Genomic DNA, 44,010 nt, shown 5'->3' with positions numbered 1-44,010 from the left:
GGCCCGGGTGATCGGCCGGGAGCTGGCGGGTCTGGGTGGTATGGCGTCGGTGTCGCTGCCGCGTGCGGAGGTCGAGACCCGTCTGTCGGGCTGGGAGGGCCGGCTTGATGTGGCCGCGGTCAATGGTGTGTCCAGCACGGTCGTCGCGGGTGACGCCGACGCGGTGGTGGAGTTCGTGGAGGCTTGCCGGGGGGAGGAGATCCGGGCTCGTCAGGTTCCGGTGGACTACGCCTCGCACTCGGCGCATGTGGAGCGTATCGAGGCCGAACTCCTGGACGTCCTGGCGCCGATCGCGCCGCGTGCGGCCCGTGTCCCGTTCTATTCGACGGTCGACGCCGCACCCACGGACACGACGACTCTGGACGCGGGTTACTGGTATCGCAATCTGCGGCACACCGTCCGTTTCGAGGAGACGGTGCGGCTGCTGGTCTCGAAGGGTTTCGGGACGTTCGTGGAGTCCAGTGCTCATCCGGTGCTGACGATGGGTGTGCAGGAGACCGCCGATGTCATCGCCGTGGGCTCGCTGCGGAGGGACGAGGGCACCCTGGCCCGTTTCCTGGCCTCGGCCGCCGAACTGTTCGTCCAGGGTGTGTCGGTCGACTGGTCCGCGCTCTTCGAGGGGACCGGCGCCCGGCGCGTCGACCTGCCCACCTACCCCTTCCAGCACCAGCACTACTGGCTCGACCCCGGCACCCGCTCCCACGCCGTCGAACCCTCCGGCACCGACGCCTGGCGTTACCGGGTGACCTGGCAGGGGCTGGGCGGTGACGCGGCCGGCTCGCTCGGTGGGCGTTGGCTGGTGGTGGTGCCGGAGGGCGTCGCGAGCCGTCTGGTCGGTGAGGCCGAGGCGGCACTGAGCGGCGCCGGTGCGGAGGTGACACGGCTGGTGGTCGATCCGGTGGCCGTCGGGCGGGACGAGCTGGCCGCGCGGCTCGCGGCCCACGGAGACCTCACCGGCATCCTGTCCGTCCTCGGCATCGACGAGCGGACGCACCCGCACGACCCCGGTCTGGCGCTCGCCGTGGTCGGGACGACCACGCTCGCGCAGGCCGCCGCCGACTGCGGCACCGGAGCCCGGCTGTGGGCCCTCACCCAGGGCGCCGTCGCCGTCTCACCCACCGAACAGCCGACCTCCGCGGGCGCCCAGGTCTGGGGGCTCGGGCGGGGCGTCGCGCTGGAGCACCCCCGGCTGTGGGGCGGCCTGGTGGACCTGCCCACCGCTCCCGACCCGCGCGCCTGGCAGCGCGTCGTCGCCGCGCTGACCGGCCGTGACGACGAGGACCAGATCGCCGTACGGGCCTCCGGGACGTACGGCCGCCGGCTCGTCCCGGACGGCACCGCGCCCGCCCGCCGCAGGTACACCCCGCGCGGCACGGTACTGGTCACCGGCGGCACCGGGGCCCTCGGCGGCCACGTGGCCCGCTGGCTGGCCGGCGCCGGCGCCGAGCACCTGGTCCTCACCGGCCGGCGCGGCCCGGACGCCCCCGGCGCCGGGGAGCTCGCCGCCGAACTGCGCGCGCTGGGCGCCGAGGTGACCGTCGCCGCCTGTGACGTGGCCGACCGGGACGCGCTCGCCGCACTGCTGGCCGAGCACCCGCCCACCGCCGTCTTCCACACCGCCGGCGTCCCGCACTCGGAGGCGTTCCTCGACACCGGACCCGACTCGCTGGCCGGCGTGTACGCGGGGAAGGTGACGGGCGCGCTGCGGCTGGACGAGCTGACCCGGTCGCTGGACCTGGACGCGTTCGTGCTGTACGCGTCGGGAGCCGGTGTGTGGGGCAGCGGGGGACAGAGCGCCTACGGGGCGGCGAACGCCGCGCTGGACGCGCTCGCCGAGCGGCGTCGCGCCGAAGGCCTGCCCGCCACGTCCGTCGCCTGGGGACTGTGGGGCGGCGGCGGCATGGGCGAGGGCGCCGGCGAGGAGTTCCTCGGCAGCCGCGGCCTGCGCACCATGGACCCCGCGTCCGCCGTCCGGGCACTGGGCGACGCCCTGGACCGCGACGACGTCTGCGTCGCACTCGCCGACCTGGACTGGCCCCTGTTCGCGCGGGCGTACTGCGCCCTGCGGCCGAGCCCGCTCATCGGCGCCCTGCCGGGCGTGCGCGAGGCACTGGGACGGGAGGACGACGCCGGCCGGGAGCAGGCCGTCCTCGACTGGGCCGCGCGGCTGGCCGACGTGGACCCCGCCGAACGGTACGAGATGGTGCTGGCGCAGGTGTGCGGCGGCGTCGCGGCCGTGCTCGGCCACACCGGGCCCGAGGAGGTGGACCCCGACCAGGCGTTCAGCGCCCTCGGGTTCAGCTCGCTGACCGCGAGCGAGTTCGCCGCGCGGCTCGGCCGGGCCGCCGGACGCAAACTGCCCCCGACCCTGGTCTTCGACCACCCGACGGCGTCCGCACTGGCCGAGTACCTCGTCGGACTGCTCGCGCCGGACGAGGAGCAGGCGCACGGGGAGCCGGCGTACGGGACGGACCCGGAGGAGGCCGGTGTCCGGGCCGCGCTCGCCACGGTCCCGCTGCCGGTACTGCGCGAGGCGGGACTGCTCGACACGCTGCTCGCACTGGCGTCGCCCGAGCGTTTCTCAGGCGCCACCCGATTCACTGAGCCGGACGGCGGTGCCGACATCGACGCGCTGGACGACGAGGCACTCATCGAACTGGCGCTGCGCGACGCCGCCTGAGCCGCCGCACGCCCGCCGAGAGAGGTGACCCTCACCGATGGCCATGTCCTCCGAGAAGCTGATGGAGGCGCTGCGGACCTCACTGAAGGAGACGGAGCGGCTCCGCCGGCGCAACCGGGAACTGACCGAGGCAGCGCACGAGCCGGTCGCCGTGGTCGGCATGGCCTGCCGGTACCCGGGGGGTGTGGACTCGCCGGAGGCCCTGTGGCGGCTGGTCGACTCCGGGACGGACGCAGTCGGACCGTTCCCGAAGGACCGCGGCTGGGACCTGGCCGCCCTGTACGACCCCGACCCCGAGTCTCAGGGCACCACGTACTGCGCCGAGGGCGGATTCCTCACCGGCGCGGCCGACTTCGACGCCGCGTTCTTCGGCATCTCGCCGCGCGAGGCGGTCGTCATGGACCCCCAGCAGCGGCAGCTCCTGGAGACGACCTGGGAGGCACTGGAACACACCGGCCTGGACCCGCGCACCCTGCGCGGCTCCGGCACCGGCGTGTACGTCGGCGCCGCGCACGGCGAGTACGCCACCGACCCCGGCCGGGTCCCGGCCGGTTCGGAGGGCTACCTGCTCACCGGCAGCGCGGACGCCGTGCTGTCCGGACGCGTCAGCTACGTCCTCGGGCTGGAGGGCCCGGCGATGACCGTCGAGACCGCCTGCTCGTCCTCCCTGGTCGCCGTGCACCTGGCCGTCGCCGCCCTCCGGCGCGGCGAGTGCGGTCTGGCGCTGGCGGGCGGGGTGGCGGTCATGCCGGACGCGGCGGCCTTCGTGGAGTTCTCCCGGCAGAAGGGCCTGGCAGCCGACGGCCGGTGCAAGGCCTTCTCGGCGGACGCGGACGGCACCGGGTGGGCCGAGGGCGTCGGCGTCCTCGTACTGGAGCGGCTCTCCGACGCGGTACGCGCCGGACGCACCGTCCACGCCGTCATCCGCGGCACCGCCGTCAACCAGGACGGCGCCAGCAACGGGCTGACCGCCCCCAACGGCCCCTCCCAGCAGCGGGTGATCCGCCGGGCGCTGGCCGACGCCGGCCTGGAACCGCACGACGTCGACGCCGTCGAGGCGCACGGTACGGGCACCCGGCTCGGCGACCCCATCGAAGCCCAGGCGCTGCTGGACGTCTACGGGTCCGGCCGGCCGGACGAACACCCGCTGTGGCTCGGCTCGCTCAAGTCCAACCTCGGCCACGCACAGGCGGCGGCCGGCGTCGGAGGCATCATCAAGACGGTCGAGGCACTGCGCCACGGCCTGCTGCCGAAGACCCTGCACGCCGGCACGCCCACCCCGCACGTGGACTGGTCCGCCGGCCGCGTGCGTCTCCTGACCGAGCCCGTGCCCTGGCCGGCCACCGCGGACCGGCCACGCCGCGCCGGTGTCTCCGCCTTCGGCGTCGGCGGCACCAACGCCCACGTCGTCCTGGAGGAACCGCCCGCCGCGCCGCCGGCCCCGCGGGCCCCCACGGGCACCGCCGCCCCCCTGACTCCTTCCGAGCCCGCCCTCGTCCCCTGGTTCGTGTCCGGACGGTCCGCCAAGGCCCTGCGGGCACAGGCGGCCGGACTGCGCGAGCACCTCACCGCCGCACCCGGCACCGACCCGCGCGACCTCGGACACGCCCTCGCCGCCACCCGGTCCGCCTTCGAGCACCGTGCCGTGATCCTCGGCGACACCGCCGACCGGCTGACCGCCGGTCTGCGCGCGCTCGCCGCCGGCGAGGAGCACCCCGCCCTGGTCCGGGGCGTGTTCCGCCGCGACGCGAAGACCGCGTTCCTCTTCACCGGGCAGGGCAGCCAGCGGCTGCGCATGGGGCGCCGACTGCACACCGCGCACCCCGTGTTCGCCGAGGCCTTCGACGCCGTGGCCGCCCTCCTGGACCCTCATCTGGACCGGCCGCTGACCGTCCTCCTCGACGACGAGGACGCCCTGCACCGCACCCAGAACGCCCAGGCCGCGCTCTTCGCCCTGGAGACCGCCCTCTTCCGGCTCCTGGAGGACTGGGGGATGCGGCCCGACGTCGTCCTCGGCCACTCCGTGGGCGGCATCGCCGCCGCCCACGCGGCGGGCGTCCTGGACCTCGACGACGCCTGCGCCCTGGTCGCCGCCCGGGGCCGGTTGATGCAGGCCCTCCCACCGGGCGGCGCCATGCTGTCCGTACGCGCGTCGGAGGACGAGGTCCGCGCCCTGCTCGGCACCGACCCGCTCGTGGACGTGGCCGCCGTCAACGGGCCCCGCTCCGTGGTCTTCTCCGGCGCCGCCGCCTCCGTCGAGCGGATCGGGGCCGCGCTGCGCGCCCTCGGCCACCGGACCAAGCCGCTGACCGTCAGCCACGCCTTCCACTCCCCGCTGATGGACCCGGTACTGGGGGAGTTCCGTGCGCTGGCGGACCGGCTGACCTACCGGGCACCCCGCATCCCCGTCGTCTCCGACGTCACCGGCCGCCGCGCCACCGGCGACGACCTGCGCACCGGCGCCTACTGGGCCCGGCACGTGCGCGGCACGGTCCGCTTCGCCGACGCCGTCCGCACCGCCCGGGACCTCGGCGCCGCCACCTTCGTGGAACTGGGCCCGGACGCCGTGCTCTGCGGCGCCGCCGAGGAGACCCTCGCCGACGGCACGGACCCCGGAAGCACGGTGCCCCTGCTGCGCCGGGACCGCGACGAGACCACCACGCTGCTGCGGGGCGTCGCCACCGCCCACACCCGCGGCGCCCCACTGGACCGGGCCCGCCTCTTCCCGGGCCGCCCCGCCCCCGCCGTTTCGCTGCCGGTGTACGCCTGGCAGCACCGCCGGTACTGGATCGAACCCACGCCACGGACCACGGACCGGGCCACCGGGCCCCGCCGCTACCGGATCACCTGGCGGCCCGTGCCGGCCGGCCGGTCCGGGCCGGAGGGGACCTGGCTGCTGGTCGAGCCCCGGGCCGGGTCCGCCGCCGGGGACGCGGCGTCGCGGGCCCTGAGCGCGCACGGTGCCACCGTTCACCGCCTCGCCACCGACCCCGCCACCGCGGACCGCCACTCGCTCGCCGCCGCCGTGCGCGACGCCCATACCGGCCTGGCGGGCGGCTCCCTGCGCGGAGTGCTGTCCCTGCTGGGCCTGGACGAACCGGCACCGGCACCCGCGACGTCCGGTACGGCCTCGGCGACCGAACCGGTGCCCGCCGTCGTACAGGTCACCCTGTCCCTCGCCCAGGCCCTGGCGGACAGTGCCGTACCCGCCCGCCTGTGGTGCGTCACCCGGGGGGCCGTGGCCGTCGCGCCCGGCGAGCCGCCCGGTGTCGCGGGCGCCGCCCTGTGGGGCCTCGGCCGCACCGCCGCCCTCGAACTGCCCGCCCTGTGGGGCGGCCTGGCCGATCTGCCGCCGGAACCCGGTCCCGCCGACTGGGACCGGCTCGCCACCGTCCTGGCCGGTGACGAGGACCAGGTCGCCGTACGCGCCGACGGCGTCCACGGCCGTCGGCTCACCCCCGCGCCACACCCCGGCGCGGCCCCGTACCGGGCACGTGGCACCGTGCTGATCACCGGCGGCGCCGGAGCGCTCGGCGGCCGGCTGGCCCGCCGCCTCGCCCGCGAGGGGGCCGGTCACCTGGTACTGGTGGGCCGCCGCGGCCGTCGTACCCCCGGCGCCGACGCCCTCGAGGCCGAACTCCTCGCGCTGGGCGCCAAGGTGACCTTCGCCGCCTGCGACGTCGCCGACCGCGACGCGCTGGCCGAGGTGCTCGCCGCCGTCCCCGCCGACGCCCCGCTGAGCGCCGTGTTCCACGCGGCGGGTGTCCCGCAGCTCGCCCCGCTCACCGAGACCGGACCGGACCTCGTCCGCGACGTGTACGCGGGGAAGGTGGCGGGTGCGCTGCATCTGGACGAGCTGACCCGGGCGTCGGAGCTGGACGCGTTCGTGCTGTACGCGTCGGGGGCGGGCGTGTGGGGCAGCGCGGGGCAGAGCGCCTACGGGGCGGCGAACGCCGCGCTGGACGCGCTCGCCGAGCGGCGTCGCGCCGAAGGCCTGCCCGCCACGTCCGTCGCCTGGGGACTGTGGGGCGGCGGCGGCATGGGCGACCTCGGTGACGGCGCGGGCACCGCCCACCTGCGGCGCCGCGGAGTCCGTCCCATGGACCCCGACGACGCGCTCACCGAGCTGTTCCGCGCCGTCGGCGCGGGCGAGGCGGCCGTCACCGTCACGGACACCGACTGGTCCCGGTTCGCCGCCGGATTCACCGGCTTCCGCTCCAGCCCTCTCATCGGGGAGCTGACCGGCGGCCCCGGTCCGGACCCGTCGAACGGCGACGACCCGGACCGCGACGAACCGGACCGGACGGCTCCGCAGAGCGCCCCTCGCGACCTGGGCCGCGAACTGGCCGCACTCGACCCGGACGCCCGAACCGCCGCCGTGCGCACCCTGGTGTGCACCGAGGCCGCCGCCGTGCTGGGCCTCGACGGCGCCGACGACGTCGCCACCGACACACCGTTCACCCACAGCGGCTTCGACTCCCTCGCCGTCACCCGCCTCAGGCGCCGACTGGCCGGCGCCACCGGCACCGACCTTGCGCCGGAGACCTTCCTGGAGCACGACACCCCCGACGCGCTCACCGCCCACCTGCTGGACCTGCTCGGGCGCGAGGAGCCGGACGCCCCGCGACCCACCGGCACCGACGGCACCCTGGTCGCCCTGTACCGCGCGGCCCTCGACGAGGGCCGGGTGGACGGCGCCGTGGACGCCCTGTCGGCCGTGGCAGCGCTGCGCCCGGTGTTCACCACCGCGACCCGGCGGCCGACACACCCCGTCCGGCTCGCGAAAGGCCCCGCGGAAGGTCGTGCGGAAGGTCGTGCGGAAGGTCGTGCGGAAGACCATCGGGAAGGCCATGAGGACGGCCCGTTGCTGATCGCACTGGCCGGCACGGCCGCCGTCTCCGGTCCGGCGGAGTTCGCCGCCCTGGCCGCCGCGCTGGCCGGCCGGCACACCGTACTGGCCCTGCCGCAACCGGGGTTCCGGGCCGGTGAACCGCTGCCGGACTCCTTGGCGGCGCTGTGCGCCGCGCACGCCGACGCTCTCGCCGAGCACACCAGGGGCCGGCCCTACGTCCTGATCGGTCACTCCGCCGGCGCCAACCTGGCCCACGCCCTCACCGGGTACCTCGAGAGCGACGGCCGCACCGGGCCGGCCGGCCTCGTCCTCGCGGACATCTACACGCCCGCCGCACCCGGGGCGATGGGCGTCTGGCGGGACGTCATGCTGCGCTGGGCCACCGACCGCGCGGTCGTGCCGCTCGACGACACCCGGCTCACGGCCATGGGCGCCTATCACCGGCTGCTCCAGGACTGGAGGCCGCGTCCCACCCGCGCCCCCGTGCTGCACCTCCGGGCCGGCCTGCCGATGGCCCCCTGGACCGATCCGGACCGGGACTGGCGCTCGGTGTGGCACGACGCCCACACCACTGCCGACGTCCCCGGCAACCACTTCACGATGATGACCGAGCACGCCCCGGACACCGCCCGCGCGATCGACGCCTGGACCGGAGCGCTGCCCGGCGGTGACAGATGAGGAGCCGCACATGACCGCCGAGCCACTGTCCGCCGAGCCGCTGTCCGCGGAGCGGATCCCCGCCGAGCCGCCGCGCGTCGGGTCGGCGCCCACCGAACCGCCCGCCACCGAACCGCCCGCCACCGAACCGCCCGCCACCGAACCGCCCGCCACCGAACCGCCCGCCACCGAACCGCCCGCCACCGAGCCGGCCCACGCCGGGCCCGCCCCTGCCGACCCCGCACCCCCGCGATCACCGTCCGCCGAGCGGGACGGCGCCGCCCTGGCCGAGGCACACGTCGCGCGCCGCAATCAGCTCACCCGCGCCGCCCAGTGGTTCGCGGGCATCGAGGACGACCCGTACGGACTGCTCCTGCGCGCCGGACCGGACGACCCGGCCCGCCACGAGGAACGTGTCCGCGAGCGGGGCCCGCTGTACCACAGCGCGCCGCTGGACACCTGGGTCACCGCCCACCGCGCCGTCGCCGAACAGGTCCTCACCGACCCGGCCTTCGACGGCACCGGACCCGACGGCACCCCGGTCGGGCAGGAGGAGCTGCCCTGCCGCAGTGACCTGCTCGCCCTCGACCGCGCAACGGCGGCCCGCCTCGCCCCGCTGACCGCGTTCGGCGGTCCGCTGCTGTGGGCGCAGGAGGCGAACTGCGTCGCGCAGCGCACCGCCACCTACGCCCGGCGGCTCCTGGAGAGCTGCGGCGAGCGTTTCGACCTGGCCGAGGACTTCGCCCGCCGGCTGCCCGGCCCCGTCCTCGCCGAGCAGCTCAGTCTGCCCGACGCCGCCCACGAGGAGTTCGCCCGCGTCCTGCCCGACTGCCGGCACGCCCTCGACGGACTGGTCTGCCCCCAGCCGTACGCCACCGCCCGCGCGACGCGCGCCGCCGAGGCCGCCGTCGCCGGACTGCTCGCCCGGCATCTGTCCGACGCCGGCGAGGAGGCGGTCCGGGCCGCCGGCGTCCTGGCCGTGAGTGCCGCCGAGACCACCGCCGTACTCATCGTCGGCGCCGTACGGCGCCTGCGCGCCCGGCCCGGCGCGTGGGAGCGCCTCGCCGCCGACCCGGCGTTCGCCGAGGAGGCCGTCCGGGAGACCCTGCGGACGGCCCCGCCGGTCCGCCTGGAGACCAGGGTCGCCCGCACGGACACCACCCTCGCGGGGACCGTCCTGCCCGCCGGCGGCCGGATCGTCGTCCTCCTCGCCGCCGCCGGCCGCGACCCCGCCGCTCCGGCCGGCGCCGCTCCCCTCGGCCTCGCCCCGGACCTGCACTTCGCCCTGTCCGCGCCCCTGATCACGGCGATGGCCACCGCCGCGCTGCGCACCCTGGCCGAGACACTGCCGAGCCTGCGGGAGGCCGGCGAGCCGGTGACCCGGCCACGTTCGCCCGTCCTGCTCGCCCCCGCCCGTTTCCCGGTCGCCAAGAGGGAGTCGACGCCATGCGCGTCCTGATCACGTGCTTCGCGCACAACACCCACTACCACCCCCTGGTGCCCCTGGCCTGGGCACTGCGCGCGGCCGGCCACGAGGTCCGGGTGGCCAGTCAGCCCGCCCTCACCGAGGTCGTCAACGGCTCCGGTCTGACCGCCCAGCCCGTCGGCGATCTGGACTCCATCACCGAGCTGATGACGCGGATCGCCGGTGACCCCACCCCGTACCAGCGGGGACTGGACTTCGCCGAGACCCGCCACCTGCCGTTCGGCTGGGAGCACGCCCTCGGCCAGCAGACCATGATGACCGCGATGTCGTTCGCGCCGCTCAACGGCGACACCACCATCGACGACCTGGTGGACGTGGCCCGCTCCTGGCGACCCGACCTGATCATCTGGGAGCCCTTCACCTACGCCGGGGCCATCGCCGCGCAGGTGACGGGCACCCCGCACGCCCGGGTGCTGTGGGGCCCGGACGTCATCCTCAACGCCCGTGCGCAGTTCCTGGACCTGATGACACGCCAGCCGGCCGAGCGGCGCGAGGACCCGATGGCGGAGTGGCTGACCTGGACGCTGGAGCGCCACGGCATCACCGCCGACGCCGAGGTTGTCGAGAGGACCGTGACCGCCGACTGGACCATCGACCCGGCCCCCGCGAGCCTGCGCCTGCCGGCCGTCGGCGACGTCCTGCCCATGCGCTACGTCCCCTACAACGGCCCCTCCGTCGTCCCCGACTGGCTGCTCACCCCGCCCTCCCGCCCCCGGGTCTGCCTCACCCTCGGAGTCTCCGCCCGCGAGACCTTCGGCCGCGACGCGGTCCCCTTCGAGGACCTGCTGCACGCACTCGGAGACGTCGACGCCGAGATCGTCGCGACCCTCGACGCCGCCCAGCTCGCCGACCGTGACGCGCTGCCCGGCAACATCCGCGTGGTCGACTTCGTCCCCCTGGACGCCCTGCTGCCCAGCTGCTCGGCGATCGTCCACCACGGCGGCGCCGGCACCCACTCCACCGCCACCCTGCACGGCGTACCGCAGATCATCGTCGGCGCCCTGTGGGACGCCCCGCTCAAGGCCCTGCTGCACGCCGAGGCCGGCGCGGGCATCGACCTGCCGCCGGACAAGCTGGACGCCGCCACGCTGCGCGCCGCGATCGTCCGCGCCATCGACGACCCGGCCCTGGCCGCCGGGGCGCGGCGGCTGCGCGCGCAGGCCCTGGCCGACCCCGCTCCGGCCGCCGTCGTGACCCGGCTGGAACAGCTCACGGCCGCCCGCCGCGACCACCCCCGCTCCGTATCCCGACGCCGAGGAGAGCCCCAGTGACCACCACCGACGCCCGTCCCACCGACGGCTACACGGGCGCCATCGCCCGGGTCTACGACCTGGTGCACCAGGGCAAGGGCAAGGACTATGCCGGGGAGGCCGCCGACCTGGCCGACCTGGTCACCGCCCGGGTCCCCGGCGCCCGCAGCATCCTGGACGTGGCCTGCGGGACCGGCCTGCACCTGGCCCACCTCGCCGGCCGCTTCGAGCGGGTCGAGGGGCTGGAACTGTCCCCCGACATGCTCGCCACCGCCCGGCACCGCAACCCGGGCACCACCGTCCATCACGGCGACATGCGCGACTTCGTCCTGGGGACCACGTACTCGGCCGTCACCTGCATGTTCAGCTCGATCGGCCACATGAGCGACCAGAGCGAACTGGACGCCGCCCTGGCCACCTTCGCCGCCCACACCGCACCCGGCGGCGTCGTCGTGGTCGAACCCTGGTGGTTCCCCGACACGTTCACCCCCGGCTACGTCGGCGCGGCCGTGGTGGAGGCCGAGGGGAAGACGATCTCCCGCGTCTCCCACTCCCGGCTGGAGGACGGTGCCACCCGCATCGACGTGCACTACCTCGTCGCCGAGCCCGGAGAGGACATCGAGCACCTGTCGGAGAGCCACCGCATCACTCTCTTCCCGCGCTCCGCCTATGAGCTGGCCTTCGAACGCGCCGGACTGGGTGCCGAGTTCCTGCCCGGCGGCCCCTCAGGCCGCGGCCTGTTCGTCGGCGTCCGCCTCTGACGGCACGCCAGCGCGGACCCAGCGCGGACCCACCGTGGACCCAGCACGGACCCAGTACGGACCCACCGTGGACCCGCCGGAGACCCGCCGGAGACCCGCCGGAGAACCGCTCGAAGCCCGCTGGAGAGCCGCCGCCGGGCCGGCGTCCCGGAGCGGACGCCGTGCCGTGCCGCCTCGCGGGCCCACGGCCCGGGCGGCGCACGGAATCCGCTGCTCCGGCCGCCCTCCCGCTCCCGGCCCCCGCGCCCTCGCGGTGCACGCACCGGTCCTCCCGGACGACTTGGGCCAATTGCCCGTTCGGAGAAGGGCGGTTACGTTCCCCGCGGGAAGAGCGGGCCGAGCCGGGGGAGGGCGACATGACACCCCATCAGACACAGCCGGCCCACCCGGGCCGACCGACAACCTACGGAGACCTCATGCTCTTCCGCCGCGGGTCAAAGGAGCCCAGACCCGGCCTCCGCCCCCGCCCCCGTACCGGCGCTTACGGCCGGCTCGCCCCGGCCCGGCCGGCCCGGCTGCTGGCCGTCGCGGTCGCGCTCGGGTGCGCCGGCGGCCTGCTCAGCCCGGCGACGGCGGCCCCCGCCCCCTCCGCCGCACAGGAGGGCAGCGCCCGCGTCCAGTCCCTGGTCGACCGGATGACCCTGGACGAGAAGCTGTCGTTCGTGCACTGGACCGCCGGACCCGAGGACGGGCCGCTCGCCCGCGGAGTGGGCTACCTGCCCGGCGTCCCCCGCCTCGGCATACCCTCGCTCCAGGTCTCCGACGGCCCGACGGGCATACGCCTCAACGGCACCCGCGCCACCACGCTGCCCACCCCGACCGCGCTCGCCGCCACGTTCGACGACGGCCTCGCCCGGGAGTACGGCAAGGTACTGGGCCACGAGGGCCGTGCCCTCGGCCAGGACGTGGTGCTCGCTCCCATGGTCAACATCATCCGGGTGCCGCACGGCGGACGGAACTTCGAGACGTTCAGCGAGGACCCGCTGGTCACCTCCCGCACCGCCGCCGCCGAGATCGAGGGCATCCAGAGCCAGGGCCTGATGGCCACGGTCAAGCACTTCGCCGGCAACAACCAGGAGACCGACCGCTTCACCGTCGACGCGGCCATCGACGAGCAGACCCTCCACGAGGTCGAACTCCCCGCCTTCCAGGCCGCCGTCGACGCCGGCGCCGCCGCCGTGATGTGCTCCTACAACAAGGTCAACGGCGCCCACTCCTGCGGCAACGACGGCCTGCTGCGGTCGGTGCTGCGCGACCAGTGGGACTTCAAGGGCTGGGTCATGTCCGACTGGCTGGCCACCCACGCCACCACCGACCTCACCAAGGGACTCGACCAGGAACTCGGCCTGGAGATGGGCAAGCCCACCGACCCCGTGCCCGACTCCAAGTACTTCGGAGCCGCCCTGAAGGCCGCCGTCCAGGACGGCACCGTCCCCGAGGCCGCCCTGGACACCGCGGTCACCCGCATCGTCGGCCGGATGGAACACTTCGGGCTGCTCGCCACCACCGCCCCGGCCCGCCCCGTACGCGACACCGCCGCCGGACGCGCCACCGCACGCGAGATCGCCGAGAACGGCGCGGTCCTGCTGCGCAACACCACCACCGGCGACCGCCCCGCCCTGCCGCTGACCGGCACGGCCGGCTCCGACCTCGCCGTCATCGGCGACAGCGCCAAGCGCCCCAAGGTCTCCGGCCTGGGCAGCGCCCACGTCGTCCCGGACGCCGCTGCCGCACCCGTCGACGTGCTGCGCGAACGCGCGGGCACGGACGCGACCGTCACCTACGAGCCGGGCATCGACCGGCTGGGCGGCCCGCTGTCCGCCGACAGTCTCAGCCCCGCCTTCACCAACGGCAGGCAGCTCGACGCGGGCGGCGACCGACAGTTCTACGAGGGCACCCTGACCGTGCCCGCCGACGGTGACTACCGCATCGGCATGCGGGTCGACGGCGGCATGGCGACCCTCCAGATCGACGGCCAGGCCCCGGTCTACGCCGCCGACTCCTTCAGCGACACCACGAGCGTCCCGATGAAGCTCACCCGCGGCACCCACCAGGTCACCATGAGCGGCTGGGCATGGCCGGACCGCCCGCTGGAGGTGGACCTGACCTGGGTCACACCCCAGCAGGCCGCCGCCGACTTCGACCGCGCCGTGGCCGCGGCGGCCGCCGCCGAGACCGCCGTCGTCTTCGCCCAGGACGAGGGCTCCGAGGGGTACGACCGGCCCTCCCTGTCCCTGCCCGACGGCCAGGACCGGCTGATCGCGGCGGTCGCCGAGGCCAACCCGAACACCGTCGTGGTCCTCAACACCGGCTCCTCGGTGCTCATGCCGTGGCTCGACGACACCGCCGCCGTGCTCCAGATGTGGTACCCCGGCCAGGAAGGCGCCCAGGCCACCGCCGCCCTGCTGTACGGAGACGCCATCCCCGGCGGGAAGCTCACCCAGACCTTCCCCGCCGCCGAGGACGCGCAGCCCATGGCCGGACACCCCGAGCGCTTCCCCGGCGTGGACGGCCGGCAGGAGTACAGCGAAGGCGTGCACGTGGGCCACCGCTGGTACGACCAGCAGGGCGTACGGCCGCTCTTCGCGTTCGGCCACGGCCTGTCGTACACCTCCTTCGGCTACCGGGACCTCGCCGTCGAGCGCACCGCCACCGGTGCCGCCGTGCGGGTCACCGTGCGCAACACCGGTGACCGCACCGGCAAGGAGGTCGTCCAGGTCTACCTCGGCCCGAGCGCGGAGACCGACGCGCCGCAGCCGGTCAGGAAGCTCGCCGGATACACCAAGGTGACCCTCGCGCCGGGACAGGAGAAGCGCGTCACCGTCCCGGTCGGCGCCCGCGCCCTCCAGTACTGGGACACCGCCCGCGACGCCTGGCAGCCGGCCCCCGGCGCCCGCGCGGTCCAGGTCGGCTCCTCCTCGGCCGACATAAGACTCACCGGGCGCCTCGCACCCTGAGCCCGCCACCGGACCCGCGGGCCACCAGCCCCACCCGACCCCCCACCGCTCCCGAACCGCGGGAAACCGAAAGGAACACGTTGACGAACCACACGAACGAAACGCCCCAGGCCCGAACCGTCATCGGCCCCGCCGACGCCATCGACGCCACCGAGGAGACCGGCCTGCGGCACGTGGCCGGCCTGTCCACCGACCTCAGGGACGTCGTCGAGGTCGAGCAGCGAAAGCTCCGCCTGGAACGCGTGGTGCTGGCCGGTGTCTGGACCTCCGGCACGATCGCCGAGGCCGAGAGTTCCCTGGCGGAGCTGGCCGCCCTCGCCGAGACCGCCGGATCCCTCGTACTCGACGGCGTCGTCCAGCGCCGGGACAAGCCGGACCCGGCCACCTACATCGGCTCCGGCAAGGCGGCCGAGCTGCGTGACCTCGTCGAGCAGACCGGCGCCGACACCGTCGTGTGCGACGGTGAGCTGAGCCCGGCCCAGCTGGTACGGCTGGAGGAGGTCGTGAAGGTCAAGGTGGTCGACCGCACCGCCCTGATCCTCGACATCTTCGCCCAGCGCGCCACCTCCCGCGAGGGCAAGGCCCAGGTCGCCCTCGCGCAGATGCAGTACATGCTGCCCAGGCTGCGCGGCTGGGGCGCCTCGCTGTCCCGGCAGATGGGCGGTGGCTCGGGCGGCGGCATGGCCACCCGCGGCCCCGGCGAGACCAAGATCGAGACGGACCGGCGCCGGCTGCGCGACAAGATGGCCAAGATGCGCCGCGACATCGAGGACATGAAGACCTCCCGGGACCTCAAGCGGCAGGAGCGGCGCCGCAACAAGGTTCCCTCCGTGGCCCTCGCCGGTTACACCAACGCCGGCAAGTCCTCCCTGCTCAACCGGCTCACCGGGGCCGACGCGCATGTGCAGAACGCGCTGTTCGCCACCCTCGACCCGACCGTGCGCCGCACCGAGACGCCCGCCGGGCGCGCCTACACCCTGGCCGACACCGTCGGCTTCGTACGGCACCTGCCGCACCAGCTGGTCGACGCCTTCCGCTCCACCCTGGAGGAGGTCGCCGAGGCGGACCTGATCCTGCACGTCGTGGACGGTTCGCACCCCGACCCCGAGGGCCAGATCGAGGCCGTCCGCGCCGTCGTCGGCGAGGTGGGCGGTGACGGCGTGCCGGAGGTCGTCGTGATCAACAAGGCGGACGTCGCCGACCCGCGGACCCTGGAACGCCTGCTGGCCGCCGAGCCCGGCGCGATCGCCGTCTCCGCCCGCTCCGGGGACGGCGTCGACGCGCTGCGCGCCCGGATCGAGGAGGAACTCCCGCACCCGGACACCGAGGTCGAGGTCCTGGTCCCCTACACGGCCGGCCACCTGGTCGCCCGCATCCACTCCACCGGTGAGGTCCTCACCGAGACCCACGAGGAGGACGGAACCCGCATCAAGGCCAACGTGGAGGCCCGGCTCGCCGCCGAACTGGCCGAGTACGCCGTCTGACCGGCGGCCTGGAGACACCGGCGCCCCCTCCCGTCAGAGACCGGGAGGGGGCGCCGGTGTACCGGGAGCGCGCGAACCCGCGGCGTCAGTGGCGGGCGGTGAACTCCCGTACGGAGGCGATCACGTAGTCCAGCATCTCCTGCGTCAGCCCGGGATACACCCCGACCCAGAACGTCTGGTCCGTGATCAGGTCGCTGTTGACCAGCGGCTCGGCGATCCGGTGCGGCCGGTCGGCGTAGGCGGGGTGGCGGGTGAGGTTGCCCGCGAAGAAGCGCCGGGTGTGGATCCTGCGGGACTCCAGGAAGTCGACCAGCGCGGCCCGGCTGTAGGAGGCGTCCGGCGAGACGGTGAGCAGGAAGCCGAACCAGCTCGGGTCGCTGTCCGGCGTGGCCTCCGGCAGCAGCAGGCCCGGGAGCCCTTCCAGGCCCTCCCGCAGGTGCCGCCAGTTGCGGCGGCGGGCGGCGCCGAACTCGTCGATCCGGCTCAACTGGCTCAGCCCCAGAGCCGCCTGGAGGTCGGTCGCCTTCAGGTTGTAGCCCACGTGGGAGAAGATGTACTTGTGGTCGTAGCCGTGCGGCAGCTTCCCCATCTGCTGGTCGAAGCGCTTCATGCACCGGTTGTCCTCGCCCGGCTCGCACCAGCAGTCGCGGCCCCAGTCCCGGAAGGACTCCACGATCCGGGCCAGGGCCAGGTTGCTGGTCAGCACACAGCCGCCTTCGCCCATCGCGATGTGGTGCGCCGGATAGAAGCTCGTCGTCGACAGGTCGCCGAAGGAGCCGGTGCGCCGGCCCCGGTAGGTGGAGTCCACCCCGTCGCAGTTGTCCTCGACGAAGAACAGGCCGCGGTCCTCGGCCAGTTGGGCGATCTCCGCCGCCTGGAAGGGATTGCCGAGCGAGTGCGCGATCATGATCGCCCGCGTTCGGGGGCCGATGGCGGCGGCGATCCGCTCCGGCGTGGTGTTGTACGTGCCCAGCTCGACGTCCACGAAGACCGGGACCAGCCCGTTGTGCAGGATGGGACTGACCGTGGTGGGAAAGCCGGCGGCCACCGTCACGACCTCGTCGCCGGGCCGAAGCCGCTCCTCCTCCAGCTGCGGCGAGGTCAGTGAGCTGAGCGCCAGCAGGTTCGCGGACGACCCGGAGTTCGTCAGATGCGCCTTGCGGGTGCCGATGAACCGGGCGAAGTCGCGCTCGAAGCGACGCGAGGAGGTCCCGGCGGCGATCCGCAGGTCCAGCGCGGCCGACACCAGCGCCAGCCGGTCCTCGGCGCTGAGCACCGCGCCGGAGACCTGTACGGGGCTGACGCCGGGCACGAACGGCCCCGGGGCCTGCTCCCGGTGGTACTCACGGACGAGCTCCTCGATCCGGTCCTTGGTCTCGCCCATGGCCGTTCCTTCCCAGATGGCACCGACTGACGGAATTCCGAGGGTAGAACCGGCGAGGCATCAGATCGCCTGAGTACTGGTCGAATCCCGACCGGTCCCGGACGGGTTTTTGTCGGCCTGGCGGAATAGCGTCGCCGGACGCCGGGCTCCCCTCCCGCCGCACCGCCGGGACTGCCACAGTGAATCAGCTCGACAACTCGCATGGAGGTACGCATGACCGAACAGCCGGAGCAGAACGCCGCCGAGACCGATGCCAGGCGTAAGTTCCGCCAGGCCCTCGAGCGGAAGGCCAACAATGCCCGCTCCCAGCGCGCACACCTGGAAAGCCGCCTGAAGATCAAGGGCAGCGGAGCCGCCAACAACAGCGCCCGGCGATTCCGTCGCAAGTCCGGCTGACCTTTCCGACGCGGCCAAAAGGGCCGCGGCACCTCCTCTCGCCGGAGGTGCCGCGGCCCTTTTTCACGCCCTACGCCGTCACCTTCCTCGCAACTGACTGGAGTCGCGCCGGAGAACGGCTCGAGGATGTGCTCCCCGAGGCATGGGATTCGGCCGAGTCGCCGCACTGCCCGGGGCCTTTTCCGGCGCGTCGGACGCTTTCCGGCGAGCCCGCCGCCCTGTGGCGGACCTCGACCGGTTCTCGAGCCGCCGTCCATAGGGTCTCGTGCGGAAAAGACCACGACCCGACGGAAAGGACGATCGGCGCCCCACCCCGGGGACCCGGACGGAAACGGAGGCCGAGACCATGACCGCCGAACTGGCGGGCACCGCCGCACGCCCGTCCACGAGCGTGGAGTTCGCCGCCCTGTACGCGCAGGCGCAGCGCTTCTACGCGCACCAGATGCGGATCCTGGACGCGCACGACACCGAACTCTGGGCGCGCACCTTCACCGAGGACGCCGTCCTGGAACTGCCGTCCCTGCCCGAACCGGTGCGGGCCCGCGCCGGACTCGCCCACTATGTGCGGGCCGGCGCCGCACGGCAGCGACGGGCCGGCCGCCGTCTCGACCACTGGGTCGGCATGCTCGACGTCCGTCCCCAGGTGGACGGTTCGCTGCGCACCCGCTGCTCCGCCCTGGTGTACGCGACGCCGGACGACGGCGGTCCCAGGGTCCTGTACGTGTGCGTCATGGAGGACGTCCTCGTGCGCGCCCACGGCACCTGGCGCACCGCGCACCGCCGGGTGACCCGCGACGACCTGTCCTGAGCGGCCCCGCGTCCTCGTCGCGCCGGGCGGGACCGAGGGGGACGTCAGGACCGCGTCAGAGCCGTGTGGCGCGCCCGTGCATGCTGGGGAACCACCGGTACGCAGGCAGACCCGTCCGCGCACCGCACCTCACCGCACCGCGCACCGCGGGCACCGCAGGCACCGCGGGCACCGCAGGCACCTCACGCACCTCACGACGCCAAGGAAGCACCTGTACCGAGAGCAGCCAGACGCCGAGGAGGCAGCCATGCCGGATTCCGACCCGGTACCGTGTCCGCGCCGGGACGAGATCGCCTCCCGGGCCTGGGCCGAGGCACTGGCGCTGACCGGCGGGGACGCGGGCCGCTCGCACCGCGTCCCGGGCGAACTCGTGGCCGCCGCGCTCGAAGCACACCGCGGACTGTCGCGGGAGTTCGGACGGAACGTGCCGGTCACCGCCCTCGGACCGGGCGGCGGCGTGCGGGGGCTCACCGCCTTCCTCGCGGTCTACGCCGCCCAGCGGGAGCGGCACGGCGACCGCGCCCCGGACTCAGAGCAGGCCGGTGAAGGAGGCGAGGACGTCGTCGAGTTCACGGGTGTGCACGGTGAGCGACTCGGGCGTGACCGCCGCCGCGTCGAGCACCGCGAGTACGGACCGCAGGGTGTCGACGCCGGCGTCGCCGGCCATCTGGAGGGTGAGCGTCGCGGGGTCGCTCCACGCGTCGCCCAGGCCCGGGCCTGATCCGGCGCCGAACGCGGCGCCGGCCCGGTCGAGCGCGAGCGCGTCGGCGAACCGCAGACGGACGAGACCGTCGGCCGGGCCGTCGTGCGGTGTCGGCCGGACCCCGGCCCGGCCGCCGTGCCCGGCGGCGTGGTCCTCCTGCCGCGCGTCCGCTTCGGCCAGTGCGCGCAGCAGCACGAGGCGGGCCCGCGGCGAGAGGGAGGCGACGAGACGGCGGGCGAGTCCGCGTGCCTCGTCCCCGTCCCTTCGGACCGCGACGGTCAGCTCGCGGCCCAGGACCGCCGGTGACGGAGAACCGGAGTGGCCTCCGTCCGCCGCGGGTCGAACCCAGGGTTCACGTGTCACGGGAACTGCCCTCGCCTTCGCTCGAGTGTCGGTCTCCGAAGTGCCGCCGGGGTGGGCCGGCGGCCCACCGCCCGGCCGGGGCGGGCCCGGTGCGGTGTCCCCGCGCCGTGCCGCCCCCTGGGTGTGCCGCCGTTCAGGCGGCCGGCGGTGCCGCCTCCACGGGACGGTCGCGTTCCAGCTCCCGCTCGGCGCGCCGCAGCATGATCGAGTCGGCGATCTCACCGCTGCGCACCGCGATGTTCGACAGCAGGGACGACGACAGTCCGTGGCTGTGCTCGGTGCCGCCCTGGAGATAGACCCCGCAGGTCAGGTCCGAGGCCGGGACGAGGCGGTAGTCGCGCTCCACCCGGTGCCGGCCCGCCGCGTCGCGCTGGAAGTGCCGGTCGAAGTCACCGAGCAGACGGGCCGGGTCCAGGCCGTCGTAGCCGGTGGCGAAGACCAGCGCGTCGACGGACAGTTCCTCCGTCCGGTCGTCGAGCAGTGAGCGCAGCACGACCTGCGTCGCGCTCCCGGCACGTCGGACCTCGTCGACCCGGGTGAGGTTGCGGAAGTGCAGCCGCTTGCCGCCGCTCACCTCCTCGGCGTACGCACGCTGGTACAGGTCCCGGATGACGTCGGCGTCGACCACCGAGTAGTTGGTGTTGCGGTGGTAGCGCCAGAAGGCGTCCCGTCCCCGGTCGGTGCCGAAGTAGTAGTCGTCGACCGCGGAGGGGTCGAACACCTGGTTGGCGAAGGGCGTGTCGTCGGCGACGGAGTAGCCGTACGACGGGACGATCGCGCGGACCTGGGCGTGCGGCAGCGAGTCGTGGAGGAACCGGGTGATCTCGGCCGCGCTCTGGCCGGCGCCCACCACCGCCACGCTCTTGAGGTCGTCCGGGGACTGCGCGTTGAACCTGCCCAGGAACTGGGAGCTGTGCCACACCCGTTCGTCGGCCGTCACGCCCTCCGGCAGGCGCGGCACCAGGCCCGTGGAGATGGCCACGTTGCGCGCGGTGACCACGCTGGTGGTGCCGTCGGCGCCGCGCACCTCGACCTCCAGGAGGTCGGGCGAGAGATCCCCCGACCCGGCGGCGGGCCGGATCGAGGTGACCTCGGCGCCGTAGGTGACCCGGTCGGCGAGGCCGGCGGCGGCCCACTCCAGGTACTGGTGGAACTCCTTCCGGGTCGGGAAGAAGTCCTGGTTGTTCACGAACTGCACCAGCCGGTTCGAGGCGTGCAGATACGAGATGAAGGTGAACCGGGACATCGGATTCCTGAAGGTCGCCAGGTCCTTCATGAACGAGATCTGCATGGTCGTCGACGGCAGCACCATGTTGCGGTGCCAGCCGAACGAGGGCTGCCGCTCGAAGAAGTGGGCCTTGACCGGATGCTGCGGAGCGCTCGCTCCGTGCTCGTCCAAGGCGATCGCGAGCGACAGGTTGGACGGGCCGAACCCGATACCGACCACGTCGTAGATCTCCTGGTTGCGCCTGCCAGTTATGCCCATCGAAATTCTCCCGTTCGCGTCTGGAAAACTCGGCCGGTAGCCCGAGAGACCGTCTGCAGTCTTGCCTCGGGGAACGCTCGAAGGCAACTCGAATGGCACATGAGGGCCGCTGGAGAGCGACTTGAGTATCTCTGGACCCCGAAATCGTTGTCCTGTCGACGGGACGGAGTTACGTTCGGCACCAATTCCCGCATCTCCGCATGGCGCTGCCGATGACGTGGATGTCCGGAGCAATGCGATCCGGCATGCCCGAAACCGGAGTCATGCGTCGAGTCAACTGCCGAAGAGGTGAAACCGCATGTTCGTGCCCAGCTTTTACCGCGAACCGAACGATTCGTGGATGGTGGACCTGATCCGTGGTAATCCGCTGGCCCTCGCGGTGGCCAACGGACATCCCGACGAGGGGCCGTTCGCCACGCATCTGCCGGTCATCTTCGACCCCGAGATCCCACTCGACCCCGGTGGGGAGCTGCCGGGTGCCACGCTGCTCGGGCACATGAACCGGGCCAATCCGCACTGGACCTCGCTGGAGACGGGCGGCGTCCTGCTCCTGACGTTCACCGGTCCGCACTCCTACGTGTCGCCCACGGTGTACGAGGTGACGCCGGCCGCGCCGACGTGGAACTTCACCGCGGTGCACGTCCGGGGCGTGGTGGAGAAGATCGACTCGATGGAGGAGACGCTCGGCGTGGTGCGGTCCACCGTGCGCGCCTTCGAGGGGGAGTTCGGCGACGGCTGGGACATGACCGGGTCGCTCGACTACTTCCGCAAGATCGCGCCCGGCGTGGGGGCCTTCCGGCTCACGGTGACCGGGGCCGAGGGCATGTTCAAGCTCAGCCAGGAGCAGCCGGGTGAGGTGCGCGAGAGGGTGAGGGACTCGTTCGGGCAGAGCGGGTGCCTGCACAAGCGCGGGACCGCCACCCTGATGAGCCGGCTGCCGTGACGAGCCCGAGGCGCCGGCGCCGGGCGGTCAGGCGCGGACGGCCACCGGCCGGACGCGCCCGGCGCGGTCCTCGGGGGCCTGTCGTCAAACGATCGTTTGCCGACAGGAGAGGCGAGGTGGCACAGGGAAACACCCGTGGTTGCTAGAAGTGGTCGGGCAGCCAGGGCTCGAACCGTGTCGTGCTGCGGACGAGGGTCGCGAGCGTCTTCTCCGATACGGCGTGGACTCCGGCCATGCGTGCCGAGGTAGTGGACCGGTAGCCGCCGGCGTACCAGACCGCGAGCTGGTGCCGTGTGAAGGTCACCTGTCCCTGAACGTGGGTGGGGACGAGCTCGGCCTTTCCGGCCTTGATCTGGAGCATCCACCTGCCCCGGTCGCCGTCCCCGTTCTCGATCTCGATCGGTACGGCGGTGGTGAGGTCGCCCGGCCAGCCGCGGAGCCGGATGGCCTCGGGGATGTCGAGGACGCGGAGCATCCAGGGGTGCCAGGCTTCGGCGGTGGTGCGGTGGTGGCGGAGTCCGTGGAGGAAGGTCGGGTAAGGGGGGAGGGCTCCGCGCCGGAAGGTGATAGTGCGGGCGCGGGTGTTGTGGCGGCCGAGGAAGGCGAGCATGGCGGCGGCGGTGGGCTGGCTGGCGGCCCAGAAGTCGTGGACGGTCAGGCTCGTGCCGTGGCGCTCGTGTCGTTTGGTGGTGAGGCTGAGCAGGCCGGCGGTGGGGTGGCCGGGCTGGCCGAAGCGGTAAGTGGTGAGGTTGCTCTTGTCCTGCTTCCACAGGGTCCACCAGGCAGGCCGGTGGACGGGGCCGTTCCACTGTTGGGCGAGGTCGCGTTGGAGGGCTTCGGCTTCGTCGGTCAGTCCGTGCTCGACTTCGAAGTCCTCAGTGGTGAAGGAGCGCTTGAGTTCGTCGGTGGCCACCGTCCAGGCGAGAACGTTGGTGGGGGCTTCCCATCCGAGGCGGCGGGCGTAGCCGGTGGAGGAAGTGCTGATCGTGGAGATCACGGCTCCGCGCTCGATCAGGGGGCGCAGTCGTTCGGCTGTCATGTCGGTGGCCAGGTGGTCGCCGCGTTCCTCGGGGGCCACACATCCGTCCCCGAGGCAGGCACTGGGGACGGGAGCGCCGCCGAAGAACTGGTCGACGAGGATGCCGAGGCCGCCGGCGACGACCCGGCCGCCGCGGACGGCGACCTGGAGGTCGGCGTGCTCGCGCAGGTGAGTGATGTCGCCGATCGGGTGGCCGTAGGCGCGGGTGGCGAGCTGGTCGTATTGCTCCCACAGGCCGTCATCGGCTGGGGTGAAGGTCAACTGCCGTTTCATGGTCTGCCTTCAGTAGTGGGTGGCGTCGCGGGCGGCGTCGGCGTCCAGGGGGACGAGGAAGGTGCGGGTGAAGGCCAGGACGTTGGTGTTGTTCTGGTTCTGGGCGGTTGTATGGCAGGTGATGACCCCGGTGTCGGGACGGCTTTCGGATGCCCGGCGGGTGAGGACCTTCGTCTCGGCGTACAGGGTGTCGCCGATGTGGACGGGTGCGGTGAAGCGCACCTGGTCGACGGCGAGGTTGGCGGTGGTCAGGCCGCTGATGCTGCGGACGGTCATGCCGGCCACGAGATTGAGGGTGACGCCGGAACAGACCAGGATGCGGCCCCACTGGGTCTTGCTGCTGTAGTGGGCATCGGTGTGGATGGGGGCGACGTTGCCGCTCAGGGCGGCTCCGAGGAGGTTGTCGAGTTCGGTGACGGTCCGGCCGGGCCGGTGCTCGATGACCAGGCCGGGGGCGAGTTCGGGGTAGGAGAGGCCGACGCTCTCGCGGATCCGGTCCTCGCCGATCTGGCGGTAGCCGTAGGGCAGGCCGGGGGTCATGACGTACGGTCCGCTTCGGCGACGAGTGCGCGGGCGGCGTTGAAAAAGGGGGTGCCGCGCATCTGCCCGTCCACGGCGGTCACCGTTCCGCCGCTGGCGTCGGCGGCTGCAATCATGGCGCGGGCCTGGGCGATCTCCTCGGCGGTGGGCGTGAAGACGTCGTTGATCACCTTGACGTGGCGGATGTGGACGCAGCCCTTGCCATAGAAGCCGAGATCCTTCGCCCGCTCGGCGTCACGGCGCAGGACGTCGGGGTCGTCGAGTTCCCAGGTGGGGGCGTCGATCGCGGGGATGTTCGCGGCGGTGGCCGCGTTGATGAGGGCCGAGCGGGCGTAGTGGAGGGCTTCCCAGCCCAGGCCGCAGCGGACTGAGGCGGCGTAGTCGGCGGCACCGAAGATGACGCCGCCGAGCCGGGCCGCGCGCATGATCGCCGGGAGGGTGTCGAAGGCCCGGGGGCTTTCGATCAGCGCCCAGATGTCGGGGGTGTAGCCGTCGGTGTCAAGCGCGGCGGCGACGAGTTCGATGTCGCGGCGGGATTCCACCTTGGGGACCACGATGAGGTCGGGCCTGGCGGTGTAGGCGGCGAGGGCGACGAGGTCCTTGATGCCGTCAATCGTCGTGAGGCTGTTCATCCGAATGCCGAGGGTGCACGGCGGGTCGGTGATGGCGAAGAATGCCTCCGAGGCGGTGCGGGTGGTCTGCTTGTCGGGGAGGGCGACGGAGTCCTCGATGTCGACGACGGCGACCGCGGCGCCGGACTTCTGTGCGCCGACGAAGCGGTCCCTGTGCAGGCCGGGGGTGATGATCCAGGCCCGTCCGGGCCGACGGCTGGTGCTGGTCATGGGGTGGTCACCTTCCGCTGCGCTTGCTGGTGATGAGGAGGTCAAGCCGGCCGAGGGTGGCGGCGTCCTTGATGTCGCTGTCGCTGATGTCGATGCCGTAGCGGTCGGTCAGGAGGACGGACAGTTCGACGATGGTCAGGGAGTCGAATCCGGCGTGGTCGAGGCTGGCGTCGTCGGTGAGCCGGTCGGCGGGCAGCTTGAGGTCGTGGATCAGGATGCGGGTGAGGTCACCGGTCATGCCCGGCTCCTTCCGGAAGGCGGGTGAGAGAGGTTGGGCCAGGTGAGGGTGGTGGCACCCCAGGTCAGTCCGGCGCCGAACGCGGTGAGCAGCGTGCGGTGTCCGGGCACCAGGCGGCCGTCGGCGGCGGAGCGGGCCAGGAGCATGGGGATGGACGCGGCGCCGGTGTTGCCGACATCGCCCACGTTGCCGAGTCGGCGGCTGTCGGGGACGCCGAGCTGCCGGGCGACGAACGAGGTGATGCGGCTGTTCGCCTGGTGCGGGACCAGGCGGTCGACGTCCGCGAGTTCCCATCCCATGGCGGTGACAGCTTGGCGGGAGGCTGTTGACATGCAGTCGACTGCGTGCCGGAAGACGTCGGCTCCGTCCATGTGCAGGCTGCCGGGGCGGGAGGCCCGGATCAGGTCGGCGCCGGTTCCGTCGCTGCCCAGCACCACCGGCCCGAGCGCCCCGGCCTCGTCCGTGCTGCCGCGGCGCAGCAGCACGGCTCCGGCGCCGTCACCGAACAGCGGGACGGTCGTGCGGTCATTGGGGTCGGGAAGGGTGGCGAGGCGGTCGGCGCCGACGACCAGGACGGTCCGCGCGGTGTCGGCGGCGATGAGCCCGGCCGCGGTGGCGAGGGCGTAGAGGAAACCGGTGCAGCCGGCCGCGAGGTCGTAGGCGGGAACGCCGGTCAGCCCGAGCCGGGTGGCCACGGCAGGTGCGGTGGCCGGACAACAACGGTCCGGGGTGGTCGTGGCCACCACCACGGCCTCCACCGTGACCGGTTCACCGTCGGCGCGGGCCTGGGCCGCAGCACGGGCGGCGAGGTCGGTCGTGGACAGGTCCACTCCAGCGACATGGCGTTGGGTGATGCCGGTCCGCGAGCGGATCCACTCGTCCGTAGTGTCCAGACGTGAGGTCAGTTCGGCGTTCGTGACGATGTGCGGGGGCAGCGCCGCGCCAGCTCCGCAGACCACGGCCGCCCTTGCGGCGGCTTTGGATGCGGCAGTCATCGGGTGGCCGCCTTGAGCTGCCGGGCGACGTCACCGATCAGGTCTTCCTGTCCGGCGACGGCCTGCCGCTCGCCAAGGGCGAGGAACAGGTCGATGGGGTCGACGCCTTCGGCGCGGGCGATCTGCTGGACAGGCCGCTTGAAGCCGGAGAACACCCCGGCGAGCCCGCTGGCCACGGCGGTCGAGTCGATGGACGGCGGGGCCTTCATCAGGCGGTCGGCGGCGATGTCGGCGGCAGCCAGGACCTCGCGCATGCCGATACCGGTCTCGACGCCATGGCGTTCGAGAACGGCCACGAGGACTTCGAGCTGGGTGTTGCCGGCCCCGGCGCCGAACCCGCGGGCGGTCGCGTCGATGACGGACGCCCCGGCGTCCACGGCGGCAAGGCTGTTCGCCACGGCCAGGCCCAGGTTGTTGTGGCCGTGGAAGATGACCGGTACGTCGACGGCATCGGCGATGGCGTGCACCCGCTCGGTGACGTCGGCCGGGAGGTAGTGGCCCGCGGAGTCCATGATGCCGACTGCCTGGGCGCCGAACGTCGCCATCAGGGCGCACTGTTCGGCGAGTTCGCCGGGGCCGGTCATGTGGCTCATGAGCAGGACGCCTTGGGCTTCGGCGCCGAGGTCGCGGGCAACGCCGAGGTGGCGTTCGGTGACGTCGGCCTCGGTGCAGTGCGCGGCGATCCGTACGACGTCGGCGCCGTGGTGGACGGCGGCCACCAGGTCATGGGAGGTGCCCCAGCCGGGGGCCATGAAGACGCCCATCCTTGATGAGGTGAGGGCCTCGCGGACGGTGGTGAGCATCGTGGCGTCGTCGAGAGCGGCGCGGCCGATCTGGAGGCTGGAGGCGCCCAGGCCGTTGCCGTGGCCGACCTCCACCACGGCCACTTTGGCGGCGTTCGCGGCGGTGGCGTAGGCGCGGAGCTGGTCGGCGTCGAGCTGGTGGCCGACCGCGTGGTGGCCGTCGCGCAGGGTCGGGTCGTGCAGGAGGATCCGGGGCCGCTTGCGCGGGTGTGTGTCCATGGACGGGGTTCCCTTCATCGGGAGGTGGCGGCCGACTGCTCGGCGAGCAGGACGGCGGCGGCGTTGATGATGTCGACGCTTCCGGCGTGGCGGGGCAGGCGGCTGCCGGAGGCGGTCACCTCCACCGCGACCGAGATCCGGCCTGGGGTCACGGCGAGGGAGGTCATCTTGTATCCGGGCGTGTAGGCGCGCACGGCCTGGGCCGCGGTCGCGATGCTCGTGCGGACCGGTGCGGCACGGATGTCTTCTGCGAGGACGGTCATGGCCACCCGGAACGGCGGGGCGGGCCGGGCGGGGCTGAGGTTGACCATCACCTTCGCGTCCGGGGTGGCGGTGAAGGTCCGGATCGCGGCGGAGGTGGTGGCGATGTACTGGTCGAGGTTCAGGCGGGTGGCCCGGCCGGCGCTCGCGCTCGCCCCGGTGGAGACCACTTCGATGTAGGTGGGGGTGCAGCGCTGGGCGATGGCGTGCAGGACCGGGATGGCCGCCTGCCCGCCGCAGCTGACAAGGTTCAGGTGCCGGTGGGCCGCCGCCTGGTGGCTGCTGACGCCCGGGACGATGGCCGTGCCGAGTCCCGTGGGGGTCAGGTCGATCAGCGTGGTGCCGGTAGGTTGCAGCGCGGCCCAGTGCTCGGCGTGGCTGTCGGCGTTGGTGGCGTCGAAGACCGCGTCGAAGGGGCCGCCCTCCGCCACGGCGTTAATCCCGCCATCGGTGGTTGGGTGGCCCATGTCGGCCGCCCGGCGCAGTCCCAGACTGTCCCGGTCGCGGCCTGCCACCAAGGCCAGTTCCAGCTTCTTTGACCGGCGGATCTTATCGACGAGGTCGATCCCGATCAGGCCCGCGCCGAGTACGGCGACACGCAGACGCTGTTCATCCGTAGCCATCGGCCGCTCCTTCGTCCAAGGGGAGGGGTGGTGCATGAGGGGTGCGGCGCTGGGGCCGACGCCGGGCTCCGCGGATCAGCGCACGTGCAGCTCGACCGGCGGCAGATGCGGCGAGCGGGCGCGTACCGTGCTCCGGGCTTCCAGAGGGAGGCTGGCGTGCACGGCCCCGGCCAGGACCAGCTGCCCGGCGCGCAGGCCGTCGCCGCAGCGGTGGAGCCGACCGGCGAGCCAGACCAGGGCACGGAGCGGGTCCCCCAGGACGGCACGGCCCGCTCCGGTGACCACCACGGTGCCGTCGACACTGACGACCAGCGCCTCGGCGGCCAGGTCCATCTCCGCACTCAGCGGCACCATGACCCCGGTGACGACCCGAGCGCACGAGGCGTTGTCGGCGATGCTGTCCGCGACCGTGATCCGCCAACTGGTGAACCGGGTGTCGATCACCTCCAGGGCGAGGAACACCTCCTTCACCGCCGCCCGTGCCTCGTCCTCGCTCACGTTCGGGCCTGCCAGATCGCAGCCGAGCCGGAACGCGATCTCGGCCTCCACCCGCGGCTGCATCAGCACCGACCGGGCCACGGCGCTGCCGGCAGGCAGCACCATGTCGTTCAGCAGAACGCCCGAGTCCGGTTCGTCGACGCCCATCTGTTCCTGCATGGCCTTGGAGGTCACCCCGGCCTTGTGGCCGACGACGCGGGCGCCACCCGCGATCCGCCGGGCGACCGCCGCCTTCTGCACCCGGTAGGCCGTCACCAAGGGCAGTCCCGGCCGCCGGGCGGTCAGCGCCTCGATCGGCACCTGCTCGTACTCCGCCGCCAGCAGAGCAGACGCCGAAGCGGCGATCCAGCGATCCTCCTGGTCGTCCATGGCAATCCCTCCTCGGGGCATGGGGCACCACATGCGGTTCGCGGATGTGGGCACAGGAGCAGATCCGGGGGCGGGCACTGGTACTGGCCGCCGATGTCTGGCCTGATGAAGAGTCAACCGGCGCTCGCCGCACAGCGGTACGGTGTCGGGCAGGCCAAGCGGTATATCGCGTATATCCGGACAGGTGCTCATGACCACCCGCATGCCGAACATCCAGCTCAGCGCCCTTGTCGCCGAATCCGGCCTCACCTACGAGGCGCTGGCCAAGGCGGTCTGCGCGGTCGCCGCCGAATGCGGCACACGCTTACGCACGAACAAATCCAACGTCGAGCACTGGCTCAGCGGATCCGTGCCCCGCGGCGACACACCCCGCTACCTCGCCGTCGCGCTCTCCCGGCGCCTCGGCCGCCTCCTGGCCCCCGCCGACCTCGGCCTGCCCTCCCCGCCAGAGCTCGAAAATGACGCCATCGGACAGTCCCTCGGGAGCGACCCGCTGGATGTTCTGCTGCCGATGTGGAGGTACGAGTTGGACCGCCGCCGCTTCCTGACGGGCTCCGCCTACTCCGTGGCAGCCGCAGCCCTACCCCTCAGCCACCTCCAGGACATCGCCTCCCGCACCCAGGCCGCCCGCACCGGCCACATCGTCGGCATGGCCGAAGTCGCCGCCGTCCGCGACATGATCCAAGCGTTCTCCGAGATGGACGAACGCCACGGCGGACAACACGGCCGCAGCGCCCTGGTCACCTACCTCCGCGACGACGTCGCCCCGCTGTGCCGGGCCCGGTTCCGCACCGACGAAGCCCGCCGGCAGATGCTCTCCGCCGCCAGCCGAGGCGTCCACCTGCTGGGCTGGAAAAGCTACGACGCAGGTCAGCAGGGACTCGCCCAGCGCTACTACCTCCAGTCCTACGCCCTGGCCGCCGAATCCGGCCTGCGCGGGCACGACGGATTCGTGATGCGCACGATGGCCATGCAGGGCCTCAGGCTCCACCGCCCCGAGCACTGCCTGGGCCTGGCCGAGACCGGCCTGAACCGCGCCAAGGGGCGGGTCGACGCCCAGACCGAAGCCCTCTTCCGCGTCGTCCACGCACACACCCTGGCCAAGAGCGGCAAACGCCGCGCGGCCCTCGCCGAGGCCGAACACGCCCGCACCCTGCTGACTGCCGCTCCCGGCGACGAAGTGCCGTTCTGGGCGCTGGCCTGGGGCCCACCGGCCGCGTCGGTGTACTCCCGCACAGCCAAGGTCCACGAGACTCTGGGAGACCACCGGGCCGCCGCCGAGCAGTACGCGCTGGCCGCCACGGCCCGCCCGGCGGACACCTACGCGCGGATCGTCGCCCTGGACCTGGTCGCGGGCGCCGAGATGCACCTCAAGCGCGGCAGCATCGAGCAGGCGTGCGCCACTTGGCACCGGGCCATCGACCACATGGGCGGTGTCCGCTCCGTCCGTACCCGCAAGGCGGTCTCCCGCATGCGTGGCGACCTCGCACGCTTCCGGGCCCGTGGCCTGCGGTGCGTGGCCGAGCTCGACGAACGGGGACGTGACTTCCTCTCCGGCGTCTGACCTCAGCGGCACCCGGAGAAACGGCGGACGACCGGCTCCAGGTAGTCCGCGTGCGGACCGGCCAGAACGGCCAGTTCGTCCGGTGAGCGCACCAGGGCGATGCCGTCGAGTTCGGGTTCACGGCCCTGGGCGCGCTCGGCTGCCGCAGCAGCGGTAAAGTCCGCGCGCAGCGTTGCCTCGGGAAGGGCCGGTGCCAGGTAGGTCAGGCCGACACTGCCGTTCTCGCCGCGGGTGACCACCCACAGCTTCAGGTCCTCGAAAGCCGCGCCGACTCCCAACTCCTCGACCAGCTCCCGCGCGGCCTGGCCGGCCAGGGCCGACTCGTCCAGTACCGCCCCGTCCTGGGGAGGCTCCAGAGACCCTCCTGGCAGCTGCCAGCGGCCCGGGGCAGCCGTAGAGGGCGACATCCTCGCCACCAGCACACGGCCGTCGTCAGTCGGCTGAACAACGTTCACGAACAACGAGGGCAGCGCAGTGGCGCCGGGAACGCGACGCAAAGCGTAGTGCCGGTAAGTCACACGCACCCACGACAGACGCAGGACGCGCGGGCCCGTCCGCTCCAGCCCCCCACACGCCACCACAGGCCCGTCGAAGAGAGCGGGGTTGGCCCGCACCGCCATGTCCCACACCCGGTCCCGGGCCTCAGCATCCCGGGGCGGCACCGGCGGCTCCGCAGCTTCGGCCAGCAAGACCCGTTCAACATCGAAGAGGTCAATGCCCACGGGGGGCAGCGTCTCGGTCACCAGCCCATCGTAGAACCCACTCCGACTCGCGTCCCTCGCCATCCGACGCGACTGGCCGACCACCTGGGAGAACGCGGGCCGCCCCGCACCCACTATCGACAGCACGAACCCCACGTTCGAGGAAGCCGAAACCGAGACTCACCCCTTCAAGATCATCTCGTGGCGGCTTTTGAGCTCACCTTGGCTGGACCCGCTCCTCCGGCCCGTCGAGCTCCTCCAGAGCGGTCGCGGCCGCGCTGTCCAGTGTGGCCGTGACCCACTGCTCGAAGTCGACGCCCAGCTGCTCCGCGGCCTTGTGCCACCACTGGAGGCGGCCGCCGGGCACCTCCAGACGCCGGCTCGGTTCGGTGGGGGCGGGTGGCTGCCGCTCGTCGCCGCGCGTGGCGCGGATGGCGCCGCGCAGCTGCTTGGTGCTCCACTGCCGCCGCTCGGCCCGGTCGAGCCAGAGCTCCTGCTCCTCGGTCGGCATGGAGGCCAGTTCGGCGTGGTGCTGGAAGCTCAGGGCGGGCCGGCGCCGGGTGAGGTCGAAACGACGCGAGACCCACGCGTAGTTGCGCAGGGTCTGGTAGGAGAGGCCGACGGCGCGTATCCCGCGCTGGTACCGGTCGGTGTAGTGGTCCTTGCCGTACACGAGCCAGTCGCCGAGCCACCAGGAGGACGAGTCGAGGACGTCGGCGAGCTGGCGCCCGGCGCGCTCCCACTCGTCGTAGGCCATCCCGGCCGGCATCTGCAGGCCCACCTTGGTCGTCAGCACCTGGCCCCGGCGCGGCGTGGCCGCCCCCGCGGCATGCGGCTGCCGGGGCGGGGTCTGCGGGAGAGCGGTTGCCGGGCCGCCATGCGACCCCGCGGACTGTCCGGCCTGACGCGCCATCATGCCTCCATGGGGAAGGGTGCACACAACTGGCGAGAAATCTCTCAGAGCTGGCTGGATCGGCGTCGGAGCGGCACTCGAACGGCTGTACGGTGCATCTATCCGTGGCACGGCACCGGCCGCCGACAGGCACCGTCGGTGACCTGCCGGCGGCCGGTCACGGCGTTCGGGCCGCCCTGTGCCCCTCGTCGAGTACCTCGGACAGGACGGCGCCGAAGCCCTTCAGGAAATGTTCCCCTCACGGCCCGGCACGGTCGGCGGCGGGGCGATCCGGACGACGTCCGGCGTCACCGCGTCTCCCGCCCCGGTGACGCCCCCGTCGCCTCTCATGCCGTCGCCCCCTCACGACCGGACGCGTCGTCCGGCACGATCACCGTGCCGGCGCCCTGGTCGGTGAAGATCGGCAGCAGGATGGCGTGCTCGACCCGGCCGTCGACGACGCGGGCCGTGCGCACCCCGTTGTTCACGGCGTGCAGGCAGCCCTCCATCTTGGGCACCATCCCGGAGGCCAGCGAGGGCAGCAGCGCGGCCAGTTCGCGGGCGGTCAGGCGCGGGATCACCTCGTCGCTGTGCGGCCAGTTCGCGTACAGACCCTCGACGTCGGTCAGGATCAGCAGCGTCTGGGCGCCGAGCGCGGCGGCGAGGGCCGCCGCGGCCGTGTCGGCGTTGACGTTGAACACCCCGCCCCCGGCGGCGTCCTTGTCGTCACCGGACCGGGCGATGGAGGAGATGACGGGGATGCGCCCGTCGTCGATGAGGGCCCGCACGGCCCCCGTGTCGACGTGGACGACCTCGCCGACGCGGCCGATGTCGACGGGCCCCCCGCCGGCCTTCGCGTAGCGCTTGACCGCGGTCATCAGGCGGGCGTCCTCACCCGTCATGCCCACCGCGTGCGGGCCGTGCTCGTTGAGCAGACCGACCAGCTCGCGCTGCACCTGTCCGGCCAGGACCATCCGCACGACGTCCATGGTCTCGTCGGTGGTCACCCGCAGCCCGCCCTCGAACCGGGACTCCAGGCCCAGGCGGCGCAGCTGCGCGCTGATCTGCGGGCCGCCGCCGTGCACCACGACCGGGTTGAGGCCCGCGTGCCGCAGGAACAGGACGTCCTTGGCGAAGGCGGCCTTCAGACCGTCGTCGACCATGGCGTTGCCGCCGAACTTGATGACGACGGTCTCGCCCCGGTGGCGCGCCATCCAGGGCAGGGCCTCGACGAGGGCATGGGTCTTGGGCAGGGCCGCGGACCCGGCGAAGCGGTCTGGGCCGGACGGCCGGTGAGCCGGCCGGGGGGACGGAGTCGCGCTCATGAGGAGTACTCGCTGTTCTCGTGGACGTAGTCGGCGGTGAGGTCGTTGGTCCAGATGACGGCGGAGTCCGTGCCCTCGGCGAGGTCCACGGTGATCCCGACCTCACGGCCGGTCATGTCCACCAGTGAGCGGTCCTCGCCCACCGATCCGTCCTTGCAGACCCACACGCCGTTGACGGCGACGCCCAGCCGGTCCGGTTCGAAGGCGGCGGAGGTGGTGCCGATGGCGGACAGGACGCGGCCCCAGTTGGGGTCCTCACCGTGCACGGCGCACTTGAGCAGGTTGTTGCGGGCGACGGAGCGGCCGACCTCCACGGCGTCGTCCTCGCTCGCGGCGCCCACGACCTCGACGCGTATCTCCTTGCCGGCGCCCTCGGCGTCCCGGACCAGCTGCCGCCCCAGGTCCTCGCAGACGGTGCGTACGGCCTCGGCGAACCCGGCGTACTCGGGGGTGAGGCCCGAGGCGCCGGAGGCGAGCAGCAGCACGGTGTCGTTGGTGGACATGCAGCCGTCGGAGTCGATCCGGTCGAAGGTGACCCGGGTGGCGTCGCGCAGGGCGCGGTCGAGGGCGTCGGCCCCGACATCGGCGTCGGTGGTGAGGACGACGAGCATGGTGGCCAGGCCCGGGGCGAGCATGCCGGCGCCCTTGGCCATGCCGCCGACGGTCCAGCCCGCCCCGGACGCCGTCCGGGGGGACAGCCGGGTGACGGAGGCCGTCTTGGGCACCGTGTCGGTGGTCATGACGGCGATCGCCGCGTCCTGGCCGCCGGATGCGGACAGCCGGGTGACGGCGTCGTCGACGCCGGCCAGGACCCGGTCCATGGGCAGAGGCACGCCGATGAGCCCGGTGGAACAGACCGCCACGTCCGACGCGGTCAGGCCGAGCCGCTCCGCGGCCCGCCCGGCGGTGTCGCACGAGTCCTGGAAACCCCGGGGCCCGGTGCAGGCGTTGGCGCCACCGGAGTTGAGCACGACCGCGCGGATCCCCCCGTCCGCGAGAACCCGCCGGGACCATCGCACCGGCGCCGCCCGTACCCGGTTGGAGGTGAAGACGCCCGCCGCCGCGTGGCGCGGTCCGTCGTTGACGACGAGAGCCAGGTCCCGGCCGCCGTCGCGCTTGATGCCCGCGGCGACGCCCGCCGCGGTGAACCCTCGTGCCGCGGTGACGCTCACGGTGCGACTCCGATCGTGGACAACCCCAGCTCTTCGGGAAGGCCGAGGACGACGTTCATGCTCTGCACGGCCCCGCCCGCGGTGCCCTTGGTGAGGTTGTCGATGGCGCTGATCGCGATGATCCGGCCGACCGCCGGGTCGAGGGCCACCTGGACCTGCGCGGTGTTCGATCCGTACACGGCCGCGGTGCTGGGCCACCGGCCCTCGGGCAGCAGCCGTACGAACGGCTCGTCGCCCAGCGCCTTCTCGTAGGCGGCGCGTACCTCGTCCACGCCGACGCCGGGCCGCGCCGGGGCGGAGCAGGTGGCGAGGATGCCGCGGGGCATGGGCGCCAGGGTCGGGGTGAAGGAGACGGCGACCGGGTGGCCCGCCACGGCGCCGAGGTGCTGGGTCATCTCCGGCGTGTGCCGGTGGCCGCCACCCACGCCGTACGGACGCATGGAGCCCATGACCTCGCTGCCGAGCAGGTCCGCCCGCGATGACTTTCCGGCGCCGGACGTGCCGGACGCCGCGACGACCACCGCCTCGGGCTCGGCCAGCCCCGCCGCGTACGCGGGGAAGAGGGCCAGCAGGACCGCGGTCGGGTAGCAGCCCGGTACCGCGACGCGCCGAGCCCTCGTCAACGCGACCCGTGCGCCCGGCAGTTCGGGCAGCCCGTAGGGCCAGGTGCCCGCGTGCGGGGTGCCGTAGAACGTCCCCCAGTCGGCGGCGTCCGCCAGGCGGAAGTCCGCGCCGCAGTCGACGACGAGGGTGTCGTCGCCGAGGCGCTCCGCGACGGCCGCCGACCGGCCGTGCGGCAGGGCCAGGAAGACCACGTCGTGCCCGGCGAGGGCGTCGGCGGTGGTGGGAAGCACCTCCCGTCCGGCCAGCGGGTCCAGGTGCGGCTGCACTGCGCCGAGCCGCCGGCCCGCGCTGGACTGGCCGGTCAGCGCACCGATCTCCACGCCGGGATGGGCCAGAAGCAGGCGCAGAAGCTCGCCTCCCGCATAGCCGCTGGCTCCGGCGACGGCTGCTCGCACGGTCATAAACCCTCCTGGGGGACAGGCATGTCGTTCTCACACGTCGTGGGGGCGGCGCCCCGGCGTCAGCCGGACGTCGTGCCGCAGAACTCGGCGTTCAGGGTGGGCAGGAGCTGGGAGACCTCCCAGTCGCCGTTGTAGTTGAACGTGAACTGGTGGCGGCCGTCCTCGGTGGTGGCGACGAACGTGAGCGATCCGACCGTGCCGCCGTCGTGGTACCAGAGGGTCTTGCCGCAGCCCAGCTCGAGCCGCTCGATGCCGAGTCCGTAGGACGAGATCGGCAGATCGGGGTTGACGACGGTGGTCTTCAGCTCTTCGAGCTGGCGCGGCGGCAGCAGCTTGCCACGCATCAGGGCCCGGTAGAAGCGGTTGAGGTCACCCGTACTGGAGATGATGTCGCCGTCGCCCCAGACCTGGGAACCGTGGAACGCGGTGACGTCGTCGATCCGGTCCGGCCGGGTGTCGAAGAAGAGCTTGGAGTAGCCGCGGCCGCTCGGCCGGGGCGGCACGGTGCCCGGGCCGGGGTGGGACGTCGCCCTCAGCCTCAGCGGCTCGACGATGCGGGTGCGCACCTCCTCCTCGTACGAGGTGCCGGCCTTCTCGACGATCAGCGCGGCCAGGAGGTCGTTGGTGTGGGAGAAGGCGTGCCGGGCGCCGGGCCGGAACAGCGGCGGGTGGGAGAAGGCCACCTCCAGTCGCTGCCCGGGGGACAGGGCGTCGTAGCGGTGCTTCAGGAAGCCGTCGCCCAGGACGTACTTCTGGTAGTAGGCCGGCTCGGCGAGGTAGTCGAACAGGCCGCTGGTGTGGTTGAGGAGCTGCCGCACGGTGATCGTGCGGCCGTCGTTGCCGTTGCCCGTGACCACGCCGGGCAGATGGCGCTCGACGGTGTCGTCGAGGGAGAGTCTTCGCTCCGCCGCCATCTGGAGCAGGACCGTCGCCACGAAGGTGTTGGTGATGCTGCCGACGCGGAACCGGTCGCGCGCGCCGCGCGCCGCGCCCGTCCGCAGGTCGCCCACGCCCACCGCCGTCCGCCAGACCCCGTCGGCGTCGCGCGCCTCGGCGGCGACGCCGGGGACACCGGCGCCGACGGCAGCCTCGATCGCGTGCCGGGTCGCCTCGTGGCCCGCCGCCGGGGCAGCCGTGTCCCGTGCCGCTCCGGCGGGTCCCGTCAGGGCCGTGGCCGTGATCAGGACGGCCGCCAGGGCGACCAGGCCGGTCCTCGGTCTCATCCGTGTCGTCATCTTCCCGCTCCCCGTTGGTGTGCGTGCCGCGCGGTCGGCCGACGCCGTCTCGTGCGCTCCGTTCGCGGCACCGTAGGCCGCCCGTGTCGGAGGAGGCTGGACGTCCGCTCGGACACACGGGGCGGACGACGGGCGCCGCTTCGCGGCAGGTGGTTGTCGCCTGGCCGGCTCCGCCCGGCGCGGCCGTGCGGACGGGCGCGCTCCTCTCCTGGGCAGGCGCCTCGCGGCACCGGCCGGCGGGTCAGGACAGCCGCGCCGCGTCCGCCGCGGCGAGGGCCGCGGTCGCGTCCCGTTCGATCAGCCGCAGCAGCGGCCCGGGATCGTCCTGGAAGTGGAAGTGACCGCCGTCGAAGGTCCGCAGGCCCAGGAAGCGCTCGGTGTGCTCCGCCCAGCCGGTCATCCGTGACGGCAGCGCACAGCGGTCCTCGCGCCCCGCGAAGGCCGACAGCGCCACGGGCAGCGGAGCGGCGCCGGGCACCGGCCGCCAGGTGTCCACCAGACGCAGGTCGTTCCGGATGACCGGATCGAACAGGGCCCACAGCTCGGGGTCGGCGAAGATCGCGTCGGGTGTGCCGCCGAGCAGTCCCAGGCGCGTGCGCAGCTCGGCGTCGGACGGCTCCCGGTACGTCTCGGCCGGCCGTGCCGGGTCCGGCGCGGCACGCGCGGACACACCGAGCCACACCGGCGGCGGCAGGCCCCGGTCGACGATCCGCCGGGTCATCTCGTACGCCACCAGGGCGCCCATGCTGTGCCCGAACAGGGCGTAGGGGCGGTCCAGGTGGGGGGCTCGACGTGGCGCAGCAGGTGGTCGGCGAGACGGCCGGCGTCCGGGATCCGCGGCTGGTCGAGCAGGAGGCCGTGGCCCGGGGCGTCGAGCAGCCGCACGTCCCAGATGTCCGGGAGCGCGGCGGGCCAGGTGCGGTACAGCAGGTGTGAACCCCCCGCGTGGTGCATGACGAAGAGGCGCAGGGCGGGTCGGGTGCTGTCCATCGCTCTCCCTCGGATCGGGCCACGCGTCCTCGCGCCATGGAGCGGGGACGTGGCCGGTGGGCCCGGGCACGGGGCGGCTTCCACCGCGCGTGGGCGGTTCTCGAACGGTCCTTCGGCGGCGCGGCGCGGACACCCGGGCGGTGGCCGCCCCGTCCAGCGGCTGCCGAGCGGACGCCGAACGCGCCGTGCGACGGCGGGCGGGCCGGCGACCGGGCAGGGCGGGACGCCGAACCCGTACGAGGGCGCCGCGGCCGCGGCCACCGCTCCCAAGGCCTCGCGCCCCCGCTCGAACCGGAGCGAACGGCGCGCGGGCCCGTCGGCTGCGGGGGCCGGGCCCGCCGGTGCGGGCAACGGGCGGCATGCTGGCACAGGAGCCGGGCGAAGTACAGGCGATCCGGGCGGGTGCGGGCCCGGCCGGGGCGGGCGGTCCGCCGACGGGCCCGCCGCCCTTGAAGCGCCGCCGGCCGAGTCCCTACGGTGACGGGGCAACGCCGGGGACGCCCCGATGCCAGATGTCCCGTCGACCGGACAGCCGAGTGTCCCGTCGACCGGACACGCCGACCGGCGCCCCGGCGGGATCCGAACGACACCCCCTGGTCCGGTGCCGTCCCGCACCGGCCCGGCGACATCCCATCCCCAGTCACACCATGACGCTTAAGGACGGTGCCCAGGTGAGCACGAACCCCTTCGACGACGAGAGCGGCCGCTTCCTCGTCGTGGTCAACGACGAGGAGCAGCACTCCCTGTGGCCGGCGTTCGCCGAGGTGCCCGCCGGCTGGCGGGTGGTCTTCGGCGAGGCGGCCAGGTCCGAGTGCCTGGAGTACGTCGAGCGGAACTGGACCGACCTGCGCCCCAGGAGCCTGCGGGAGGCCATGGCGGCGGACTGAGCGCCGCGACGCGGGCCCGGACGTCCAGGCAAGCACTCTGAGTGGGGAGATGAAGGTTGTGAGGGGCGCTGTGAAAACCGCGAGCGCGGGGCCTGCGCCGAGTGGCGGTGAGCCCGCGCAGCGCGATGTGGTCCTGCCCTTCGTGGGGTCCCGGACCTCGGTGCGGAAGTCGGGACTGATCTTCCCGGAGAACCTGCCGGAGCGGTCCTGGGAGCGCATCGGCAGCGATCTGCGCGAGCTGGTCAACTCCTCGGCGTGGTGGCTCGCCGACTGGCTGATCTACGGGGAGACCACCTACGGCTGGCGACGGTACAAGGAGGCGATCGAGCGGACCGGGCTCGACTACCAGACCCTGCGCAACTACGCCTGGGTCGCCCGGCGGTTCGAGCACCACCGCAGGCGCGACAGCCTCAGCTTCGCGCACCACGCCGAGGTGACCCGCCTGTCGCCGCCCGAGCAGGACTACTGGCTGCGCAAGGCCGAGCAGCAGAAGTGGTCGCGCAACGAGCTGCGCCGTGCGGTCCGGGCCGGCCTGGCCGTGCAGAGCGGGTCCGCCGAGCCCCCAGCGGGCGACGACGGACAGCAGCGGGAGGTGCCCCGGCTCGCCGAGTCGGCGGCCGGCAAGCGCCGGCAGAAGGCCACCACGCTCACCATCGAGCTGTCCGAGGACCAGTTGGACCACTGCGCGAAGGCGGCTGCCGCGCACGGCCTGCCCGTCGACAAGTGGGTGGCCCGGATGCTCGAGACCGCAGTCCTCCCCGCCGCCGAGCGGCGCACCGCCTGACGGCGCCCCGACCGGCGCCCCGGCGGCCCATTCCCCGGACACCTCCCACATCGGAGTCGTTGATGATCCTTCAGGGAAAGCGGGTGGCCCTGCCCTCCGTGCCCGTCGTCCACAAGCGGTTCGAGTCGCACGTGGCGGCCACCCCCGACGCGGTCGCCGTCGTCCACGCCGGCCGGCGGATGACGTACGCGGAGCTGGACGCGAAGGCGAATCGTTTCGCGCGGTTCCTCGTCGGCCGCGGGCACGGCCGCGGCGCGAAGGTCGGCGTCTGTCTCGACTACTCGCCCGACATGCTCGTCGCCATCCTCGGCACGCTGAAGGCGGGCGCCGCCTACGTGCCGTTCGACCCGGCCTACCCGGCGGCCCGTCTGCGGCTCCTGCTCGGCCAGGTCCCCGGCCTCGCCCTGATCGTGGCCTCCCCGGCGACGGCCGCGATGGTCGAGTCGGCGGGCGTGGAGACCGTCGACCTCGAACAGCTCGCCGACCACCTGGCGGGCCTGACGGCCACCGCGCCCGACACCGACGTCACCGGGGACGACGTCTGCTACGCCGTCTTCACGTCCGGGTCGACCGGGACACCGAAGCTGACCGCGGTGCGGCACGAGGGCTGGTTCAACCTGATGAACTGGCTGAGGCTGGAGTACGGCCTGCACAGCGGGTCGGACAACCTGGTCGTCAGCGCCTTCGGCTTCGACCTCTCCCAGCGCGCCCTGATGACACCGCTGTTCTGCGGCGCCACCCAGTACCTCATGGCCAGCCGCAACTTCGACGCCATGATGGCCTACCGCGTCCTGACCGAGAACGACATCCGCGTGCTGCACTGCGCCTCCAGCACCCTGTACGTGCTGGTGGACTGGGAGACCGCGCGCGGCGGCGACGCCCTCACCCGGCTCGACCACATCCTCTTCGGCGGCGAGGCGCTCAAGGCCGAGCGGCTCACCGACTGGGCGCGGCGCGAGGGCAACACCTGCACCCTCCTGCACCAGTACGGCGTCGCCGAGTGCACGGACGTCGCGACCTCCTACGACCTCGCCGGCCACCGCCCCGGCGGACACGACCTCCCGCCCGTCGGCAGGCCGGCCTACAACACCGACATCCACCTCCTCGACGAGGACCTGCGCCACGTGGCCCCGGGCGAACGGGGCGAGATCTGCATCGCCGGCGCCGGCGTCGGCGCGGGCTACCTCAACGCCGGCCCCGAGAACCGGAAGTTCACCACGGCCGAGGCCGGCGGCGAGCGGGTCCGGATCTACCGCACGGGCGACCGCGGCTATGTGAATGAGGCAGGCGACCTCGTCGTCCTCGGCCGGATCGACGCCCAGGTGAAGGTGCGCGGCATGCGCATCGACCCCACCGACGTCGAGCGCGCCCTCGCCCGGCTGGACGGCGTCCGGGAGGCCGCGGTGGTGGTCGCGCACACCGACGCCGGCGAGGCCGAACTGACCGCGTTCCTCGTCCCGGCCGGGGACGACCTGGCCGAGGACGACGTGCGCGCCCGTCTGCTGGGGGACCTGCCGCGCAACATGGTCCCCGCCCGGTTCCTGAACATCCCGCGGCTCCCCCTCAGCCCGCACGGCAAGGTCGACCGCGCCGCGCTGGCCGACGCCCGCGGCAGGCAGCCCGCCGGCAGCGGCACGGCGGCCTAGGGGGTGCCGTTCGGATCATGCCGCAGACGCGGGGGCCGGCACGCACATCTGCGGCGTTGTCGTCACTCTCCCCACTCTCGACTTCGCCCGAGCGGGAGGGGTCCCCACCGCTCCGCGTCGCTCCCTCCTCCGCCTTGCGGCTGCACGCACCAGCCCCCGCTCACCCGCGCCAACGAGGAACCGCCGATTTCCTGCGACCTGATCCGAACGACACAGGCGAACAGCGATGACAACCGAGAGGACCGCGATGACTGCCGAGCGCGTGCGCGCCATCTGGTGCCGGGAGTTCCGGCGCGACGACATCTCCGTCGACGACGACTTCTTCGCCCTGGGCGGTCAGTCCCTGGTCATGGTGCGCATCCAGGGCGCCTACATCGAGGAGCTGGGCGTCGAGGTCCCGATGGACCAGATGTTCCTCAACCCGACGGTGGCGTCCATCTCCGCGTACATCGAATCCCAGGCTGCGACGACCGCCCCGTAGCCCCGTTGTGTCGAAGAACTACTGGTGAGAGAGGCGCGCCATGTACGACGTGATTGTCATAGGTGCCCGTTGTGCGGGATCGCCGACGGCCATGCTGTTCGCGCGGCAGGGCTACCGCGTCCTGCTCCTGGAGAAAGCGAACTTCCCGCAGGACACGCTCTCCTCGCACTACCTGCACATGCAGGGTGTGGCGCTGCTCAACCGATGGGGACTGCTGGACAGGATCCGCGACTCGGGCGCCCAGCCGATCACCCACCAGGTCTACCAGGGACCCGACGTCCGCATCGAGGGCTTCTCCCTGCCGATCGACGGGCTGACGACCACGTACGCGCCACGGCGGTACGTGCTCGACCCGATCCTCGCCGAGGGCGCCGTGGCGTCCGGCGTGGAGTTCCGCCAGGGCTGCGCGGTCAAGGACCTGGTGTTCGAGGACGACCGGGTCGTCGGGGTGCGGTACTCCACGCCCGGCGGCGCCGAGACGACGGACCGGGCCCGCCTGGTCGTCGGCGCGGACGGCATGCGCTCGCTGGTGGCCCGCAAGGCGGGCGCGGAGAACGTCATGGAGCACCCGCGCATGACCACCACCTACTACAGCTACTGGTCCGGCGTCCCCGCCGACTTCGAGCTGTACGAGCGGCCGGGCCGCTGGATCGGCGTCCTGCCCACCAACGACGACCTCACGCTGCTCATGACCTACTTCCCGCAGGCGGACTACAACCAGGTCCGCAAGAACGTGGAGCCCGCCTACCTCGACGCGTTCCGCACCACCGCACCCGAGCTGTACGAGCGGATGAGGTCGGGCAGGCGCGAGGAGCAGCTGTACGGCACGGGCCACCAGGAGAACTACTTCCGCAAGGCCTACGGGCCCGGCTGGGTGCTGGTCGGCGACGCGGTGAACCACAAGGACTCCATCACCGCCCGGGGCATCACCGAGGCCTTCGTCCAGGCCCAGTCCCTCACCGACCTCGTCGGGGACCGGCTGCACGACGACGCCGCGCTGGGCAGGGCCCTCAGGCGCTACGAGAACGAGCTGGGCAACGAGGCACTCAACCACTACCAGGGCGCGCTGAACGTGGCCGAACTGAAGCCCGAGGGACGCACCGAGATGCTCCGCAAGCTGGTCGGCCACCAGGAGCACATCGACCGGTACTTCTCGACGCTGTCGGGAGCGTGCTCCATCGACGACTTCTACAACGACGAACTCCTGACCCTCCTCGACCAGGGCTGAGCGGCCCCGCCCCCTGGTTCGCCGATATTGGAGACACAATGATCCCGTTGTCGTTCGCGCAGCGCCGGCTGTGGTTCGTGGACCGGTTCGAAGGCCCCTCGCCGACCTACAACGGCGCGTTCGCCCTGCGGCTGACCGGCGAGCTGGACGTGGACGCGCTCACGGCGGCGCTCCGCGACGTCGTCGACCGGCACGAGGTCCTGCGCACGGTGATCGTCGAGGGCGACGACGGCGTACCGCACCAGCGCGTGCTGGCGACCGGTGAGAAGCCGTTCGGCCTGCCCGTCGTCGAGGCCGCCGAGGAGCAGCGGGCGGCGGTGATCGAGGAGACGGCCACCGAGACGTTCGACCTGGCCGCCGACGCGCCGATCCGCGCCCGGCTGGTGCGCGGCGGACCGCAGGACCACACCCTCGTCGTCGTCGCGCACCACATCGCGGTGGACGGAGAGTCCTTCGGGCCACTGTTCCGCGACCTCACCACCGCCTACTCCGCCCGCGCCCAGGGCGTCGCCCCGGCCTGGGAGCCGCTGCCGGTGCAGTACGCGGACTACACGCTGTGGCAGCTCGACCTGCTGGGCGACGAGTCGGACCCGGAGAGCCTGGCGGCCCGGCAACTGGAGTACTGGCGCGAGGCGCTGGCCGACCTGCCGCAGCCGCTGCCCCTGCCGACCGACCGCCCGCGTCCGCGAGTGATGAGCCCCGACGGCGACCGGATCCCCTTCTCCCTGGACCCCGGCCTCCTGGAGTCCGTGGAGAAACTGGCCGCGGAGCTGGACACCACGGTGTCGATGGTCATGCACTCCGCGCTCGCGGTGCTCCTGCGGCACCTCGGCTGCGGCGACGACGTACCCATCGGCGCGCCCATCACGGACCGCACCGACGAGGACCTGCGCGACCTCGTCGGGTTCTTCGTCAACACCTGGGTGCTGCGCGTGGACCTGGCCGGCAGCCCCACCTTCCGCGAGCTGCTCCAGCGGGTGCGGGAGCGGTCCCTGGCCGCCTACGACAACCAGGACATGCCCTTCGAGCGGCTGGTGGAGCTGCTCAACCCGCACCGCTCCACCGCCTACAACCCGTTCTTCCAGGTCATGCTCTCCTGGCAGCCGCCCGTGCCGCCGCTCCACCTGCCCGGCCTCGGCGTGCGGGTCGAGCGGCTGGAGACCGGCACCG

Annotated in this window: 36 protein-coding genes (1 of these 36 cut by a window edge); 17 read left to right on the top strand and 19 right to left on the bottom strand. The window is 73.2% G+C overall.

Features of this window, described 5'->3' with window-relative positions:
- The 7 genes from ACH4NX_RS33515 to hflX form a co-directional block, all read left to right on the top strand.
- Positions 1 to 2,680 (top strand): type I polyketide synthase (locus ACH4NX_RS33515; RefSeq protein ID WP_398153377.1); only part of this gene is annotated, 2,680 nt, incomplete at its 5' end.
- 37 nt (positions 2,681 to 2,717) lie between these two features.
- Positions 2,718 to 8,210 carry an SDR family NAD(P)-dependent oxidoreductase gene (locus ACH4NX_RS33510; protein ID WP_398129909.1) on the top strand — a complete coding sequence of 1,831 codons (5,493 nt, stop codon included), beginning with the start codon at positions 2,718 to 2,720 and terminating at the stop codon, positions 8,208 to 8,210.
- Positions 8,211 to 8,220: 10 nt separating this feature from the next.
- The gene (locus ACH4NX_RS33505) at positions 8,221 to 9,648 is read left to right on the top strand and encodes a P450-derived glycosyltransferase activator (RefSeq protein ID WP_398129910.1); all 1,428 of its coding nucleotides are present in this window, start codon (positions 8,221 to 8,223) and stop codon (positions 9,646 to 9,648) included.
- Positions 9,636 to 10,946 carry an activator-dependent family glycosyltransferase gene (locus tag ACH4NX_RS33500; protein ID WP_351402042.1) on the top strand — a complete coding sequence of 437 codons (1,311 nt, stop codon included), beginning with the start codon at positions 9,636 to 9,638 and terminating at the stop codon, positions 10,944 to 10,946. The genes ACH4NX_RS33505 and ACH4NX_RS33500 overlap by 13 nt, the downstream gene beginning before the upstream one ends.
- Positions 10,943 to 11,686 carry a class I SAM-dependent methyltransferase gene (locus tag ACH4NX_RS33495; RefSeq protein ID WP_398129911.1) on the top strand — a complete coding sequence of 248 codons (744 nt, stop codon included), beginning with the start codon at positions 10,943 to 10,945 and terminating at the stop codon, positions 11,684 to 11,686. The genes ACH4NX_RS33500 and ACH4NX_RS33495 overlap by 4 nt, the downstream gene beginning before the upstream one ends.
- A 416-nt stretch (positions 11,687 to 12,102) precedes the next feature.
- A complete protein-coding gene (locus ACH4NX_RS33490) occupies positions 12,103 to 14,643 on the top strand; it encodes a glycoside hydrolase family 3 protein (RefSeq protein ID WP_398129912.1) in 2,541 nt (846 codons plus the stop codon).
- 122 nt (positions 14,644 to 14,765) lie between these two features.
- Positions 14,766 to 16,127 (top strand): GTPase HflX, encoded by a 1,362-nt coding sequence (gene hflX / locus ACH4NX_RS33485; protein ID WP_351402060.1) that lies wholly within the window; start codon positions 14,766 to 14,768, stop codon positions 16,125 to 16,127.
- An 85-nt stretch (positions 16,128 to 16,212) separates the two neighbouring features.
- Here hflX and rfbH read toward each other — a convergent pair whose 3' ends face one another.
- Positions 16,213 to 17,511: a lipopolysaccharide biosynthesis protein RfbH gene (rfbH, locus tag ACH4NX_RS33480; protein WP_351402049.1), complete on the bottom strand. Its 1,299-nt coding sequence runs from the start codon at positions 17,509 to 17,511 to the stop codon at positions 16,213 to 16,215.
- A 213-nt stretch (positions 17,512 to 17,724) separates the two neighbouring features.
- Between rfbH and ACH4NX_RS33475 the strand changes: the two genes are divergently transcribed.
- Both ACH4NX_RS33475 and ACH4NX_RS33470 read left to right on the top strand, forming a co-directional pair.
- Positions 17,725 to 17,907 (top strand): DUF5302 domain-containing protein, encoded by a 183-nt coding sequence (locus tag ACH4NX_RS33475; protein ID WP_279561613.1) that lies wholly within the window; start codon positions 17,725 to 17,727, stop codon positions 17,905 to 17,907.
- Positions 17,908 to 18,253: 346 nt separating this feature from the next.
- On the top strand, positions 18,254 to 18,715 hold the full coding sequence (locus ACH4NX_RS33470; RefSeq protein ID WP_351402051.1) for a nuclear transport factor 2 family protein: 462 nt from the start codon (positions 18,254 to 18,256) through the stop codon (positions 18,713 to 18,715).
- Between the two features lie 529 nt (positions 18,716 to 19,244).
- On the opposite strand, the gene ACH4NX_RS33465 is transcribed toward ACH4NX_RS33470, so the two are convergent.
- Complete coding sequence (locus ACH4NX_RS33465; protein WP_351402054.1) at positions 19,245 to 19,781, bottom strand: hypothetical protein; 537 nt, start codon at positions 19,779 to 19,781, stop codon at positions 19,245 to 19,247.
- A 133-nt stretch (positions 19,782 to 19,914) separates the two neighbouring features.
- Positions 19,915 to 21,267: a lysine N(6)-hydroxylase/L-ornithine N(5)-oxygenase family protein gene (locus tag ACH4NX_RS33460; RefSeq protein ID WP_351402056.1), complete on the bottom strand. Its 1,353-nt coding sequence runs from the start codon at positions 21,265 to 21,267 to the stop codon at positions 19,915 to 19,917.
- 298 nt (positions 21,268 to 21,565) lie between these two features.
- Here ACH4NX_RS33460 and ACH4NX_RS33455 point away from each other — a divergent pair, with 298 nt between their 5' ends.
- Positions 21,566 to 22,210, top strand: coding sequence for an FMN-binding negative transcriptional regulator (locus tag ACH4NX_RS33455; RefSeq protein WP_398129913.1), 645 nt, complete (start codon positions 21,566 to 21,568; stop codon positions 22,208 to 22,210).
- Positions 22,211 to 22,352: 142 nt separating this feature from the next.
- Here the strand turns inward: ACH4NX_RS33455 and eis are convergent, their stop codons facing one another.
- The 8 genes from eis to ACH4NX_RS33415 form a co-directional block, all read right to left on the bottom strand.
- Positions 22,353 to 23,510 carry an enhanced intracellular survival protein Eis gene (gene eis, locus ACH4NX_RS33450; protein ID WP_398129914.1) on the bottom strand — a complete coding sequence of 386 codons (1,158 nt, stop codon included), beginning with the start codon at positions 23,508 to 23,510 and terminating at the stop codon, positions 22,353 to 22,355.
- Between the two features lie 21 nt (positions 23,511 to 23,531).
- Complete coding sequence (locus ACH4NX_RS33445) at positions 23,532 to 24,062, bottom strand: MaoC family dehydratase (RefSeq protein WP_351399831.1); 531 nt, start codon at positions 24,060 to 24,062, stop codon at positions 23,532 to 23,534.
- Entirely contained in the window at positions 24,059 to 24,904 is an 846-nt protein-coding gene (locus ACH4NX_RS33440; RefSeq protein ID WP_398129915.1) for an HpcH/HpaI aldolase/citrate lyase family protein, read from the bottom strand. The genes ACH4NX_RS33445 and ACH4NX_RS33440 overlap by 4 nt, the downstream gene beginning before the upstream one ends.
- Before the next feature lie 7 nt (positions 24,905 to 24,911).
- Complete coding sequence (locus ACH4NX_RS33435) at positions 24,912 to 25,142, bottom strand: acyl carrier protein (protein ID WP_351399827.1); 231 nt, start codon at positions 25,140 to 25,142, stop codon at positions 24,912 to 24,914.
- Positions 25,139 to 26,137: a beta-ketoacyl-ACP synthase 3 gene (locus ACH4NX_RS33430; RefSeq protein WP_351399825.1), complete on the bottom strand. Its 999-nt coding sequence runs from the start codon at positions 26,135 to 26,137 to the stop codon at positions 25,139 to 25,141. Before ACH4NX_RS33430 ends, ACH4NX_RS33435 begins: the two co-directional genes overlap by 4 nt.
- Positions 26,134 to 27,159: a 4-hydroxy-2-oxovalerate aldolase gene (gene dmpG / locus ACH4NX_RS33425; protein ID WP_398129916.1), complete on the bottom strand. Its 1,026-nt coding sequence runs from the start codon at positions 27,157 to 27,159 to the stop codon at positions 26,134 to 26,136. Before dmpG ends, ACH4NX_RS33430 begins: the two co-directional genes overlap by 4 nt.
- A gap of 14 nt (positions 27,160 to 27,173) precedes the next feature.
- Entirely contained in the window at positions 27,174 to 28,043 is an 870-nt protein-coding gene (locus ACH4NX_RS33420; RefSeq protein ID WP_351399820.1) for an acetaldehyde dehydrogenase (acetylating), read from the bottom strand.
- A 75-nt stretch (positions 28,044 to 28,118) separates the two neighbouring features.
- Positions 28,119 to 28,910 (bottom strand): fumarylacetoacetate hydrolase family protein, encoded by a 792-nt coding sequence (locus ACH4NX_RS33415; RefSeq protein ID WP_351399818.1) that lies wholly within the window; start codon positions 28,908 to 28,910, stop codon positions 28,119 to 28,121.
- Between the two features lie 190 nt (positions 28,911 to 29,100).
- On the opposite strand from ACH4NX_RS33415, the gene ACH4NX_RS33410 reads away from it, so the two are divergent.
- Positions 29,101 to 30,474 (top strand): hypothetical protein, encoded by a 1,374-nt coding sequence (locus ACH4NX_RS33410; protein WP_351399816.1) that lies wholly within the window; start codon positions 29,101 to 29,103, stop codon positions 30,472 to 30,474.
- A gap of 2 nt (positions 30,475 to 30,476) precedes the next feature.
- Here the strand turns inward: ACH4NX_RS33410 and ACH4NX_RS33405 are convergent, their stop codons facing one another.
- From ACH4NX_RS33405 to ACH4NX_RS33370, 8 genes are all read right to left on the bottom strand, one after another.
- Complete coding sequence (locus ACH4NX_RS33405) at positions 30,477 to 31,220, bottom strand: NUDIX hydrolase (protein WP_398129935.1); 744 nt, start codon at positions 31,218 to 31,220, stop codon at positions 30,477 to 30,479.
- Between the two features lie 172 nt (positions 31,221 to 31,392).
- A complete protein-coding gene (locus ACH4NX_RS33400) occupies positions 31,393 to 32,091 on the bottom strand; it encodes an LmbU family transcriptional regulator (RefSeq protein WP_351399812.1) in 699 nt (232 codons plus the stop codon).
- A gap of 323 nt (positions 32,092 to 32,414) precedes the next feature.
- On the bottom strand, positions 32,415 to 33,392 hold the full coding sequence (gene argB / locus ACH4NX_RS33395; RefSeq protein WP_398129917.1) for an acetylglutamate kinase: 978 nt from the start codon (positions 33,390 to 33,392) through the stop codon (positions 32,415 to 32,417).
- Positions 33,389 to 34,564 (bottom strand): bifunctional glutamate N-acetyltransferase/amino-acid acetyltransferase ArgJ, encoded by a 1,176-nt coding sequence (gene argJ / locus ACH4NX_RS33390; protein ID WP_351399807.1) that lies wholly within the window; start codon positions 34,562 to 34,564, stop codon positions 33,389 to 33,391. Before argJ ends, argB begins: the two co-directional genes overlap by 4 nt.
- Positions 34,561 to 35,589, bottom strand: a complete 1,029-nt coding sequence (gene argC / locus ACH4NX_RS33385; protein ID WP_398129918.1) for an N-acetyl-gamma-glutamyl-phosphate reductase — start codon at positions 35,587 to 35,589, stop codon at positions 34,561 to 34,563. Before argC ends, argJ begins: the two co-directional genes overlap by 4 nt.
- Before the next feature lie 59 nt (positions 35,590 to 35,648).
- The gene (locus ACH4NX_RS33380) at positions 35,649 to 36,812 is read right to left on the bottom strand and encodes a serine hydrolase domain-containing protein (protein WP_351399803.1); all 1,164 of its coding nucleotides are present in this window, start codon (positions 36,810 to 36,812) and stop codon (positions 35,649 to 35,651) included.
- A 253-nt stretch (positions 36,813 to 37,065) separates the two neighbouring features.
- Positions 37,066 to 37,569 (bottom strand): thioesterase II family protein, encoded by a 504-nt coding sequence (locus ACH4NX_RS33375; protein ID WP_398129919.1) that lies wholly within the window; start codon positions 37,567 to 37,569, stop codon positions 37,066 to 37,068.
- Entirely contained in the window at positions 37,542 to 37,814 is a 273-nt protein-coding gene (locus ACH4NX_RS33370) for a thioesterase domain-containing protein (RefSeq protein ID WP_398129920.1), read from the bottom strand. Before ACH4NX_RS33370 ends, ACH4NX_RS33375 begins: the two co-directional genes overlap by 28 nt.
- 647 nt (positions 37,815 to 38,461) lie before the next feature.
- On the opposite strand from ACH4NX_RS33370, the gene ACH4NX_RS33365 reads away from it, so the two are divergent.
- From ACH4NX_RS33365 to ACH4NX_RS33340, 6 genes are all read left to right on the top strand, one after another.
- A complete protein-coding gene (locus tag ACH4NX_RS33365) occupies positions 38,462 to 38,701 on the top strand; it encodes an MbtH family protein (protein WP_351399800.1) in 240 nt (79 codons plus the stop codon).
- A gap of 142 nt (positions 38,702 to 38,843) precedes the next feature.
- Entirely contained in the window at positions 38,844 to 39,485 is a 642-nt protein-coding gene (locus ACH4NX_RS33360; RefSeq protein WP_351399798.1) for an LmbU family transcriptional regulator, read from the top strand.
- Between the two features lie 62 nt (positions 39,486 to 39,547).
- A complete protein-coding gene (locus ACH4NX_RS33355) occupies positions 39,548 to 41,131 on the top strand; it encodes an amino acid adenylation domain-containing protein (protein ID WP_351399796.1) in 1,584 nt (527 codons plus the stop codon).
- A 247-nt stretch (positions 41,132 to 41,378) separates the two neighbouring features.
- On the top strand, positions 41,379 to 41,612 hold the full coding sequence (locus tag ACH4NX_RS33350) for a phosphopantetheine-binding protein (protein ID WP_351399794.1): 234 nt from the start codon (positions 41,379 to 41,381) through the stop codon (positions 41,610 to 41,612).
- A 40-nt stretch (positions 41,613 to 41,652) separates the two neighbouring features.
- Positions 41,653 to 42,840, top strand: a complete 1,188-nt coding sequence (locus ACH4NX_RS33345) for an NAD(P)/FAD-dependent oxidoreductase (protein WP_351399792.1) — start codon at positions 41,653 to 41,655, stop codon at positions 42,838 to 42,840.
- Between the two features lie 38 nt (positions 42,841 to 42,878).
- Positions 42,879 to 44,010: the 5' portion of an amino acid adenylation domain-containing protein gene (locus tag ACH4NX_RS33340; RefSeq protein WP_398129921.1), read on the top strand. It continues 6,650 nt past the right edge of the window; only the first 1,132 of its 7,782 coding nucleotides appear in the window; the start codon lies at positions 42,879 to 42,881; its stop codon lies beyond the right edge, outside the window.

The sequence above is a fragment of the Streptomyces sp. NPDC017225 genome (genome assembly GCF_044331465.1).
Lineage (GTDB): Bacteria > Actinomycetota > Actinomycetes > Streptomycetales > Streptomycetaceae > Streptomyces.
This window is presented reverse-complemented; position numbering and strand designations above follow the sequence as displayed.

What these genes read in the sequence shown, in the direction of transcription:
- ACH4NX_RS33510 (WP_398129909.1), top strand. Translation starts at nt 2,718, where the DNA reads ATGGCCATGTCCTCCGAGAAGCTGATGGAGGCGCTGCGGACCTCACTG.
- ACH4NX_RS33505 (WP_398129910.1), top strand. Translation starts at nt 8,221, where the DNA reads ATGACCGCCGAGCCACTGTCCGCCGAGCCGCTGTCCGCGGAGCGGATC.
- ACH4NX_RS33500 (WP_351402042.1), top strand. Translation starts at nt 9,636, where the DNA reads ATGCGCGTCCTGATCACGTGCTTCGCGCACAACACCCACTACCACCCC.
- ACH4NX_RS33490 (WP_398129912.1), top strand. Translation starts at nt 12,103, where the DNA reads ATGCTCTTCCGCCGCGGGTCAAAGGAGCCCAGACCCGGCCTCCGCCCC.
- rfbH (WP_351402049.1), bottom strand. Translation starts at nt 17,511, where the DNA reads ATGGGCGAGACCAAGGACCGGATCGAGGAGCTCGTCCGTGAGTACCAC.
- ACH4NX_RS33475 (WP_279561613.1), top strand. Translation starts at nt 17,725, where the DNA reads ATGACCGAACAGCCGGAGCAGAACGCCGCCGAGACCGATGCCAGGCGT.
- ACH4NX_RS33470 (WP_351402051.1), top strand. Translation starts at nt 18,254, where the DNA reads ATGACCGCCGAACTGGCGGGCACCGCCGCACGCCCGTCCACGAGCGTG.
- ACH4NX_RS33460 (WP_351402056.1), bottom strand. Translation starts at nt 21,267, where the DNA reads ATGGGCATAACTGGCAGGCGCAACCAGGAGATCTACGACGTGGTCGGT.
- ACH4NX_RS33455 (WP_398129913.1), top strand. Translation starts at nt 21,566, where the DNA reads ATGTTCGTGCCCAGCTTTTACCGCGAACCGAACGATTCGTGGATGGTG.
- ACH4NX_RS33445 (WP_351399831.1), bottom strand. Translation starts at nt 24,062, where the DNA reads ATGACCCCCGGCCTGCCCTACGGCTACCGCCAGATCGGCGAGGACCGG.
- ACH4NX_RS33440 (WP_398129915.1), bottom strand. Translation starts at nt 24,904, where the DNA reads ATGACCAGCACCAGCCGTCGGCCCGGACGGGCCTGGATCATCACCCCC.
- ACH4NX_RS33435 (WP_351399827.1), bottom strand. Translation starts at nt 25,142, where the DNA reads ATGACCGGTGACCTCACCCGCATCCTGATCCACGACCTCAAGCTGCCC.
- ACH4NX_RS33430 (WP_351399825.1), bottom strand. Translation starts at nt 26,137, where the DNA reads ATGACTGCCGCATCCAAAGCCGCCGCAAGGGCGGCCGTGGTCTGCGGA.
- dmpG (WP_398129916.1), bottom strand. Translation starts at nt 27,159, where the DNA reads ATGGACACACACCCGCGCAAGCGGCCCCGGATCCTCCTGCACGACCCG.
- ACH4NX_RS33420 (WP_351399820.1), bottom strand. Translation starts at nt 28,043, where the DNA reads ATGGCTACGGATGAACAGCGTCTGCGTGTCGCCGTACTCGGCGCGGGC.
- ACH4NX_RS33415 (WP_351399818.1), bottom strand. Translation starts at nt 28,910, where the DNA reads ATGGACGACCAGGAGGATCGCTGGATCGCCGCTTCGGCGTCTGCTCTG.
- ACH4NX_RS33410 (WP_351399816.1), top strand. Translation starts at nt 29,101, where the DNA reads ATGACCACCCGCATGCCGAACATCCAGCTCAGCGCCCTTGTCGCCGAA.
- ACH4NX_RS33400 (WP_351399812.1), bottom strand. Translation starts at nt 32,091, where the DNA reads ATGATGGCGCGTCAGGCCGGACAGTCCGCGGGGTCGCATGGCGGCCCG.
- argB (WP_398129917.1), bottom strand. Translation starts at nt 33,392, where the DNA reads ATGAGCGCGACTCCGTCCCCCCGGCCGGCTCACCGGCCGTCCGGCCCA.
- argC (WP_398129918.1), bottom strand. Translation starts at nt 35,589, where the DNA reads ATGACCGTGCGAGCAGCCGTCGCCGGAGCCAGCGGCTATGCGGGAGGC.
- ACH4NX_RS33380 (WP_351399803.1), bottom strand. Translation starts at nt 36,812, where the DNA reads ATGAGACCGAGGACCGGCCTGGTCGCCCTGGCGGCCGTCCTGATCACG.
- ACH4NX_RS33375 (WP_398129919.1), bottom strand. Translation starts at nt 37,569, where the DNA reads ATGGGCGCCCTGGTGGCGTACGAGATGACCCGGCGGATCGTCGACCGG.
- ACH4NX_RS33370 (WP_398129920.1), bottom strand. Translation starts at nt 37,814, where the DNA reads ATGGACAGCACCCGACCCGCCCTGCGCCTCTTCGTCATGCACCACGCG.
- ACH4NX_RS33365 (WP_351399800.1), top strand. Translation starts at nt 38,462, where the DNA reads ATGACGCTTAAGGACGGTGCCCAGGTGAGCACGAACCCCTTCGACGAC.
- ACH4NX_RS33355 (WP_351399796.1), top strand. Translation starts at nt 39,548, where the DNA reads ATGATCCTTCAGGGAAAGCGGGTGGCCCTGCCCTCCGTGCCCGTCGTC.
- ACH4NX_RS33350 (WP_351399794.1), top strand. Translation starts at nt 41,379, where the DNA reads ATGACTGCCGAGCGCGTGCGCGCCATCTGGTGCCGGGAGTTCCGGCGC.
- ACH4NX_RS33345 (WP_351399792.1), top strand. Translation starts at nt 41,653, where the DNA reads ATGTACGACGTGATTGTCATAGGTGCCCGTTGTGCGGGATCGCCGACG.